The organism is Abyssisolibacter fermentans (genome assembly GCF_001559865.1).
GTDB classification, from domain to species: Bacteria; Bacillota; Clostridia; order Tissierellales; family MCWD3; genus Abyssisolibacter; species Abyssisolibacter fermentans.
This window is the reverse complement of sequence record NZ_LOHE01000045.1, coordinates 57,672-115,342: the sequence shown is the minus strand read 5'-3', so window position 1 is coordinate 115,342 and position 57,671 is coordinate 57,672. Positions and strand designations below refer to the sequence as shown.

Annotated in this window: 49 protein-coding genes and 1 pseudogene (1 of these 50 only partly in view); 5 read left to right on the top strand and 45 right to left on the bottom strand. The window is 27.8% G+C overall.

Annotated features, from left to right (window positions below; translation table 11 throughout):
- The 10 genes from AYC61_RS07430 to AYC61_RS07390 all read right to left on the bottom strand — a co-directional run.
- On the bottom strand, positions 1 to 1,204 hold the 5' portion of the coding sequence (locus AYC61_RS07430) for a B12-binding domain-containing radical SAM protein (RefSeq protein ID WP_066498931.1). 581 nt of this gene lie to the left of the window's left edge; only the first 1,204 of its 1,785 coding nucleotides appear in the window; the start codon lies at positions 1,202 to 1,204; the stop codon falls past the left edge of the window.
- 1,110 nt (positions 1,205 to 2,314) lie between these two features.
- The gene (locus AYC61_RS07425; protein WP_066498928.1) at positions 2,315 to 4,102 is read right to left on the bottom strand and encodes a B12-binding domain-containing radical SAM protein; all 1,788 of its coding nucleotides are present in this window, start codon (positions 4,100 to 4,102) and stop codon (positions 2,315 to 2,317) included.
- A gap of 76 nt (positions 4,103 to 4,178) precedes the next feature.
- A complete protein-coding gene (locus AYC61_RS21135) occupies positions 4,179 to 4,331 on the bottom strand; it encodes a hypothetical protein (RefSeq protein WP_156456380.1) in 153 nt (50 codons plus the stop codon).
- A gap of 485 nt (positions 4,332 to 4,816) precedes the next feature.
- Complete coding sequence (gene speD / locus AYC61_RS07420; protein WP_202906811.1) at positions 4,817 to 5,227, bottom strand: adenosylmethionine decarboxylase; 411 nt, start codon at positions 5,225 to 5,227, stop codon at positions 4,817 to 4,819.
- Positions 5,228 to 5,504: 277 nt separating this feature from the next.
- Entirely contained in the window at positions 5,505 to 6,962 is a 1,458-nt protein-coding gene (locus AYC61_RS07415) for an aminotransferase class I/II-fold pyridoxal phosphate-dependent enzyme (protein ID WP_156456379.1), read from the bottom strand.
- A gap of 184 nt (positions 6,963 to 7,146) precedes the next feature.
- A complete protein-coding gene (locus AYC61_RS07410; RefSeq protein WP_066498922.1) occupies positions 7,147 to 7,335 on the bottom strand; it encodes a ferredoxin in 189 nt (62 codons plus the stop codon).
- 88 nt (positions 7,336 to 7,423) lie between these two features.
- The gene (gene recQ / locus AYC61_RS07405; RefSeq protein ID WP_066498920.1) at positions 7,424 to 9,232 is read right to left on the bottom strand and encodes a DNA helicase RecQ; all 1,809 of its coding nucleotides are present in this window, start codon (positions 9,230 to 9,232) and stop codon (positions 7,424 to 7,426) included.
- Between the two features lie 530 nt (positions 9,233 to 9,762).
- The gene (locus AYC61_RS07400) at positions 9,763 to 10,683 is read right to left on the bottom strand and encodes a DMT family transporter (protein WP_066498916.1); all 921 of its coding nucleotides are present in this window, start codon (positions 10,681 to 10,683) and stop codon (positions 9,763 to 9,765) included.
- 268 nt (positions 10,684 to 10,951) lie between these two features.
- Complete coding sequence (locus tag AYC61_RS07395) at positions 10,952 to 12,196, bottom strand: MFS transporter (protein WP_066498914.1); 1,245 nt, start codon at positions 12,194 to 12,196, stop codon at positions 10,952 to 10,954.
- A gap of 21 nt (positions 12,197 to 12,217) precedes the next feature.
- On the bottom strand, positions 12,218 to 13,507 hold the full coding sequence (locus tag AYC61_RS07390; protein WP_066498911.1) for an alkaline phosphatase family protein: 1,290 nt from the start codon (positions 13,505 to 13,507) through the stop codon (positions 12,218 to 12,220).
- A 289-nt stretch (positions 13,508 to 13,796) separates the two neighbouring features.
- On the opposite strand from AYC61_RS07390, the gene AYC61_RS07385 reads away from it, so the two are divergent.
- The gene (locus AYC61_RS07385) at positions 13,797 to 14,411 is read left to right on the top strand and encodes a histidine phosphatase family protein (RefSeq protein WP_066498909.1); all 615 of its coding nucleotides are present in this window, start codon (positions 13,797 to 13,799) and stop codon (positions 14,409 to 14,411) included.
- A gap of 50 nt (positions 14,412 to 14,461) precedes the next feature.
- Here the strand turns inward: AYC61_RS07385 and AYC61_RS07380 are convergent, their stop codons facing one another.
- The 10 genes from AYC61_RS07380 to AYC61_RS07335 all read right to left on the bottom strand — a co-directional run bounded on the left by AYC61_RS07380 (position 14,462) and on the right by AYC61_RS07335 (position 26,603).
- Positions 14,462 to 14,911, bottom strand: coding sequence for a hypothetical protein (locus tag AYC61_RS07380; RefSeq protein WP_066498907.1), 450 nt, complete (start codon positions 14,909 to 14,911; stop codon positions 14,462 to 14,464).
- Between the two features lie 393 nt (positions 14,912 to 15,304).
- Positions 15,305 to 15,940: a CYTH domain-containing protein gene (locus tag AYC61_RS07375; RefSeq protein WP_066498904.1), complete on the bottom strand. Its 636-nt coding sequence runs from the start codon at positions 15,938 to 15,940 to the stop codon at positions 15,305 to 15,307.
- 57 nt (positions 15,941 to 15,997) lie between these two features.
- Entirely contained in the window at positions 15,998 to 16,792 is a 795-nt protein-coding gene (locus AYC61_RS07370; protein ID WP_066498903.1) for an ABC transporter permease, read from the bottom strand.
- A 2-nt stretch (positions 16,793 to 16,794) separates the two neighbouring features.
- A complete protein-coding gene (locus tag AYC61_RS07365) occupies positions 16,795 to 17,583 on the bottom strand; it encodes an ABC transporter permease (RefSeq protein WP_066498900.1) in 789 nt (262 codons plus the stop codon).
- Positions 17,580 to 18,599, bottom strand: a complete 1,020-nt coding sequence (locus AYC61_RS07360; RefSeq protein ID WP_242866762.1) for an ABC transporter ATP-binding protein — start codon at positions 18,597 to 18,599, stop codon at positions 17,580 to 17,582. The genes AYC61_RS07365 and AYC61_RS07360 overlap by 4 nt, the downstream gene beginning before the upstream one ends.
- Positions 18,600 to 18,660: 61 nt before the next feature.
- Entirely contained in the window at positions 18,661 to 19,413 is a 753-nt protein-coding gene (locus AYC61_RS07355; protein ID WP_066498898.1) for a CPBP family intramembrane glutamic endopeptidase, read from the bottom strand.
- Between the two features lie 2 nt (positions 19,414 to 19,415).
- Positions 19,416 to 19,682 carry a PqqD family protein gene (locus tag AYC61_RS07350; protein WP_066498887.1) on the bottom strand — a complete coding sequence of 89 codons (267 nt, stop codon included), beginning with the start codon at positions 19,680 to 19,682 and terminating at the stop codon, positions 19,416 to 19,418.
- A 982-nt stretch (positions 19,683 to 20,664) separates the two neighbouring features.
- Entirely contained in the window at positions 20,665 to 22,839 is a 2,175-nt protein-coding gene (locus AYC61_RS07345; protein ID WP_066498885.1) for a DNA topoisomerase III, read from the bottom strand.
- A gap of 173 nt (positions 22,840 to 23,012) precedes the next feature.
- Entirely contained in the window at positions 23,013 to 24,512 is a 1,500-nt protein-coding gene (gene glpK / locus AYC61_RS07340) for a glycerol kinase GlpK (protein WP_066498883.1), read from the bottom strand.
- 84 nt (positions 24,513 to 24,596) lie between these two features.
- Positions 24,597 to 26,603: an ATP-dependent helicase gene (locus AYC61_RS07335; RefSeq protein WP_066498880.1), complete on the bottom strand. Its 2,007-nt coding sequence runs from the start codon at positions 26,601 to 26,603 to the stop codon at positions 24,597 to 24,599.
- Between the two features lie 377 nt (positions 26,604 to 26,980).
- On the opposite strand from AYC61_RS07335, the gene AYC61_RS07330 reads away from it, so the two are divergent.
- Together AYC61_RS07330 and AYC61_RS07325 are read left to right on the top strand one after the other, a co-directional pair.
- Positions 26,981 to 28,075: a C40 family peptidase gene (locus tag AYC61_RS07330; protein ID WP_066498878.1), complete on the top strand. Its 1,095-nt coding sequence runs from the start codon at positions 26,981 to 26,983 to the stop codon at positions 28,073 to 28,075.
- Positions 28,076 to 28,285: 210 nt separating this feature from the next.
- Positions 28,286 to 29,896: a putative manganese-dependent inorganic diphosphatase gene (locus AYC61_RS07325; RefSeq protein WP_066498872.1), complete on the top strand. Its 1,611-nt coding sequence runs from the start codon at positions 28,286 to 28,288 to the stop codon at positions 29,894 to 29,896.
- Between the two features lie 305 nt (positions 29,897 to 30,201).
- On the opposite strand, the gene AYC61_RS07320 is transcribed toward AYC61_RS07325, so the two are convergent.
- The 13 genes and pseudogenes from AYC61_RS07320 to AYC61_RS07265 form a co-directional block, all read right to left on the bottom strand.
- Positions 30,202 to 31,572 carry a Na+/H+ antiporter NhaC family protein gene (locus AYC61_RS07320; protein WP_066498866.1) on the bottom strand — a complete coding sequence of 457 codons (1,371 nt, stop codon included), beginning with the start codon at positions 31,570 to 31,572 and terminating at the stop codon, positions 30,202 to 30,204.
- 227 nt (positions 31,573 to 31,799) lie between these two features.
- Complete coding sequence (locus AYC61_RS07315; RefSeq protein ID WP_066498863.1) at positions 31,800 to 32,978, bottom strand: trans-sulfuration enzyme family protein; 1,179 nt, start codon at positions 32,976 to 32,978, stop codon at positions 31,800 to 31,802.
- A 1-nt stretch (position 32,979) separates the two neighbouring features.
- Positions 32,980 to 34,542 (bottom strand): sigma 54-interacting transcriptional regulator, encoded by a 1,563-nt coding sequence (locus tag AYC61_RS07310; protein WP_066498861.1) that lies wholly within the window; start codon positions 34,540 to 34,542, stop codon positions 32,980 to 32,982.
- Positions 34,529 to 35,368: a formate/nitrite transporter family protein gene (locus AYC61_RS07305; RefSeq protein ID WP_066498856.1), complete on the bottom strand. Its 840-nt coding sequence runs from the start codon at positions 35,366 to 35,368 to the stop codon at positions 34,529 to 34,531. Before AYC61_RS07305 ends, AYC61_RS07310 begins: the two co-directional genes overlap by 14 nt.
- Before the next feature lie 424 nt (positions 35,369 to 35,792).
- Complete coding sequence (locus AYC61_RS07300; protein ID WP_082759843.1) at positions 35,793 to 37,292, bottom strand: HAMP domain-containing sensor histidine kinase; 1,500 nt, start codon at positions 37,290 to 37,292, stop codon at positions 35,793 to 35,795.
- Complete coding sequence (locus AYC61_RS07295) at positions 37,282 to 37,983, bottom strand: response regulator transcription factor (protein ID WP_066498846.1); 702 nt, start codon at positions 37,981 to 37,983, stop codon at positions 37,282 to 37,284. Before AYC61_RS07295 ends, AYC61_RS07300 begins: the two co-directional genes overlap by 11 nt.
- 356 nt (positions 37,984 to 38,339) lie before the next feature.
- Positions 38,340 to 38,651: pseudogene (locus AYC61_RS07290) on the bottom strand (TlpA family protein disulfide reductase); the annotation flags it as partial.
- A gap of 15 nt (positions 38,652 to 38,666) precedes the next feature.
- The gene (locus tag AYC61_RS07285; protein ID WP_066498834.1) at positions 38,667 to 38,918 is read right to left on the bottom strand and encodes an EexN family lipoprotein; all 252 of its coding nucleotides are present in this window, start codon (positions 38,916 to 38,918) and stop codon (positions 38,667 to 38,669) included.
- A 17-nt stretch (positions 38,919 to 38,935) separates the two neighbouring features.
- Complete coding sequence (locus tag AYC61_RS07280; protein WP_066498828.1) at positions 38,936 to 39,781, bottom strand: 4Fe-4S binding protein; 846 nt, start codon at positions 39,779 to 39,781, stop codon at positions 38,936 to 38,938.
- The gene (locus tag AYC61_RS21670; protein WP_202906809.1) at positions 39,774 to 39,917 is read right to left on the bottom strand and encodes a CD1871A family CXXC motif-containing protein; all 144 of its coding nucleotides are present in this window, start codon (positions 39,915 to 39,917) and stop codon (positions 39,774 to 39,776) included. Before AYC61_RS21670 ends, AYC61_RS07280 begins: the two co-directional genes overlap by 8 nt.
- A gap of 41 nt (positions 39,918 to 39,958) precedes the next feature.
- Positions 39,959 to 40,597 carry a TlpA family protein disulfide reductase gene (locus AYC61_RS07275; protein WP_066498825.1) on the bottom strand — a complete coding sequence of 213 codons (639 nt, stop codon included), beginning with the start codon at positions 40,595 to 40,597 and terminating at the stop codon, positions 39,959 to 39,961.
- Positions 40,598 to 41,087: 490 nt separating this feature from the next.
- The gene (locus AYC61_RS07270) at positions 41,088 to 41,984 is read right to left on the bottom strand and encodes a GNAT family N-acetyltransferase (protein WP_066498821.1); all 897 of its coding nucleotides are present in this window, start codon (positions 41,982 to 41,984) and stop codon (positions 41,088 to 41,090) included.
- 169 nt (positions 41,985 to 42,153) lie between these two features.
- Positions 42,154 to 42,435 (bottom strand): CD3324 family protein, encoded by a 282-nt coding sequence (locus tag AYC61_RS07265; RefSeq protein ID WP_066498811.1) that lies wholly within the window; start codon positions 42,433 to 42,435, stop codon positions 42,154 to 42,156.
- 468 nt (positions 42,436 to 42,903) lie between these two features.
- Between AYC61_RS07265 and AYC61_RS07260 the strand changes: the two genes are divergently transcribed.
- Positions 42,904 to 43,452, top strand: a complete 549-nt coding sequence (locus AYC61_RS07260; RefSeq protein WP_066498808.1) for a DJ-1/PfpI family protein — start codon at positions 42,904 to 42,906, stop codon at positions 43,450 to 43,452.
- Positions 43,453 to 43,583: 131 nt separating this feature from the next.
- Here AYC61_RS07260 and AYC61_RS07255 read toward each other — a convergent pair whose 3' ends face one another.
- From AYC61_RS07255 to AYC61_RS07220, 8 genes are all read right to left on the bottom strand, one after another.
- Positions 43,584 to 43,871 carry a hypothetical protein gene (locus AYC61_RS07255; RefSeq protein WP_066498805.1) on the bottom strand — a complete coding sequence of 96 codons (288 nt, stop codon included), beginning with the start codon at positions 43,869 to 43,871 and terminating at the stop codon, positions 43,584 to 43,586.
- A gap of 149 nt (positions 43,872 to 44,020) precedes the next feature.
- Positions 44,021 to 44,464: a hypothetical protein gene (locus AYC61_RS07250; protein WP_156456378.1), complete on the bottom strand. Its 444-nt coding sequence runs from the start codon at positions 44,462 to 44,464 to the stop codon at positions 44,021 to 44,023.
- 477 nt (positions 44,465 to 44,941) lie between these two features.
- A complete protein-coding gene (locus AYC61_RS07245) occupies positions 44,942 to 46,015 on the bottom strand; it encodes a stalk domain-containing protein (RefSeq protein WP_066498796.1) in 1,074 nt (357 codons plus the stop codon).
- A gap of 607 nt (positions 46,016 to 46,622) precedes the next feature.
- The gene (locus AYC61_RS07240; RefSeq protein ID WP_066498789.1) at positions 46,623 to 47,726 is read right to left on the bottom strand and encodes a GerAB/ArcD/ProY family transporter; all 1,104 of its coding nucleotides are present in this window, start codon (positions 47,724 to 47,726) and stop codon (positions 46,623 to 46,625) included.
- 14 nt (positions 47,727 to 47,740) lie between these two features.
- A complete protein-coding gene (locus tag AYC61_RS07235) occupies positions 47,741 to 48,922 on the bottom strand; it encodes a Ger(x)C family spore germination protein (protein ID WP_066498788.1) in 1,182 nt (393 codons plus the stop codon).
- 22 nt (positions 48,923 to 48,944) lie between these two features.
- On the bottom strand, positions 48,945 to 50,468 hold the full coding sequence (locus AYC61_RS07230; protein WP_066498786.1) for a spore germination protein: 1,524 nt from the start codon (positions 50,466 to 50,468) through the stop codon (positions 48,945 to 48,947).
- Positions 50,469 to 50,628: 160 nt separating this feature from the next.
- Positions 50,629 to 51,690, bottom strand: a complete 1,062-nt coding sequence (locus AYC61_RS07225; RefSeq protein WP_066498783.1) for a hypothetical protein — start codon at positions 51,688 to 51,690, stop codon at positions 50,629 to 50,631.
- Positions 51,683 to 52,171, bottom strand: coding sequence for an RNA polymerase sigma factor (locus tag AYC61_RS07220; RefSeq protein ID WP_066498781.1), 489 nt, complete (start codon positions 52,169 to 52,171; stop codon positions 51,683 to 51,685). The genes AYC61_RS07225 and AYC61_RS07220 overlap by 8 nt, the downstream gene beginning before the upstream one ends.
- 560 nt (positions 52,172 to 52,731) lie before the next feature.
- Between AYC61_RS07220 and AYC61_RS07215 the strand changes: the two genes are divergently transcribed.
- On the top strand, positions 52,732 to 53,493 hold the full coding sequence (locus tag AYC61_RS07215) for an SHOCT domain-containing protein (protein ID WP_066498779.1): 762 nt from the start codon (positions 52,732 to 52,734) through the stop codon (positions 53,491 to 53,493).
- 248 nt (positions 53,494 to 53,741) lie between these two features.
- On the opposite strand, the gene AYC61_RS07210 is transcribed toward AYC61_RS07215, so the two are convergent.
- The 4 genes from AYC61_RS07210 to AYC61_RS07195 all read right to left on the bottom strand — a co-directional run bounded on the left by AYC61_RS07210 (position 53,742) and on the right by AYC61_RS07195 (position 57,396).
- Positions 53,742 to 54,344 (bottom strand): hypothetical protein, encoded by a 603-nt coding sequence (locus tag AYC61_RS07210; protein WP_066498770.1) that lies wholly within the window; start codon positions 54,342 to 54,344, stop codon positions 53,742 to 53,744.
- A gap of 2 nt (positions 54,345 to 54,346) precedes the next feature.
- Positions 54,347 to 55,684, bottom strand: coding sequence for an AAA family ATPase (locus AYC61_RS07205; protein ID WP_066498768.1), 1,338 nt, complete (start codon positions 55,682 to 55,684; stop codon positions 54,347 to 54,349).
- 714 nt (positions 55,685 to 56,398) lie between these two features.
- Positions 56,399 to 56,947 carry an NADH peroxidase gene (locus tag AYC61_RS07200; RefSeq protein WP_066498760.1) on the bottom strand — a complete coding sequence of 183 codons (549 nt, stop codon included), beginning with the start codon at positions 56,945 to 56,947 and terminating at the stop codon, positions 56,399 to 56,401.
- Between the two features lie 32 nt (positions 56,948 to 56,979).
- A complete protein-coding gene (locus AYC61_RS07195) occupies positions 56,980 to 57,396 on the bottom strand; it encodes a Fur family transcriptional regulator (RefSeq protein ID WP_066498758.1) in 417 nt (138 codons plus the stop codon).
- Between the last annotated feature and the right edge of the window lie 275 nt (positions 57,397 to 57,671).

The following is a 57,671-nucleotide window of genomic DNA, read 5'->3' as shown; positions in this document are numbered from 1 at the left end:
AATCTGGTATTATATTATCATCAAAGCTTATATCATCAGAATATTCAGTATAAAATTCAGTTCCTCTTACCATTGAAAAAATATGCAATTGTACCTTATCAACATTCAAATCTCTTAATTTTTTTATAACTCTAAAAGTTTCTTTTAAATCTTCTAATTCTTCGTTAGGTAATCCATATATAAATGAACATGTTACTTTAATATTACTTTTGGTAAGTAATCTGATTTTACCATAAAAATCATCATCTATTTTTAGATTTTTATTAATAAATTTTTGCATTCTAGCAGAGCCACTTTCTACTCCAATGAATATTCCTGTACATCCTGATTTAACTAACATTTCTATCATTTCTTTATCTAAAGTATCAATTCTAGCTGAACATGTCCATCTAATATCTAATTCTTCTTCAATTATTTTGTTACAAAACTCTATAATTCTTTTCTTATTGACAGTAAACAAATCGTGTACAAAACTAAACTTAGTAATATTATAGTTTTCAATCAAATTTTTTACTTCACTAATTATTCTGCCATTACTTTTTAGTCTAAATTTTCGTTTCCAGAAACTTTTACTCGAACAATACTTACATCCAAAAGGACATCCTCTACCAACTTCAATAGGAAATGATTTCATCTTATCTATATATGGAATAAATGAATAATCTATTTCCGGTAATGTATCTAAATCTTGTATTAAATCATTTTCTTCATTTATAATAATATCTGATCCTTTTCTATAAGCTATGCCTTTTATCTTTGAAAAATCCATTTTACCTTCAAAGCCTCTCATAATATTAACTATATTACTTTCTCCTTCTCCTATACCAATGAGGTCTATGAATGAAAAAGTACTCATTAAGTCAAACCCTGCAACTGATGCTTGAGGCCCTCCCAAAACTAATTTAGTATTAGGAGTTTTATATCTTATATACTCAGCTATTTCAAGGCTTAAGTGATATGAGTTTGCCATAGTATAAAAACTTATAACGTCAGCTTCTTTGTTTATTAAATAGTCACCCAATTCAGCAGTATTTCCATCTTCAAATACATTACTTTTTAATTCTCCTATATTATGCAAATATGAAAAATTTACTATTTCTGCTTCATATCCATTATCTTTTAATATCTTAGCTAATAAAAGAGGTCCTATATATAATTCTTCATATTTAAATTTACTTATTGCATTAACGAATATAACTTTCATAAATACCTCCTTAATATTGAAACTTAGCCATAAAGCTAAGTTTCTAATACTTATAATAGTTAATTACGTATATCAATAGTAAAAATTGCTGTGTATAAATCCTCTTGACTTTTATCAATTGTCATCTCATCAACAACTTCATAGTTATTCATGCAAAAAACCCCCTTTTTTATTTACACTTTTAGTACAAGTTAATTATATCACAAATTTTGTATTATTTTTATTTTTTCCCATGTTTTATTATTTTTTTACTTATTTCTTTTATTTTTTATAATATTATTCATATTTGGTATATTGTATTGTTGTTTGCTATAAATGAAGTTGCTGCACAATCAAAAGAAAAAGCTGTCTTTTCAAAATTTTTAGACAGCACTTATGATACTTATACTATTTACAGTAGTTATAATGTAACTTATTTAAATAAAATAAGTAGTAATTGTAGTTGAAGATAAATCCTCTTGACCTTTATCAATTGTCAGCTCATCAACAACTTCATAGTTACTCATGTAACCAATCCCCCTTTTATGTATTATTTCAGTTAGCTACAAAAACGTTCCCTACTCATAAATTCTATGTTTGAATGTTTAAAATAAATTAGTTTACAAATTGTTAGTTGTAAAAACTACCAATATAGTTATTAGTGAATCATCTAATGTTTCTTTGAAATTGTGACTTCAAAAGTTAGTTTCTTCATCGTTTCTACTTATATGAATAAGTCGCTGGCTACTCACTATGTTTCTAGGAGTAAGTAATTCACACAAAATTATAGATTTTGGTTCTCCTATTTAAGTTCCTAGGAGCAAACACCATACCAAATCAAAATTTGAGTTTTCTGCTAAAAAAGGCTTCTTATCTCATTGACAAGAAACCTTGTATTAACGTATAAAATTACAGCGATTATAGTAATATTAATTATCCTAACATAACTGATTTAAAGTTACTAATATTCATTTTCAATATTATTGCATAAATCTAATCCATTTTCTATCTAGCATCAAAATAACTAGATATAGTACATAAAATATTCCTACAGTTATTTATAATTTTACTGTTTATATTTTCATATTTTTTAAAATATTTATTAAGCAAAAGTATCATTTTAATTTTATACTATGAAATTTTTTTCCTAAGTCTTTGTAATTTATATACGCCATCAGGTTTATAAATTCTTATAATTGTTTCTTTTGGCATATATTCATCTAATTTAAAAGTCTTCTTATTTGCATCATAAACATCAAAATCATAAGTTTTAATTGCATCCTCATTTTCTTCATTATTAAAAATAAAATCATTAAGATCGCATTCAAATCTATAAATTTCTTTAATAATATTATCGTATTTTTCAAATTTATAACTATTAATATATTCTTTCCAAATGTCTATTACCTTATAAACAAAATGCTTGTGTTCTACATCTATGTTATCACTATAATTTATTAACTCTTTTGAATTAGCAGCTAAATATTTGTAAAATGAATTGTAAAAAGCTAAAAAATCACACTTAAAATAATCTATCAAATTATTATAAGTAATCCTAAACATTGTATACAAAATTTGAATATAATGATTCATAAACATATCACAATATGGATATTTTTTAACTAAGGATTTATTAAGAATATAGAAATGAGAAAACAGATTAGGATACTTAGTTATTAATTCAGTATTTCTCTTCATATTTGCCCCATAAGTAATATCTGATACCAAATTATCATCAAAACTCATATCATGAGAATATTCATTGTAAAATTCAGTACCTCTTAAAATTGAAAACATATGGAGTTGCACAGTGTGCACATTCATGTCTCTTAAATTTTTTATAACTTTGAAAGTTTCTTTTAAATCTTCTAATTCTTCGTTAGGAAGTCCATATATAAAAGATGCCGTTACCTGAATTTTGTTTTTTGTAAGTAATTTTATTTTATTATAAAAATCATCATTTATTTTAAGATTTTTATTAATAAATTTCTGCATTCTGCTAGATCCAGTTTCTACGCCAATATAAATTCCTGTACAACCCGCTCTAACTAACATTTCAATTATTTCATTATCTAAAGTGTCTATTCTTGCAGAACAGGCCCACTTAATTTTTAGTTCTTCCTCTATTATTTTATTACAAAATTCTATAATTCTTTTCTTATTGGCAGTAAACAAATCATGTATAAAACTAAAATGAGTAATATTATATTCTTTCATTAAACTCTTTATTTCACTTATTATTCTGTCATTACTTTTTAATCTAAATTTTTGTTTCCAAAAACTTTTACTTGAACAATACTTACATCCAAATGGACATCCTCTTCCAACTTCTATAGGTAATGATTTCATTTTATCCATATATGGTATGAGTTCATAATCTATTTCAGGTAATGTATCTAAATCTTGTATTAATCCGTTCTCTTCATTTGTTATAATCTCTGTACCTTTTCTGTAACATATACCTTTTATTTTTGAAAAATCCTTCTCTCCTTCAAAAGCTTTCATAATATCAACTATGCTGTTTTCTCCTTCTCCTATCCCAATAAGGTCTATGAAAGGAAATGTGTTCATTAAATCATATGCAGCAACTGATGCTTGAGGTCCACCAAAAAGTAATTTAATATCAGGAGCATTACTCCTTATATATTCAGCCATATCAATACTCAAGTGATATGAATTAGCCATAGTATAAAAACTTATAATATCAGCTTTTTTGTTTATTAAATACTCACTTAATTCAGCTGTATTGCCATTTTCAAATACATCACTATCTAGTTCCCCTATATTATGTAAATATGCAAAATCTACTATTTCAACCTCGTATCCATTTTTTTTTAATATCTTAGCTAATATAAGAGAACCGATATATAAATCTCCATATTTAAACTTACTAACAGCATTAACAAAAACCACTTTCATAAAAATACCCCCTTCTTATATAGAGACTTAGCTTTAAATGCTAAGTCTCTAATACTTGTACTACCCCTTCAGAAACCTAAAAAGTCCATGAAATTCCACTATTAACGCCTACAGTTGGTGCAGTTATATCAGGTACTGTTACTTTAGTTGTAAATTCTGTAGCTTGTGATATTGCATCACAATAACCTCTATCGACTGTCATTTCTTCAACAACTTCGTAGTTATTCATATGAATCCTCCTTTTTATTAGTTTAATGTACAAACTCATTGTATCATTCTTTTTTTGAAAATTCTGTCATATTTTATATTTTATGTTATTTTTTATTTTTATAGTAGTACAAAAACATTTCAAAGAAATAACTCCTTAATTAAAAAAATAAAGACTTAGCTTTCAAACTAAGTCTTTGTAAAATTATTAACCAATGGTAGCTGTAATTCAAGCATTAACCCCCACAGCAGACGTGGTAATATCTGGCATGTTTACTGCACTAGTAAAGTTTGTTGAATTTGACATCTCGCCAGTATAGATTCTATCAACTGTCATTTCTTCAACAACTTCATAGTTTTTTATATAATCAATTCTCCTTTAAATTTATTATTAAATAAAAGAACAATTTATTTATTCTTATTTTTACATTTATTTTAACTATACTCAAATTTTGAATGATACTGATAATTTCATCAGATAAATCATTTTCTTAGTGCTATATTCCCTTACTTTGCATCAGGTTTAAACTTTATTTCACCTAAATTTTGAGTTGCATAATACTGTATTCTATCAGAAAGTCCTCTTGCAACTTCTGTAGCTTCCTCTTTTTCAGCTTTAAGCTTTGTTTTAAGATAATCAAAAGCTTTCCATGGATTTACTGAATCTCCACAGGTAAATAAATCTACTGACGCATATCCATACTCTGGCCATGTATGAATTGTCAAATGAGATTCTTGAATAATAACTGCTCCACTTACTCCCCATGGATTGAAGATGTGAAAACAACTAGTCACAATAGTAGCATTTGCTACTTCAGCGGCTTCATTCATATATTTTTCAATTAAATTATTATCATTCAAAATCTCTTTATCGCAATTATACAATTCTACTAAAATATGTCTTCCCAATTGTTCAATCTTCATCGCTCTATTCTCCCTTCTGCTCTACCATATATTATTTCTTTTATCTATAATTATTCGAACATATTTTTAATAATACTTCCATATGTTTAATATTCATAAACTTATTATTTATATATAGTAAGTTTTACTAGTAATAAAATACTACAATTCACCGTAATATTCAACATGTATTATTTGGAATTATCATAAATTTATACGCACAAAAAAAGAGATAGACTTTTTCTAAAAATTAGCCTTTCTCTTATTATTCTAAAACTTTAACCAAGCATTCTTATATTCCTAAGACTTTAATATTATCTACATAAGGATCTTCTGTATCTCTAAGCATACTATGTTGATTTTTTAGAAATTTGATGTATTCTATTATTTGTTTATTTATCCTTTCCCCCGGTGCAACTATTGGTATACCTGGAGGATATGCCATTATAGATTCTCCACTTATTTCTCCCTGTGCATCTTCTAGCTTTATTACTCTTTTTTTGGCATAAAAAGCATCTCTAGGAGAAATTATAACTTCTGGATTTTTTAACGCTACTTTATCAAGTTTCATCTCACTACTTCTATATTTAAAACTCATATCTCTCAAAGCATCTACAAGTAATTTGATAGACTCCTCAGTATCTCCAACACTTATAATAGCAAGTATATTAAATACATCACCAAGTTCTACTTGAATGTTATATTTATCTCTTAAAATGTCATAAGCTTTAAATCCTGTAATTCCCAGATTTCTTACACAGACTCCTAGCTTAGTTTCGTCAAAATTATAAACTCCTGGATAGCCTACTAATTCTTTACCAAAAGCATATAGTCCATTTATATTGTTGATTTCTTGTCGTGCTGCTCTTGTGTACTTTAATACTCTAGATAATATTTCTTGACCCTTTGTAACCAACATTTTCCTTGCAACATCCAAACTTGACATTAAAAGATATGAAGCACTGGTCGTTTGTAACAAATTTAAAGCAGTTTTAACTGTATTTTTATCTATTAACCCTTCGTTTAGTAACAATACTGAACTTTGGGTCAATGATCCGCCTGTTTTATGCAAGCTGACTGCTGCCATGTCTGCGCCTAACTCTATACCTGTTTTTGGAAGTTCGTCGTGATATCTAAAATGTGCTCCATGAGCTTCGTCTACTAAAACTGCTAAACCATTTTTATGTGCTACCTCAATAATTTCTTTCATCTTTGACACAGCACCATAATATGTTGGATTAATTAAAAATACTGCCTTTGCATCTGGATTTTCCATTATAGACTTCTTAATATTTTCCACTGTTACTCCCATGGCAATACCTAGTTCATCATTAATCTCTGGTTGAACGTATATTGGAATAGCCCCACTTATTATTAAACTATTTATAGCTGATTTATGCGCATTTCTAGGCATTATAATTTTATCTCCAGGTTTGCAGACAGTCATTACCATAGCTTGAACACCAAATGATGTCCCATTTACTAAGAAAAATGCATAATCTGAACAATATGCATCTGCCATCAATTCTTCTGCATCTTTTATTACACTTATTGGGTTACTTATATTATCCAAACATTTCATGGAGTTTACATCTATTTCTAAGGCTTTCTTCCCTATATATTCTGCAAATTCTGGAATGCCATTCCCATGCTTATGTCCTGGAACATCAAAGGGAATAACATTTCTTTTATTATAGTTTTTTAATGCATCAAATAATGGAGTATTGTTATGATTTCTTATCGTTTTCACCCACTTTTATCAAATTAGTCACAATAATCATATGACATATTATAATACGCTATATTAATTGTCAATACGCCATTTTTTTACAACTAATTTATTATAGAAAGGTCTTATGTTTTGCTATATGCAAATAATACTCAGCACATTTTAAACATGCTGAGTATATATTAAATATAATATAAACTATAAACTACCTTACTGATATTGCATCAACTGGACATTGGTCTTCTGCATCTTTGGCATTATCTAGTATATCATCTGGTACTTCGCTATCAGAGGCTACAGCTTTTCCATCAGCGTCCATTTCAAACACCTCTGGACACACATCTGGACATATTCCACAGCCTATACATGTGTTTTTATCTACAAAAGCTTTCATAATTATCTCTCCTTTATTGGCTTATAAATTTATTCTATTGTCTATTTTAACCAATAAAAAACACATCTATAATTGTAATTTATTCCATTTATTCTTTTTGTTTATATCCTTTTATTACTTCAATAAAAATATCACCATAAGCTTCATATTTTTTTATTCCTACTCCATTTATATCCAGAAACTCATCTCTATTTTGAGGATAAACTGTTGCCATTTCTTTTAATGAAACATCATGAAATATAATAAATGCAGGTACATTTTTCTCTTTTGATATATCAGCTCTTATTTCTCGAAGCTTATTAAATAACTCTTCATCATATTCTTCATACTGCAGTTTATTTATAGCTTTCTTTTCTTGGGTTTGCTCTTTTAGCAAATATTTTTTGTGTTCAACGGTAGTTATCCCTTTTAATACATCTAATGATGTAGCTGTAAGCTTAAGAATGGGAAACTTATCTGTAGTTATATTAATAAAGCCTTTAGATATTAGTGTCATTATCATTTCTCTTAAAGCATAAGTACTGTAATCATCCATTATACCATACGTTGAAAGCCTGTCTAATCCCATTTCTAAAATCTTTTTATTCTTTGATCCTCTTAATATATTGATAATAACATTTACACCAAATCTCTCTCTAGCTCTGTATATACAAGAAAGAATTTTTTGTGCTTCTAAGGTAATATCAACCATTTCACTATTATCTAAACAATTACCACAATTATTACATTTTTCAAATTTTGGTTCTTCATTAAAATATCTTAATATACTAGCACGTAGACAATTATTAGTATGACAATAATCTATTAAATATTGTAGATTTTTTAGTAGTATTTCTTGCCTTTTGAGTGTTAAATTATCATTGTTTATTAAAAGCTTTTGTTTGACAACGTCTGATGGTGAATACATTAATATACATTCACTCATTTCTCCGTCTCTACCAGCTCTCCCAGCTTCTTGATAATAAGCTTCCATGTTTTGTGGCATATTATAATGTATAACAAATCTCACATCTGGCTTATCTATTCCCATACCAAATGCATTGGTTGCTACAATTATTCTTGCTCTATTAAAAGTAAATTCCTCTTGATTTATTCTTCTTGATTCAGCTTCCATTCCACCATGATATAAAGTTACTGCCATTCCTCTTTCTCTCAGTTTTTTTGCAACAGATTCTACAGATTTTCTTGTAGAGCAATAGATAATTCCTGAATTATCAACGAAATTATTATTCAAATAGTTTTTTAGATATTGAAATTTGTTACTAGCTTTTATAACCTTATACATTAAATTTGGTCTATCAAAACTTGTAATTAATTCAACTGGGTTTTGTAATCCTATCAGTTCTTTAATTTCTTTTATTATAGCTTTAGTTGCAGTAGCTGTATAAGCACCTACTACAGGTCTTTTGTTGAAACTTTGTATGAATTTAGGTATTTCTAAATAACTTGGTCTAAAATCATGTCCCCATTGACTTATACAATGCGCTTCATCAACAGCTATTAATTCAACACTAACATTTTGAACTATACTTTTAAAATACTTTGTGTTCAATCTCTCAGGTGCAACGTATATTATTTTATATCTTCCTCGTCTTACATCCATTAGTCTATCTAATATTTCATCTGAAGCCAAGGTACTATTAATATAAGTAGCTTCTATACCAATTTCTTTTAATGAGTCCACTTGATCTTTCATAAGAGCTATAAGTGGAGAAATAACAATAGTTACGCCATTGTTTATAATTGCTGGTAATTGATAGCACAAGGATTTACCTCCACCAGTTGGCATAATACCTAAAACATCTCTACCGTTTATTATCGCCTCTATAACTTCCTTCTGACCATCTCTAAATTCTTCATATCCAAAATATATCTTTAAAACTTCATAAATATCCATAATTGTACCTTCCTTTGTTTTATAACAGGTAATATTATTTTCTTTCTTTAACACGTATTTGTATTTCCGTCAAAAACTCATCTTCTACAGAATTAGAAAAACTATCTATTAATTAAATTTTGTAAAGCATCTGATATTTTATATATTTGTTTATATGGCTACTACTTTACTTTATTAACAATTAGATATTATTCTTTTAAATCCTTTATTTGTATAAATATTAGCAATTTCCAAGTTTTGGTATTGTGCTGAAATGGTATAAAAATAGATAATGATGTTGTTCTTATAGTCATTTATTATATGTGGTTTTAATATATTATTTTCTGATTTTTTGCAATTAATAATGAGAAAATCATTGCCTTTATTTCTTTTAATTTTATTATATTAGGTATATTATTACTACCATAATTTTTGTTCCTAAAAAGTTTCTGACTTGCAATTCCTTTTGCTGAACTTATTACATTATTTATATATCCTAAAAATCATATGAATGATAGCTTTAGTCTCTCTACTAAAAACAGCAGAATTTATTATTCTGCTGTGATTTTTTTAGTAAATTTAGTATTAATTAAAGTGACACCTAAAATAATACAAACCCCTCCTACAACAGTAAATACATTGATACCTTCATCAAATAAAATGAAAGAAGTTAATGATGCTACCAGTGGGTTGATGTAATTAAAAACAGAAGTTCTTGTTGCACCTATTTCTTTTATAGCTTTATACCACACAGCATATCCAAAAACACTACAAGTAATTCCCAAATATAATGCAGACAAAATATTTTTACTATTTATATAAGAAAAATCTTTAAGCATAGAATGTACTACTAGTTTATTAGGAATAATTGCAAATAATAAAACTATAATAAATCCTAAAATATGTATATATGCAATAGCTACAAAGGAATCATATTTATTTAAAATTCTCTTTGCTCCTAAAGAGAATCCTGCCAACATAATTGCATTTAATAACATGATTATATCACCTTTTATAGTTTTGCTAAATGAAATAACATTCATTTGACCTTTGCTTATTATAAATATAACGCCGACAAAACATAATGAAATACCTAAAATTTTATTAACGCTTAATCTTTCTTTATAAGCAAATACTGAATATATCACTATAAATATTGGTGCTGTAGCAAGTATTAGTGAAGCATTTACACTTGTAGTTAATTTTAACGCACTATATTGAACAATAAAATAACCTCCTACCCCAATAAATGCTAAATAAATCAAATATGGTACATCTTTTATATCTATTTTTGTTTTTTGTTTGGGTAAAAATATTAAAATCAAACAAAAAATACAAGAACTAAAGAAAAGTCTCATACATAAAAACTCTATAGCTCCTGCACTCTTTATCCCAATCTTAGTAACTGCAAAAGAAGTACCCCATAGTATAACAACGCAAGTCAATAATACATATAATGTTTTTCTAGACATTTTGATGATCCTTTCAACCTATATTTGATACTTTCATGATTATAGCATATTCAATAGGTAAACACTATATATATTATACTTTTGTAATTAATCTCTGTAGGCATACCAAGTTGGTATGCCTAAAATTTAATGAACTTCTTATAATCAGAAGCACCTTATAAAGATTCTCCTATTCATTATATTCATAGGAGTAAGCGACTCACATAAAATCAAGATTTTAGTTCCCTACTCAAAATCGTAGATTTGGGTTCTCTATAATAATGTGGGATTATACTTCTTTCGGTACTCTTCTTAGTAATATTCCTCCAATTATAAATAATAAGATGATGCTAAACACGCCATAGTTCGTTTTACCAGTCATTTGAGTTATAAAACCTAACAATGCTGGACCCATGATAGCTGCAAATTTTCCAAATATGTTGTAAAATCCAAAGAATTCATTTGCATTATTTTTAGGAACTATCTTGGCAAAATATGAACGACTCAAAGCTTGAACTCCACCTTGAGAACTACCAACTAGCATTGCAAGAATCCAAAAATCTAATGTACTATTTAAGAAATAAGCATAAATACATATAATTGTATATATTATTATTCCAACATATAACATAGTCAAAGCTTTAAATTTTTCTGCAAGCTTCCCGTATAAAATTGCTGAAGGAAAGGCTACAAATTGAGTTACTAATAAAATAATAAGTAAATTTGATGAACTTACGCCTAAATCTGCTCCATATGAAGTTGCCATTTTAATAATTGTAGAAACTCCATCAATATAGAAAAAATAAGCTAATAAAAACATAAACAATTTTTTATGCTTTTTTATATTTTTAAAAGTCTTGTATAATCTTACAAAGCTATTTCTTATTATATGTGTCTCTTTATCTATTCCATGTACCTGTTTAACTCTTTTAAACATTGGAATAGTAAAAATTCCCCACCAAATTGCTGTTAATATGAATGAAATTTTACATGCTACTGCAACTGAAACAGGAATTTTATTAATCTGAGCTAATATAACAATCGCCATACATATAATGAAAGGAATAGTGCTTCCTATATATCCAATGGCATATCCATAGGTTGATACCTTATCCATCCTATCTTTTGTTGTTACATCTACTAAAAATGCATCATAAAATATATTTGCTCCAGAAAAACCTAATGCAGTTAATATATAACACCCGAGCAATATTGACCAGTAGCTTTCAGGAATAAATGCTAATGTACTTGTCATTATAAATCCTAATACAAAAAAGACAGTAAAGAATTTTTTCTTGAAACCCCTATAATCTGCTATTGTTCCCAATATAGGAGCTAATAGTGCAATTATGAGAGTAGCTATTGAATTAGCATAACCCCAATAAGCAGTTGATAGTGCTGCACTTCCTCCACTATTTATGAAGGTCGATTTAAAATATAGTGGCATTATAGTAGATGTAACTGTCATTGTATAAGCTGAATTTGCCCAATCATAAAAAGCCCAACTTTTTTCCACTTCATTTAATTTAAACATAAATTCCTCCCTTTAATTTAATTAAATTAATAATTCTGTAATGACTTTCCCATCAACATTTTTTAATTCATATCCTAATAATCTTGCAATAGTAGGTCCTTCGTCAATTAATCTCATTTCATCTATAACTTCACCTTTTTTGATGCCTTTACCATGTGCTATAAACACAGTGGTATAATCATCTTTAAAAGGAGAATAACCATGAGTAGCTTTTGTTAAATGTGGTACTTGTCCAACATCTTCTAAATTGATTTCTTCTATTATTTCTCCAGTTAAATTGTCTAAAAAATAATAATCCTTCTTTGCTTCTAACATAAAAGCACATTGAGAATCAGCCCCAAATTCTGATGCTTCGTTTTTTGTATATATAGCATCTAAGCATTCATATTTTTCATTAAAATTCTTTAATGCTATTTTTAGCTTATTTATTAATTCTTCATCATTATTATTCTTTACATAAATATATGTTGAACCATCACAGTTTTTTGATATAGCCTCATAGCTTATAATTCTTCCTGTTTCATCAACATCTATAAATCCTTTTTCTTCTAAGTAAACGTTCATATTAATAATCTTACTTTCATCTAAACTACTATGATCTCCTAATAAAATTAACGTGCTTTCTTCATATATACCACATTCTTTTAAGGTACTAATTATTTCACCTAATCGTTTGTCGTGTCTATTTAGTGCATCTTTTGCCTGAACTGAATCAAAACCATTATAATGTCTCATAGAATCTAAATCAGTATAATGCACAAGTGTTATATCTGGTCGTATATTCTTAATTGTATATAAAAGAGATTGATGAGTAAAATTATCTAAATATGGTTGTTTAATTCCTTTCCTTAAATGTCCAAACAATCTATTTAACTTATACTGATAGTTAACGCTGCCATTTAATATAGAAACCATTATTTGATTTTGCCAACGTCTATTTGCAAAAATTTCGGGTACATTATATTGAATTTTGGATTTAGCAGTAACCGGCCAAAGCAGAGCAGCTACTTTTTTACCATCTTTTATAGCTAAATCATAAAAAGTTTCGCATTTAATGTGCTTTCTATGCCAGTACCAATCTGGTGATTGTCTATTAGGTTGAAACTGTGTATTATTTACAATGCCATGATTTTTAGGGTATTTCCCAGTAACAATAGTAGTATGCGCTGGATATGTTAAAGTAGGATAGACACTATAAACTTTTTTACAATAAGATGAATTACTAATAATACTATTAAAATTTTTCAGAGATGATATGTAATCAAAATCTAATGTTGATAGTCCATCAAAGGATATAACAAATAAATACATAAAAACCCTCCATATCTTATGCAAAGTATTGTAATACTTTACTTAACTTTAGATTAAGGCATTAAAATACAAATAAGTCATTTAACTAATAATACCTTCATTCTAATTATATATTATCTTTAAAATATTCAACAGATTTTTTTCTTTTTTGTAAAATTTTATTAATAGCAAAGTCGTTATTATGATGTATATACAATATTATGTATTTACTTGACAATATGCATTAAGACATATAAAATTTACACATTAATGTATCTTTAAATATTCGAATGGAGTGAAGGGTAAAATCATGGCAAAAATATTTTTAACAAGACATGGTCAAACAATGTGGAACATAGAAGGTAGATTACAAGGTCATAAAGATTCAAACCTTACAGCACTAGGAGAACAACAAGCTAAGTGGCTTGGTAATAAATTAAAAGATGAAAAAATAGATATTATTATATCCAGCTCAAGCAATCGAACACTTAGAACAGCAGAGTTTATTAGAGGAAATAGAAATATTGAATTGATTCCTAATGATAATTTTAGAGAAATAAACATGGGTAAATGGCAAGGCATGTTGAATGAAGACATAGAAAAACAATACCCTGAGGAAAAACACAATTTTTGGCATTCTCCACATTTGTACAAGCCTCATGGTGGTGAAACGTTTGGTGAAGTTTTAACTAGAGCGAGCATGGAAATAGAAAATATTATTAAAGAATATGAAGGAAAAAATATATTAGTTGTTACTCATACAGTAACTTTAAAAGCTATAATCACTTATTATGAAAAAAAAGAATTAAAAGATTTGTGGACAGGTGCATACATGCACCCTACTTGTTTAAATATATTAGAAGTAAATGGTAATGACAGAAGATTTATATTGCAGGGTGATATATCACATTATGAAGAAAATTAATTATGACCACTAAGATTTGTTATAATCTTAGTGGTCATAATTTTAATGAATTACTTCTCTAAATATTTTTCAATCCTACTACATATTTTAAAAGCACTTTCAAATTTAAAATATTTTTCTTTTTCATTTAAATAAATCCACTTTAAATCTGCAAATTTCTTTTCTCTTTCAACAGTATACTCTGGCATATTTCCATCCCACTCAGTAATTAAATAAATATAAAATATAACATTTATCTCATCAACTTTCATTTCATCAAGATAAACATATTTTTTTACATTTACATTATTCTCAAACTCTTCACCTACTTCTCTAAGCATTGCTGTAATCTTGTAATCTGATTTACTTTTATAATCTTTATCTTCTATAGAACCGCTTGTGAAAAAAACTTCATGTTTATTGTCTTCTACATGTCTATTTTCAATTAACACCATATTGTTACTTTTTAAAAATACAAAAACAACCCCTTCTCTATAGCCATTTTTATATGCATATGGCACATATAACACCTCAGTTCATTTAGTAATTTTTATTATTGGTAAATGTCATGTAAATAGCTGAATGTTAAACCCTATATATAACAAAAGCAGCTAATGCAGGTACTAATATTAGTTATTCATATATGTTTTCTAATAATATCTACCCTAATCAACCCATAAACAACTTCTATAATGATTATTTCAACCAATAAGTTCTTTAGAAGCTACATGATTTTTTTGACCACGATATTGATACCTATATTTTTTCATCTATCTATAATCAGAAAAATATATGCATCTTAGAGTAAAAAAATGTCTTGTATAGCTTCAACACAAAAACTTTCTTATTATATAAAATATTTTTCTTTTTCATTTAAATTATTCTCTTCTAATCATCGAATTTCTTTTTCAACACTATAAGCTAGTATATTTATCAAAAAATCGTGTATTTTTAGATATACAATTGCTGTTTGGTACTATCGAAATTTTCTTAAAAATATCTGTAATAATTCTCTCAGCTCCATCAATTTTTTCTGTTTCCCATTCTATTTCATAATCTTCTTCATCTAAATATGAACTTATATCAATATTAATAGCCTCGTAGTTCTTATCTATTATATATAATTCTCTTTTTGTATTTAATTGCCCAATAACTTTTAATTTATTTAAATCAATTTTAAATTCAATTTCTTTCAATATATCTGTGAAAAGTCTTTCATAATCTTTAAAATTATCTCTATTTATTAAATTTATAGCTATTTCTTCATCTAGAATTATATTATATTCGTTTTTTATTTTATAGTTTTCACCATAATTTTTATTTATAGGAATTTTTATAGTGAATTCATATTTATTTATATCTGCTAATATTTTTCTAATACGTATGGTAATATCTCTTTCTTTGAAGATAAGTTCTTCTGTATCTATATAATAATTTATTTGTGTAAATGAATTTAATTTCAAATATTCATTCTCAATTAAAAACTTTTTAAAAATAATAAAATCTTCTTTTGATAATTGATATTTTAATTCCTTTTCTACATTCTTCATTGAATCACCTTTTAAAATTAATTTGTAATAAGCACAACATCTATAATTAGTATTAGTTTAATAATAATCCAAGGTAGCTCTTTTTTTTGCAATTTTTTCAGTTATTTTCATAAACAAATACCCTATTATAATGTATATTATGCCTATCAATATTTCTTCAACAACCAATCTATCTATAGCTGATAAATTACCTCCTGCCATTATTAAATCTGCTGCTTTTAAGCTTCTCGTTATAGGTAAACAATATGAGAATTTCTGCACTATATTAGGTAATGCCTCTACCGGAAAATTAACACCACTAAACGCCATCAACAGCATAGCACATATGTTCATAATTAGATTCATTTGACTAGTCACTAGTCCAAAGCTTCCTATAAATAAGCCAAAGCTAACAGCTGAAAACATCGCTATAATTGTAATCATAATGAACAAATACATATTAATATTTTCAAAACTCACATTAAACAACAAAGATCCTATGATTAATCCAATTGATACTGTAACCAAAGAATCGATTATATGGACAAATCCTCTTTGAAAAAATGCTATAAATTTGTTTTCTGGAGATGCAATAATCATCTTTAACGTTCCCATAAATCTTTCAAACATAAAAACTGCACCTACACCAAAAACTGAATTATATATACAAAGTAAAAATGAATTACCTATTACCCAATGTGTTAGATCATCTGTATTATAACAATATTTAGCTAACAAACAAAAGAATATTAGCTGAAATATTGGATTTAATATTTTTACAAAAAAATATGTTTTCGGTTCTATCCACCCAAAAGTTGATTTAAAAGATAACCATGCTTGATCAAAAAACCTATATATACTTTCTTTAATCATACCTAGCTTACCCCCAATGTGCCATTTATTCTTGTTTTTTTGTCTATTAAATTATATAGAAAATACGATGCTATCAAGTATGCTATGGTTATTAATATCAATATAATTAAATATTCGCAAAATAAAGTTCTATTATGTATTCCTTCTAAGCTCATTCTTAATATTCTTACTGCCCACGTTGGAGATAACATATAACTAAAAAGCATAGTCCATTTAGGTAAAATGTCAATAGGAAATAGAACTCCGCACAAAATAAATATTGGATATTCTAAACAATTCATTAATATTCTCGAACTTCTTGATAATGTGAAAATGGCAGAAAAAAGTAATGAAATACTTACAAATGATAATATTGTTAGTATAGCTGATATTATAAAAGCACTTGGTACTTCTATATAAATATCACCATTGAAAATTAGTTTGACCACAACAAAAGATATACCAAACGGTACTAAACTCAATATTGTATTACCTAATATTTTACCAAACATTATTATTTTAAAATTCGTTGGTGTAGCATAAATAACTTGAAGTGTTCCCATGAATCTTTCCCTCTGTATGTCACCAGCTGATGAAAAACAAATACAGCTCCATAAAGTTAAAATCCCTGTTCCTAGTACTACAAATGAAACAAAATTATCTTGTCCTGATCTCTTAAACATCATATAAGTAATTATTGAATAAACTATCGGCTGAAAAATCAGACAAAATCTATAGGTAGGTCTTGATAATGATTGTTTCATTTGTAACTTACATGTATCTTTAATAGTTGTTGTTATAATATTTATCACACATTCCCACCTACCAATCTTACATAAACATCTTCTAAAGTAGGCTTTCTTTCATTAATGGAAATTACTTTATTATTAACTAATATTTCAAGTACTTCTTGAGTAATATTAGCTAAATTATCAAAATGAATTTGAAGCATTTGAAATTGATCCTGCTTTTTTATTGCTACAGTTTTTACTTCTTGTATCTTTTTAATTTCTTTGATTTCTTTATCATAAATTCCTAATACAGATATTTCAAGTATAGCTGTATCACAATTACTTTTTTTAAGGTTTTCGGGTGTTTCTAGAGCAATAATTTCACCATCATTTATTATAGCAATTCTATTGCAAAGCTCGTCAGCTTCGTGCATATAATGAGTTGTTAATAAAATAGTCTTACCCAATTGTGAAAGTTTTTTTATTATTTCTCTTAGTTCTCTAGCTCCTATTGGATCTAATCCAATTGTTGGTTCATCCAAAAAAATTATCTCAGGATCATTGACTAGACCTCTAGCTATTTGTAGCCTCTGAATCATTCCTTTTGAATATGTTTCAACTTTTAAATCTGCTTTATTATAAAGTCCAACTAACTTTAACAGTTCATCTATCCTATTTTCTCTAGTCCTTCTATCAATTTTATACAAATTTGAAAAATACACTAAATTATCTCTTGCAGACAATCTTTTGTACACGCCAAGCTCTCCGCCAAATATAAAATTAATATGCTTTCTAATTTTACTTTCTTGACCAAAAGTATCATATCCTAAAACCTTACTCTCTCCAGATGTTGGAGCTAACAATGTAGTAAGTATCTTAATTGTTGTAGTTTTACCAGCTCCATTAGGACCTAATAAACCAAATATTTCACCCTTTGAAACTTCAAAAGAAATACCTTTAAGAGCATTTACCGTGACCTTTTTTTTCTTTAACCACCCTTGGGTGGATTTGTATTCTCTGGTAAGATCTTTTACACTTATTACTTTATCCATAGCTGATTCTTTAATCGCGCTATCAATAGCTAATTCACTAGCCAAAGTCTTTCACCTACTTTCCAATAAATCTTATTACTCTTTAAGACTCCTATTTCTATAAAACTTATTTAGCATTTTGATTTTCAAATAATTTGTTTTTGTTATAGTGATAAAAACAACTCTTTAATGCTAGTAGCATCAAAGGTGCATTAAAAACGCTATGTGCAATTATGCTAGGTAGTACTGATTTTGATAATATAAAAAGAACAGCACTTGCACTACCAAATACTATTTGAATTATATAATCTTGTTTTTTAAAATGATTATTCCATTTAACTCCAAAATGATTTAAAAAAAACATACTACAGCTTAATATCACTAAAAATACATATGAAGAGTTATCAATATATCCAATTATAAAGTTCCTGAAGAATATTTCTTCTCCAATCGCAGCTCCCAATAGCATATATATTTGTGTAATATAATCTACTCTATTTTTTTTTGAAGTAAATTCTATCATATCCTTTGAAAGAACTAATCTCCATTCATTTAACTTAGGTAAAATAAACATTATACCAACTACCATACCCGCTATACACCAATAAACTAAGTTTTTCGTTTTAATACTGACTTCAAAATCTATTATGATAGGTAATAAAAATGGTATTACATATAAACTTCTTCTTATAACTGTTGATGTTATAATATATTTTTTTGAATAAACCCTTTTTGCATTCCCAACTGATATGATTATAACTACCCAAAATATAAGAATTACTACATACTTTGTATTTTTAAGGTAAGATAAAATGCCTAAAACTAGTATGCTTAACCATAACAAATTTTCATTTAATCTCATTACATAATTATTCTTCATAATTATTCACACTCTAAAATTACATTGTTTTCCACCATTTCATTTATAAACTCTTCAATATCTTTCTTAATATCACTTTTATCAGCGTCATATTCCTCTGCTATCATATTTATTAAGTCATCAATGCTATTTTCTCCATCTAAGTTATCCCAAATTAATAAAGCCAGCTCATTTAATTCAAAACATTGATTATCTCCAAATAAAACATTTTTTTTATTTATCGTCCTAACTCTATATACTATATTTCGCTTAAATATACCCGTTTTCATTTTTATATCCCCCCAGCTTGTCCATTATTGATGGATTCAAAAAATCTATGTTTCTCAGCATTAGTTATTAACTTTTTTCACTAAGCTTTTCTTCAAAATATTATTTCTTGAATTTGATTTGAATTATAACTGTATTTGCCATTCCTTTAGAATTACTTATTAAGGCTACCTACTATTAAAGACCATGCTAAAAAAATTAGTCATCCTTTTCAAAATCTAATATTTATAGAATTTCTCTTTTATCAATTGAGTTATCTTTGCTTAATATCTATAATATCAATTCATTAACCCACTCTTAATTAAATTGTTTTTAAATAATAGATAAGCAATTGCTTATCTATTAAAATATTAATATGGACACGCTTCTGCTGCTAATGCTGCTGGTAAGCTTATTCTTTTAGCTTTAGGTGCATTATACTTTTTCATTCATTCGCCTCCTTTACATATAATAATTCGTTATTAATATATGTCAATTTTATAATCTATTGGGTTTTATGTCAATACTCGTATGCAGCTTTATGTTGATACACAATCTTTTTTAAGAGTCTATTTTAATAATTCCTCATATATCCTAATTACTATTAAATTCATATCTAAACCAGCTTTATAAAATATTATTTTATTAATGGTTTTCCTGTTGTAAGCTTGTTTTAGATTGAAAAAAATAATTTTACCTGGTTGACAAAGATCTTCATTAATATAATCAAAAAATATTTATTATATTTATTTTTGTGTCGTAAATTAATATTTTTACTATATGTCTATTTTCTTATTATTATATAAAATTTTTGTATTTTAGTAAATATTTTATTTGAAATCTCTTTACTGATACTCTTATAGTAGACTTACATATAAGAAACTGAAAACTAAAAAAACAGCACATCAAATATTGTTTGCTTTGATAGTACTGTTTTCTTAAAATTAACAACCGTTTTAAACAGGATTATTTATTGTTACGTAAACAATTATGCCCTATATATGTTTAAAATTTATCTTTCAATGCACCTAATGCATCAGCAAGTGCTGAATTAAAATTATCGTCACTTTTTTTCTGTTTTTTCATATATGCCGTAACATCTTTTTTAGAAGCTTGATTTTTCTTCTGTTTTTTCCTCTCTTTAAATGTAGACAATTTTTCTCTATGTCCGCATGAACATACAAATATTTGAGCTTCTCCTTCACCCCAGAGTTCCATCTTTTTATGACATTCTGGACACCTAGCATTACTAAGTCTTGCTAAAACCTTCTTGTAACCACATGCTCTATCCTGACAAACTAGCATCTTGCCTTTTTTATTGTTTATTTCTAATAATGGCTTGCCACAATTTGGACATTTGCTTCTTGTAACATTACTATGTTTAAATTTTTCTTTACTATCCTTAATCTCCCCTACTATATCTTCAGTGTATTTTCTCATTTCATTGATAAATTCTATCCTATTTAATTTACCTTTAGATATATTATTTAATTTTCTTTCCCATTTAGCTGTCATAGCTGGAGATTTTAAATCCTCTGGTACTAGTTTAAGCAGCTGTCTACCTTTTGCAGTTGTAAATATATCTTTACCCTTTTTTTCTAGTAATTTAGTCGTAAATAATTTTTCTATGATATCAGCTCTAGTAGCAACTGTGCCTATACCGCCAGCTTCTCCTATAGTTTTAATTAAATCTTTCTTTTCATCCGACATATATTTAGCTGGATTTTCCATAGCTGAAAGCAGTGAAGCCTCATTAAGTGGCGCAGGTGGTTTTGTATTATCTTTTTTATATGAAACATTAGATAGGTTTAAATTGTCACCCGTCTTAATCCTTATAAATTGTGTATTTAGCAATTCTTTATTATCTAAATCTCCGTAAATTTCTCTCCAACCTTTATTTATTGTTTTTTCATATTTAGTTGTAAAATTTTCATCATTTATTTTGGCTTTAATACTATACTCTTCCGCTTCATAAGGTGTATATAATACTGACATAAACCTTTTGACTACTAAGTCATAAATTTTTCTTTCTTTGAAATCTAATGAGCTCAGTAAAACAGGTTCTTCAGTTGGTATAATAGCATGATGGTCAGATACTTTAGAATCATCTACAAAGTTTTTACTAGCTATAATATTCTTTTTCAAAAGCTTTGCTCCTGTTGATGCATGGTTACCAACGCTACAAGCCTTCAATCTCTCTTTTAGTGTTCCTACTATATCTTTGGTTAAATATCTCGAATCCGTTCTAGGATATGTCAAAATTTTATGTCTTTCATAAAGTCTCTGCATAATAGATAGTGTTTCTTTAGCTGAAAATCCAAACATCTTGTTTGCATCTCTTTGAAGCTCAGTTAAGTCATATAGCTTTGGTGAATATATTTTTTTTGACTTCTTTTTCACATCAACTATTTTGATTACTTCATCCTTAGTATTTTTAATAATGTTTTCTACTTTTGTATAATTAAAAATTCTACTTTCATTAGTCTTCTTATCTTTCCATGTAAATTTTATGTTATTAGACAAAGCGGTTATTGTATAGTATTCTTTAGGTTTAAAATTCTTTATTTCTTCTTCTCTTTGAGCAATCATAGCTAAGGTAGGTGTTTGAACTCTACCACAAGAAAGCTGTGCATTGTGCTTACATGTCAAAGCTCTAGTTGCATTTATTCCTACTATCCAATCAGCCTCTGCCCTTGCAGCTGCTGCATTATATAGTCCAATATAATCATTTCCGCTTTTTAAGTTCTTAAAGCCGTCTCTTATTGCTTTGTCTGTTACAGATGAAACCCATAAGCGTTTTATAGGCTTTTTTACATGAGCTTTTTGTATAATCCATCTAGCAACAAGCTCTCCTTCTCGCCCTGCATCCGTTGCAATAATTATTTCACTAACATCATTTCTTAACATCTGCTTTTTAACTTCATTAAATTGCTTTGCACTCTTTTTGATAACAACTAATTTTAGTGTCTGTGGAAGCATAGGTAAATCCTCTAAATTCCATGACATATATTTTTTATTATAAATCTCAGGCTGAGCTAAAGTAACTAGATGCCCTAAAGCCCAAGTAACAATATACTTGCTTCCTTCTATATAACTTGCATGTTTTTTATTACATCCTAAAACCCTAGCAATTTCTCTACCAACTGAGGGTTTTTCAGCTAATACTAGTGTGCGTCCCATATAACATATTCTCCCTTCAAGTTCTGAATATATTTATTCTAAATCAATATCGTACTTTTTAAAATGTATTTTTATGTTTGCTTATATATTCTTTTCTATTTTAACATTTATTATTTCTGCTTACTATAACAAATGTTTATTAACTAAAACAAAAAGGCTTACGCCTATTTGTTTTAGTTTTCTATCCAACCTTTTGCTCTGCTTACAGCCCTTTTCCAACCAGAGTACAGTTTTTCTCTTTCCTTATCTTCCATATTATAATCAAAAACTTTATCTGTTTTCCATTTGTTTGATATCTCATCTCTGCTATTAAAAAATCCAACTGCTAAACCTGCTAAATATGCCGCTCCTAATGCTGTTGTCTCTGTAATTTCAGGTCTATCTACTTTCACTCCCAGTATGTCCGCTTGGAACTGCATTAAGAAGTTGTTAGCAACTGCTCCACCATCAACCTTTAAAGATTTTAGGTTTATACCTGAATCCTCCTGCATTGCCTCCAAAACATCTCTGGTTTGATATGCAATTGACTCAAGCGTAGCTCTGATTATATGGTTTTTGTTTGAACCTCTAGTTAATCCAACTATTGTTCCTCTAGCGTACATATCCCAATACGGAGCTCCTAGCCCTACAAAAGCTGGTACTAAATAAACACCGTTTGAATCAATTACTTTTGACGCATAATACTCACTATCTGAAGCACTATCTATTAGTTTCATTTCATCTCTAAGCCACTGAACAGATGCTCCACCCATGAAAACACTGCCTTCGAGTGCATATTCTACTTTGCCATCAATACCCCAAGCTATAGTAGTTAATAAACCATTGTTGGACAGTATCATATTTTCTCCAGTATTCATTAACAAAAAACAACCCGTCCCATAAGTATTTTTTGCCATACCTTCTTTAAAGCAAGTCTGGCCAAATAATGCTGCTTGTTGATCTCCAGCTACTCCTGCTATTGGTATTACTGTACCATCAAAAATTGATTTATCTGTATAACCATAAACTTCACTCGAAGGCCTAACCTCTGGCAGCATAGACTCTGGTATATCTAATTCTTCAAGTATTTTCTTGTCCCATTCTAATTCTTTGATATTATATAACATAGTTCTTGATGCATTTGAATAGTCAGTTACATGTACTTTTCCTTTTGTTAAATTCCATATAAGCCATGTATCTATTGTTCCGAATAGTAGTTCTCCTTTTTCGGCTCGCTGCCTAACTCCTATAATATTATCTAATATCCATTTAACTTTCGTTCCTGAAAAATATGCATCAATAACTAGTCCTGTATTTTGAGGAATATATTCTTTTAGATTACCTTTCTTTAAACCGTCACATATAGCTGCTGTTCTTCTACACTGCCAAACTATTGCATTATATACAGGTTTACCAGTGACTTTATCCCATATTACAGTGGTCTCTCTTTGATTAGTTATTCCTATAGCGGCTACTTCATTTGCAGTAACATTTGCTTTTTTAAGAACTTCTTTTGCAACTTCAAGCTGTGTATTCCAGATTTCTATAGGATTATGCTCTACCCAACCTCCCTTAGGATAAATTTGGGTGAATTCTTTTTGAGCAATATCAACTATTTCACCATCATTATTAAACAAAATAGCCCTTGAACTTGTAGTACCTTGGTCTAATGCCATAATATATTTCTTTTTCATATATATCATACTCCTTACTTATAAAATAAGAATGTCTTAAAATTACTTATAGGAATAATCAGTATAGTTATATTATTACATCTATTATTTGTCTATTAATTTAATCAAATTATTCTCTACACAAAACTTAGTATCCAGTTTTACTTCTCCTTTGCTATCAAATTTAGCATATATAAAAGATTCATCAATACTCACTATCTTACCCATTCCAAATTTAATATGTTCAATGTTTTTACCTTCATTTAAATTTTTCACATAATGCTTATAAAGCTCTCTTAAAAATCTTGAAGGTTCTGTTTTTTTACCAAATCTATTTTTAATATTAGATATATACAAAATTTCCTTAGCTCTTGTCATACTGACATAAAAAAGCCTTCTTTCCTCTTCTATATCTGCTTTTTTATGAGGAATCAAATCTTCTACTACACTAATAATCCAAACAAACTTGAATTCTAATCCCTTTGAACTGTGCATTGTTGTCAATGTTACTGAATTATTATTCACTTTGTTATATTTATCGTTTTCTTTCATCATCTGTCTATATTCATCTATATGATTAAACCATTCATCTATTGTATTATAATTCTTTGTGCTTTCACCAATCTCATCTAAAATCTCCATTAAACCCGATGCGTTCATTTTTCTATATTCAGCATAACTAATCAGATATTCTTCATATCCAATTGTATTTCTTATATATTCTATAATCTCATAAGGTCGTTTATTTCTAATAATTTGTAATTGATATTGTAAATTTTCTAACCTGTCAAGCATCCATTCTTTATCAATGTATTGTTTGTAAAGACTTGTCCACATGTTATCTGAATTCTTAGCTGATTCAATATCAACTTTTTTAATATATCTCTTTGGTTTGTTGATTATCCTGATAAGACATTCCTTGTTCATCACATTTTGAGATAATTTCATATACGCAATCATATCTCTTGCAATCCAATGATCATATAAAATCGCTGCTTTATCTCTAACTACAAAAGGAATATTCATGTCTAAAAACATATTTATAATAGCTCTTGACTGTATATTTGTTCTATATATTATAGCTATATCTGATAAAGGTATGTCCTCCTTCTTAGTTAAGCTAGTTATCTTCTGAGCTATTAACTTAGCTTCTTCTCCTACATCAGCAACTTCCATTATAGTAGGTTCTCTTCCTTCTATATTATCTGTAATCATGTTTTTAATATATCTATTTTTATTGTTCTTTATAACACACTTGCTGACATCAACTATGTTCTTTGTAGAACGATAGTTTTTATTTAATACTATCCTCTGAGCATTTTTATATTCTTTAGGAAAATTCAAAAGAAATTCTGGTCTAGCACCTCTGAATTGGTATATTGATTGATCATCATCTCCTACTATAAATAGATTATTATTAGGTTTAGCTAACATCTTTATAATCTCGTATTGAGCTCTATTTATGTCTTGAAATTCATCAATCAATATATATTTATATTTGTTTTGCCAATAACTCAGTACCTGTTTATTCTTATTTAACAATTCATAGCATTTTACTAACATATCATCAAAATCTATAAGCTTGTTAGTTTGCTTGTACTCTTCATACATGTCTAAAATTTTATGAAATTCCTCATTGGGACAAATACTAACATCATACGTATTTTGATGAGCTAATTCAGATTTCATAAAAGACATCTCATGAACTATTTCTCCTATAAATTCATTTTCATCTTCACATTCTATTTGCAATTTTTTGATTATTATCTTTATAATATCTCTTTTCTTATCTTCCATAAGAATCTGATTAATACTTAAGTTATAATAACTTTTTAATATACGGAAAAAAATTGAGTGGAAAGTTCCAAATGTAATTTTGTTATTTTTATCCTTCGTTATTTTATCATACCTATCTTTCATTTCTATAGCTGCTGATTTAGTAAATGTAATAACCAGTATATTTTCAGGTCTAATATTATATTTACTTATCAAATTAACAACTCTATATGTAATAACCATCGTTTTACCTGAACCTGGTCCTGCAAAAACAATCATTGGACCTTCATTATGTGAAACAGCTAACTTTTGGTTGTCATTTAAATTAATCTTCATTTACATAACTCCTTAATGCCTTACCATTAAACTTAATTGTTTAATTCTTTATTCTATATTTTATCATATTTTAAGTTTTTATTTTGAATTAGTCTGTTAATATTCATTTATCTATCCTAATATTAAAAATATATTACTAGTGTTACATATCTATTTCATTCTCCTAAATAGCCAGTGACTCTTTAATGTTTTAAACCGTTGAAAAATACACGATTTTATACTTTCTTGGTCTTATCCTTATAACAAATTTGATTATAATTAATCATATTTATTGGTATTAATTACCATGCACAAGGTTTATAGTTAATGTTATAATGTTTTTAATAGCTTATATCATTTCTTGCAGTATCTGACATATCCAATATTGGAGGCAGAGCATGAAAAAAACAATCAAATCATTTCTAATTATAAGCTTTTCTATATTTGTACTATTGTTAATACCATATACAGCTAATGCTGAAAAACAAATAGAGGGAAAAATAATAGGTACAAATATAAATATCAAAAAGGAGCTTAATCAAAACTCTCAAACTTTGGGAACTCTAAATCTGGGACAACGAGTAGAAATCATTGGACAAAAAAATAATTGGACACAAATAAAAATACCTACTGGTTTAACAGGTTGGATTGAAACTAGTTACATAGTACCTGTAAGAAATATTGAATATTTTAAAAAGGGTTTAGTAACTGCTGAGCTTCTTAATGCTAGGCAACAGCCGAGTATAAACTCAAACATATTAACTCAGGAATCTAAAGATAGCTTAGTTCTAATAGTTGATAAGAAAAATGAATGGTACGAGATTCTTTTAGAAAATTCCAAATCTGCTTGGATTCATTCAGACTATATTCAATTGATATCACTTTATCCAAAATGGACTGCAAGTGAAAATGTAGTCAATATGAGAAAATCTTATTCATTAGAATCAACTGTTGTAACAAAACTAATTAAAGGTACTAACTTATTTATTTTAGACAAAAAAGATGATTGGTTTAAGGTGTCAACTGGCGATAATATTGTTGGTTGGGTTTATGATGAACTTGCAAAACCGTCATCACAAATACCTGAAGCTTCGCTATCTTCAAGATCTGATACAAGGTTGTCAACAAAAATTGTTAATGTTGCTAAACAATATTTAGGTGTGCCATATGTATATGGTGCTGCTGGTCCTAGTAGATTTGACTGTTCTGGTTTCACTCAATACGTATATAAAAAGAATGGCATATCAATACCAAGAACGTCAAAGACTCAAGGGAAATATGGTCAGTATATAAGCCGTAATAATCTTCAACCAGGAGACTTGGTTTTTCTTGATACATCAGGAAAATATGACAAGGTGATTACTCATTGTGGTATTTATATCGGTGATGGTAAATTTATACATGCATCATCAACTAAAAAAGCAATCACTATTTCAAACCTAAATTCTGGTTACTATAATTCAAAATATGTCACTGCAAGACGACCATATTAATATATTGTTTATCAATAATATAAAGCTGTTTGGACAAAGTTTAAACAGCTTTTTCTTTTTTTATATATACACTAATGTATTTTTCTTAAGTCTATGTTATCTATATAAATAGATATTTGATATATATTAAATCAATGATATAATATGAGGACATAATATTTTAATATGTAAAACCGCATATTATGAAATCACATATAAGGAGTTTTAACTATGTTTATTTTTGGTCATAAAAATCCTGATACAGATTCTATAACATCAGCTCTAGCTCTTAGCAATCTAAAAAACAAACTAGGATATAATGCTATTGCTTGTAGTCTTGGAAATATTAATAAAGAGACTAAATATGTGTTGGATTATTTTAATGTAAATAAACCTATATTGCTAGACAATGTGAAAACACAGGTAAAAGATTTAGATTATGACAAAGTAGAATCTATTACTAAATATAGATCTATTCTTTTCTCATATAGAAAAATGGAAGCAAATAATATACGAACACTTCCTGTGGTAGATGATAATAAAAGAATAATCGGAATTGTTACTATGAAGGATATTGCAATGTCATTAATAAAAGGGAATTATTATAAACTAGATACATGCTTAGACAATATATTAAAAGATTTAGATGGCAAATTGTTAATTGGACAAAATAAAGAAATTAATGGAAATATTGTTGTCATATCTCTTTATCATAAAACTTTAAGAAAAGAATCTGTATTAGATGGTAATAGCGTAGTTATTGTTGGAGACATGTATGAAGCTATATCTACTGCTATAGAATCTAAGGTTCAGCTTATAATTCTAACAGGTGGAAAAAAGATTCCCGCCAAATATTTAGCTGCTGCTAAGCAAAATAATGTCTCTATAATATCTGTTAACACCGATACTTATACTGCATCAAAATTAATAAATCAATGTAATTATATATCAACTATTATGAAGACAGACAATCTATCATCATTTTATGAAAATGAATATTTAGAAGATGTTAAAGAAGAATTGGTTACAAATAGACATTCTTATTACCCTGTACTTGATAAAAAGGGTAGGTATTTAGGAGTTTTAAATAGATTGCATGTATTAAAACCTAATAGAAAAAAAGTAATTTTAGTTGACCATAATGAAATAACTCAAAGTATATCAGGTTTAAATGAAGCTCAAATACTTGAAATTGTTGATCATCACAAAATTGGAGATATAAAAACTGATGAACCAATCAATTTTAGAAATATGCCTTTAGGTAGTACTTGTACCATAGTTTACTATATGTATAAAGAAGAAAATATAGAAATTGATAAAGCAACCGCCGGATTACTTATATCAGGAATTTTATCAGATACTTTATACTTTAAATCACCTACTACAACTGAAAAGGATAAAAGTGCAGTTGCAGATTTAAACAACATATTAAATCTTGACTTAGACAAATATTCATATGACATGTTTAAAGCAGGTACTTCACTTGAAAATGAGAGTATAGAAGAAATATTTAATAAAGATTTTAAGGAATTTGATGAGGGTGAATACAGGGTAGGTGTAAGTCAAGTATTTACACTAGATATTGATGATGTATTTAGAAGAAAAGATGATTTTATTTCATATATAAATGAAATCAACAAGAATAGAAATCACTATATAACACTCTTGTTAATCACAGACATATTAAAAAATGGTTCATATATATTATATAAGATTCAAAATGATTCAATACTAAAAAGAGCTTTTGATATAGTACCTTCTCAAGGGGTATTTATAGATGGTGTTGTATCAAGGAAAAAACAGGTTGTACCTAAAATATTAGCTGAAATAAAAGATAATTAGTGATTCTAGTAGTATAGAGTTTCTTGATAAATCAGCATTATTTATGTCTTTTTGATAGAATAGTAAATAAAAACTTATACGCTTTAATAATCTTATTCATTAGAATTCACAAATTGTTACTTAAATATAGGAATAGATTTATTTACAAAATAATTGGTTAAATAGTATTAATCACTTACTACTTTAAACAAAAATAAATTTTGTTTTAAAACAAGGAGCTAACCCTTATGAAATGTAATTAGCTCCTATTCCTTATCTAATATATTAACTTCTTACTTATATCATTATATAGTAAATTTATATTTCTAAGAACTGATTTTCTCTACTGCTTTTCCTTTTTTCCAATCCCAAGGATTCTTTTTTATAATTCTATCAGCAAATGGTATAAACATCGATAATATAGCAGAAACAACAAGTAATTGTTGATACCATAACAATGGTATTACATTCAAAGGTGATACTGCTCCTTTTGTAAAACTTCCTACCATTAACATCTGTGCACCATAAGGTATGATTCCTTGCATGACACAAGCAAAGATATCTAATAACGAAGCACTTCTACGAGGATCTACTTTATATTCTTCTGATATCTCTTTTGCTATAGGACCATTTATAATAATTGATACCGTATTGTTCGCTATTGCTGCGTCAGTCAAGGCAACAAGTGATGCTATCCCTATTTCTGCTGATTTCTTACCTTTAATCATTTTTTGTATTTTATCTAACAAATATTGTAACCCACCTTCTTTTGTTACCATATGTGCCAATCCACCTGTTATCATTGATACTAAGAAAATGTCAGTCATGCTTGTAAAGCCATTGAATGTTTGTTGTGCAAAAGAAAGTAATGATAAATTTCCATAAGCTAGTCCTATTATGCCTGATACAAAGATACCACCTGTTAAAACTGCAAAAACATTTAATCCTGCTATAGACAATATTAATACGAACAAATAAGGAAGAACTTTTATTATATTATAATCATAAACTTCCATTTGTGGTACACTTGTAGGATGTCCAAAAATAATAAGTAGAATAATGGTTATTATAGCTGGTGGTAAAGCTATATATAAATTTAATTTAAATTTATCTCTCATCTCACAACCTTGTGTTCTTGTGGCTGCTATTGTTGTATCTGATATAACTGATAAATTGTCTCCAAACATTGATCCACCTACTACAGCTGCCATTGTTAAAGAAACATCCAACCCTGCCTTGCTAGCAAGTCCGACTGCAATAGGAGCCACAGCTGCTAAAGCTCCACAAGATGTACCTGTAGCTATCGATATAAATGCAGAGATAACAAATAATCCTGCTGCAATGTATTGTGCTGGTATGAAAGTTAATCCTAAGTTAACGGTAGAGTCAACTCCACCCATTGCTTTTGATACACCTGCAAATGCACCAGCTAATAAATATATTGTACACATAATGATTATATCTTCATTACCACACCCATGAATAAATCTCATGAATTTGTCATTTATCGTTCCTTTAAACATTATAAATGCGACAATTACACCACAAAATACAGCTATTGGTGCAGGAAATTGATAAAAAGCCATTTCAACTCCCTTTGATTGTAATATTATACCACTGCCTAAATAAATAATTATAAATACTAAAAAAGGTATTAATGCTTTACCATTCGCTTTTACTCTGTTTTTGTTTTCCATTCTTTAGCCTCCATTATTTTGTATTTGAAATCGTTTGCAATTAACAATGTGTTTATCTTTTGTTAATGATTATTAGGAAGCTCTGATTTTCAGAGCATTCCTTAACCATTTTTATTGTTTTTATTTTACTATTTTTATAATTTTTGGAATGTAGTAGGTGCAAAATATCTTTATATTATAATAATATAATAAATATGAATCTTACTTTAACTTCTTTGTTATAGAATTTATATTCTTTTAAGTGCTTCTTCGAATTCACTAATTATGTCGTCTATATTTTCCAGTCCAGTTGATATTCTCAATAAACCTTTTGATATACCTGCTTTTTTTAATTCTTCATCATTCATTGCTCTATGAGATGTTTTAACTGGATATGATAGTGATGTCGCAACACCAGCTAGGCTTGGAACAAATTTTATATTCTCTAACACTCTAATTAAATCCCAAACAGCCTTTTCACCTCCTACTAGATCCACACTTAACATTCCTCCAAAAAGATTATCATTAAACATTTCTTTTGCTAAACTATTATATTCTGATGAAGCTAATCCTGGATAGTATACTTTTTTAACTTTCTCATGTTTTTCTAAGTATTGAGCAAGTTTCAACGCATTGTCACAGTGTTGTTTAACCCTAAGTTTTAAAGTTCTCAAACTTCTTGTTAAAATCCAGCTATCAAATGGACTTAGAGTAGGACCATATAAACACCCAGTATGACTAATCTTATCAATAGTATCTTTATCTGATATTACAACACCTGCCATAACATCACTATGACCACACAAATATTTTGTTGCACTATACACTACAACATCTGCACCTAATTTTAATGGCTGACAAACTACTGGGGTAGCAAAAGTATTATCAATTATTAACTTAGCATTATGTTCATGACAAATAGTACTAATTCTTTTTATTTCAATTACTTCCATCAATGGATTTGAAATAGTCTCCATATATACTAACTTTGTATTACTTTTAAAGTACTTTTCGATATTTTCATTTTTTAAATCTATAAATGTCACTTCAATATTAAATTTATTTAATTCGTCTTTCAAAAACTGATAGCTACCTCCATATAGAACATTGCCAGCAATAATGTGGTCGCCGGATTTTACATGCGCTAAAATACTCATTGATATAGCAGCCATTCCTGAACTATAAACCTGAGCAGCTTGTCCCTCTTCTACGCCAACTATGACTTCTTTTAATACATCTTGTCCCGGATTACTGATTCTGGAATATACATATCCTTTGCTTTCTCCATTGTATATATCTTCTAATGTTTCTACGTCATCAAACGAAAAAGATGAACTCATGTATATAGGTACCGTCTTAGGTATAGATGTAGATTGAGGAATTTTTTCTCCCAAACGTACTAATCTTGTCATAATGTCTTTATTCATTTTAATGCCTCCACTCACTATAATTGATTTGGTATTTTTTCATTCTATTTATTAATAATGTATGACTTACACCTAGCGTCTTTGCACATTTTCTTATGCTATTGTGGTTCTTTAAAGCTTTAATGATTATTTCCTTCTCTATTCTACCTAAAGTATCTTTTAGCGACGTTGGTGTATTTGTATACTCTATGTTTATAGATTTATTTAACATGATATCTTGTTGTTTTATTTCACCTGTATAATTTAAAGCTACTGTCCTTTCTATTACATTTTGCAATTCTCTTACATTACCATACCACTCATAATTCATTAACTTATCCATAGCATTAGTTGTTATACCTTTTATATCTTTATAATATTTTTTCGAAAACTGTTTAACATAGTATTCTACTAAAACCTTTATGTCTTCCCTCCTTTCTCTAAGCGGTGGAATTGTTAATGTAAAAATATTAATTCTATAAAACAAATCAAGCCTAAACTGATTCGATTTAACCATCTTATTTAAATTTTTATTAGTTGCAGATATAATCCTAACGTTAATACTAGTCTCCTTATCACTACCAATTTTTCTCATCTTCTTTTCTTGTAATACTCTTAGTAATTTAACTTGTAAATGCGGTGGCATTTCACCAATTTCATCTAAAAATATAGTTCCTCCATTAGCAATTTCAAAAATTCCTAATTTTCCATTGCTCTTAGCTCCTGTAAAGCTTCCACCTTCATATCCAAACAATTCACTTTCTAACAATTGATCTGGAATTGCTCCACAATTAACAGCTACGAAAGGATATGTTGATCTGCTACTTAAATTGTGTATAGCTCTTGCAAATATTTCTTTTCCCGTACCACTTTCCCCCATTATTAAAACTGACGAATCGGATTGAGAAAAAACTTTTGCATTTTTAATTGAATCAACAATTTGATTACTTTCTCCGATAATATCTTTAAAAGTTATTCGATTTTCATATCTTTTTAGACTTAACAATTTATCCATTCTCTTAGTATCTTGTAATGTAATAATGTACCCAAGTAAAATATCATCTTCACTTATCATTGAATTAATGCTCAATAAATAATTTTTATTATGAAAAGGTACTTCTAAATCCACTACTTCTCTGGATTTCTCTACATTTTTTAGAATTTTTTTTATTTTATAATAATGATTTGATAGTAATTCAGATATATTTTTATTTATTACATCAATTTCTGATGTAAAAAAAATGTTTTCCAAAGCATATTTATTAATATATTTTATATTTTCATCTTTATTTAATAGTATAATCCCCTGCCATACTGTATCCATAATAGTCTTAATTTCTATCTCTCTTTCTTCTACACTAATCAAATTAATTTCTTTAACGCTTTTTACTCCATTTATAGAAAGTATTTCATTTTTTATCATTGATTGCATATGCAAATCTAGTTTTTTAAATTTCACATATACAACAAACGTGTATACTTCCATCCATATTATGTTTACATTGTATTTAACAAAAACACCTGATATATCATAAGTCATATTCGGTCTATCTATTGTTTTTATTTCGAGCCTAGAAATTTCCACTATCACCACTCCTACTATTTTTCAACATTGTACAGTTATCTCCATTAGTAAAATATCTACAATGCATAATATAATACACTGTTCCAACAAATAATGCTCCACCAACTATATTTCCTAAAGTAACTGGCAATAAGTTATTAAAAATAAATGTATACCATGAATAATTTAATCCTTGTTTTGCTCCTAAAATTATACCAATTGGTATAAAAAACATATTGGCAATACTATGTTCAAAACTATTTATAACAAACGCACCTATTACGTATATATATCCTATTATCTTTCCCGATACTCTATCTGAAGCTTCACCAACTCTTACTGCTAAACACACTAAAAAATTGCACAATATTCCTCTCACAAATGCCTGTACTATGGTCAATTTAAGTTTTGAATCTGTAATTTTAACTAAATACGAGCTTATTATTTCATCGTTCAGAATTCCTGTATTTAAGATTAGAAAAATAACTATAATAGCTCCTATTAGATTGGCTACGTAAATCAAACACCATTTAATAACTAGTTTTTTTACTAGCTTTTTATTATTATAAACTGGAACAATATAAAGGTTGCTGCCAGTAAAAAGCTCACTACCTGATAAAACAATAAGTATTAATCCTAAACTAAACACTATTCCAAATACTAGTTTTGTAAAACCAATACCAAAGTATGAACTCATATCACTACATACTGTTACTGATGTAATAGCAGCAAGACTAACAAAAACCCCTGCTAAAATACCTCCTATTAATATTTCTCTGCATGGTCTTTCTAGAAAAGATACTGCTTTACTATATAAATTCTTCGTTATTTCTTGTGGTGTTTTCATTTATTATCAACATCCTTTTAAATTATTATTCTCATATATTCTAATACACGATAATCATATTGCAAATTTTATGCCAACTTACAAAACGCCATTTAATCACTTTTATTGAGTTAAGACATTTTAATTTTTGGAACAATTTTAGTACATTATTTGAAAACGTGATAAAACAACAGGTTGCATGGTTTAATTTTATTACAACGGTTTATTATTGTTCCAATTTTCATTGATGCTATATTATGATATGAATTGTGCTGAATAATTAAATACCTATCAAAAGACCAGCTCATTATGAACTGGTCTTTTATAATTTAATATTTCATTATCTCTAAAACATTTATTTATAATCCTTAAAGAATACTATACCTAGGTCCAACATAAACTCTACATCCAAATAAAATGTATAATAATAACTTAGTAGAAATTTTTAACACTTAAAGCTTACAAAAAATCTTATATCTTCATCCTCACATTCTACCCAAATATTTCCTCCTTGTAGCTCTACAACACTTTTTGCTATGGCTAGTCCAAGACCAGTTCCTTTATTATCAGATGTTCTAGATTTGTCTGTTTTGTAAAACCTTTCAAACAAATAGGGTAATTCTTCTTTAGGTATATTGCGACCTTTATTTTGAATGCAAACTACTGCATTATTATCCTCTTTATAAATATATATTTTGATTTTCCCTGGTTTAAGACTATATTTTACTGCATTCATAAGTAGATTTTCAAATACCCTTACTGTTTTATCTGGGTCTATTAAAAGCTTTATTTTTTCCTCAGTTATTTCTTTTTCTATTTTTAAGTTATTCTCTTCAAAAACAGGTACAAATTCTTCTATTAACTGATCTAATAAATCATTAAGTATTATCTCTCTTTTACATAATTCTAGCCCTTTGTTGCTTGCTTTTGTATATTCAAACAAATCATCTATAAGTAATTTTAATTTTTTCGCTTTATTATAAGCAATATGAGTGTATTCATCTAGCTCTCTTTCATGCTGATATCTTTTCTCTTTTATTAATCCTAAATAGCCAATAATAGATGTAAGAGGTGTCCTTAAATCGTGAGATATATTAGTAATTAACTCATTTTTTGTAGCCTCTGCTCTCCTTTCTTCTTCAATCTTATTCTTTAAGGCTTCACTCATATTATTAATATTTTTTGCAAGCAAGCTTAACTCATCACTACCCTTTTTAGCTATCTTAAAATCTAAATCTCCCTTTGCTATCTCTATAAGTCCATCTGACAGATCTTTTATATATAATACTTTTCTTTTTGTTAATATGAAAAATAAGAATAATAACAGTATTACTGCTAAAACAATGATAATTGGATAAATTATATCTTTATCATCATAAAAGTATTCAATTTCTCCATAAGGGATGCCCTTTAATAAAACATATGCTCTTTCATCCTTAAAATTTACCGAATAAATAAACACTTGTTCTTGTATTGACTGGCCCCATCTCCAATATTCTTGATATCTGTATCTATTTTCATTAATATTTTTTATAACATTATATATATCTACTTGTATTTCATCAGCATTATTTGTTTTGTAAATAACCTTTCCATCTAAATCTGTAATAAGTATCTTACCCTTATCAGCATGACCATCTACAAGTTTTTGTACATTTTCTTTATCATAAATGCTATATTGCTGTTTGGGTATTTCCATTACCAACGATTCAACCTCATTCTGCATCCGTTCTAGTCCATCACTATAATTTACATATTTTTTAATTTGAAAAATACCAACAAATTGCATACAAACAAAAAAGAATACTGCACTAACAACTGTACATAATATGATAGTTCCAATAAGCTCTAGTCGAATATTGCCTGTAAGTTTTTCCTTAATATACTTATATAAGCGTATCAATGCCTTTATGTTTATGTTTATCTTTTTCAGTTTATCCTTCAACTTTATACCCCACTCCCCATACAGTTTTGATGATTTGTGGTTTTCTTGGATTTTTTTCAATCTTTTCTCTAATTTTTCGAATATGAACCATCACTGTATTATTTGCATTATAACAAGTTTCTTTCCATACTCTTTCGTATATCTTCTCTATACTAAATACCATTCCCTTATTCCGTGCCAATAACTTTAATATCTCAAATTCTGTAGGAGTAAGCTTTACATTTTCACCTTTTACTTTTACTTCATGGGTATTCATATTAATAACTAATTCATCTATTTCAATGATATGATTATTATCTGTCTCTTCCTTTCCTTTATTTAGTTTCATATATCTTCTAAGCTGAGATTTTACTCTGGCAACTAATTCTAAAGGATTAAAAGGTTTTGTCATATAATCATCTGCCCCTGTTGTTAGTCCCATGATCTTATCCATGTCTTCACTTTTTGCTGAAAGCATGATAATAGGCATATTCTTTTCCTCACGAATTTTCATACAGGCTTTTATGCCATCTAATTTAGGCATCATGATATCTAATATTATTAAATGTACTTCTTGGTCTTCTAAAATTTTTAATGCTTCTTCTCCATTTTTAGCTAAGATTATATTATAACCTTCATTCTTTAAGTAAATCTTTATTAACTCTCTAATCTCTTTTTCGTCATCTACAACCAAAATTATTTCATTTGACATACAATCAATTCCTTTCTCTTCTTTAACCCAGATTATTCATAGAAAATTAAATACCTTTTATAATTGAACCTCATTCTCCGAATGAATAAGCGATTCACATAAAATCACAGATTTTAGTTCTCTGCTCATGTTTAGAAGATATCCATTGAATGGCAGGCGTACCAATTTGGTATGCCTTCGAATTCACTGAAATCTACTAATTCAGAAACTTACAGCATATTATTCAAAGTTATATGAATAATCAGGGTTTAACTATTAAACCAAATTCAATAAAGATTTACTTTAAAATTACATAATATAAACAATATTTTAAAACTTTCAGGAAAGTTTTGAAAATAAATTTTTATTTACATCCCTTATTCATTTATTTCTTCTAAAGCTTTTTTTATCGCCTTCTCATATTTCTCTTTTTCTATAGCTCCAACTATTGTTTGTCCTACAATATTTCCTTCTTTATCAATAAATAAAGTTGTTGGATTACCAATAGTAGCGCTAACAAATTTCTTATTAAATTTTTTATCAGGTACTATATTTGTATATGTTATCCCTGATTGTTCTATTATTTTAGCAACCTCGTCCTTAGTTTCTTCGTAATCCTGTAAGATACCTACAACATTGATATTTTCAGTTTTCAATTCTTCGTACAATTCTTGAAGAACTTCCAGTTCTTCTACACAAGGTGCTCAGTAAGCTGACCATATATTGATCATTGTTAACTTATAATCGCTGAATATTTCTTGGTTAATTTCATTCCCTTTAACATCTATACAATTAAAATCAGGAACTTTTTCATAACCATCAAAGCTCTTTTTTGCTTGTTCTTCATATTCCTTCATTTCCTTTTTTAAATCTTCTTCTGTATATTTCTTCTTACCACATCCAGTGAAATTAAATATGAGCATAACCGCCATACATATAATTATAAATTTTTTCATCTATAGTTTCTCCTTATCTATTGTTTTTCTTTCATTCCTATTACTACACGTATTGCATCATTAGGACAATTAGATATACACTCACCGCATCTTATACATTCTAAGCTATTCGGATTTTTATATACCTCTACATCTAGCTTGCATTTTTTACCACATATTCCACAGCCTGTACATTTATTATTATCAACCTTATATCTGTATAACGAAATAGGATTGAAGAAAGAATATATAGCTCCTAGTGGGCATATAAATCTACAAAAAGGTCTGAATATAACAATTGATAATATAATAGTAACAATGAGTAAGAAAACTTTCCATGCATATAACCATCCTATAGCACTTTGAAGCGATTTATTCATTAGAACTAAAGGAATTCCTCCCTCTAAAGTTCCTGCAGGACAAATGTATTTACAAAAAGTAGGATCTCCCATGCCAAAATCATTTACCATAAACATAGGAAGCAATATAACAAATAGCACCAATATTATATATTTCAAATATTTTAGTCCATGAAGCTTTTTATTAACCTTAAACTTTGGTGATGGTATTTTGTTTAGCAATTCTTGAATTAAACCAAACGGACAAAGCCACCCACAAATAAATCTCCCAAAAAAAGCACCAAAAAACATCAATAAACCTATAACATAATAAGAAAATTTATATTTAACACTTGATATAACTGCTTGCAGAGACCCTATAGGGCATGAACCTAATGCACCTGGGCATGAATAACAATTAAGTCCAGGTACACATATATGCTTGCTATTTCCCTTGTAAATAGTGCCATCTATAAATCCTTTAAAATATCCATTTGTTCCTATAGCAACTATAATTTGAACAATCTTTCTCTTTAACCTATCCAATACCTATACACTCCAAACATATATTTATTGATTTTATAAAAACTTTTGCCACTTCTCCTCTTGAAATACCCACTAGAACAAAAATTATACTTAACATAATTAATCCTATTTGTACGTATTTTTTATTGTTTTTCATTTAGCAGCTCCTTTCACTTTTAATACTACTATCTATATTTATTAATTACCTACATCTTTTAAAACTTCATTGATTATTTCAAGATACTCTTCATAAGAATTCGCACCTGCAATATGTGTTTTTAATATATTTCCTTCTTGGTCAATAAAAATAGAAACTGGAACATAGTCAAATTTAGATACTATTTCATCTATCAATGACTTGTCTGGAATAATATTAGTATAAGTCAAACCAATTTTCTTAACAATATTTTTAGCTTCTTTTTTATTTTCATCTTCTTTAACACCAGTTACAATTCCTACTAGATTCACATCTTTTTTGGAAATTTCTTTGTACAGTTTTTCTAAATCTGGCATTTCCTTAATACATTTACTACAATGAGTTCCCCATAAATGTAGCATTGTCAATTTATTTCGTTTAAATAATTTTTCTGTTATTTTATTACCGTTTAAATCTTCTGCTTCAAAGGATACTAGTTTTTTACCAGCTACTGAATTTGTTTCTAGCTTTAAAGCCTCTTCTTCTAAATTAACAAATTCATCTTCATCCATAAAATGACGCTTATAATATCCATCAATATCAAACGAAATACTTCCATCTGGTTTAATTTCTATAAACATAAAGCTTATTATACCTAATAATATCACTATGGTTAATCCTATTACTATCTTCTTTTTCATTGTTGACACTCCTTTTTTATATTAGATATTTTCATTTATAATCATATTAAAATTATAGAATAAATATCTTAATAAAAACTGTAGCTAAATCTTAAGATTTTCTTAATATGTCTTAGGAAAACTTGTAAGGTATAGTAATTAATTAGAGATATTAATGGGAATTTAGGAGAAATGAGTAAATATAGCTGAGAATTCACTACATTATAAAAATCTCTCAACTCAAGATTTTCATAGGTTATATAATTCTTTTATAGATAAGCTTTGAATGAAATAATACACTTATAAACCATGCAGGAATCTTTCTCTTACACTAATGTTCCTTAGAAAGAAACCCTGCATGGCTCCTAGTAATTATGCTAGTTATTTATTAAACAGTTTCTTGATTCTTATATTATAATACTGAAAATATTGGCATTGAACTCAATTTAATAATTAATTGTGTTGTATGAAATTAGATAATTATACATGGAATAAGCTAACGTGTCCCTCATTAAGCGTGAGATAATATTGGAAACATTGATTTTCCTATGATATTGTTCCCTTTTACAAATAATGTTGTATCTTCTTCATTTAATATTTCAATAGAATATGATTCATCCTCTAAAGGAGTAAATCCTAAAGTTACTGTCATATTTTCTTGATTTACTAACTCATTAATTACAATTTCTAAATTAAAATCTTTTTCACTAAAGACATCTTGTAAATATAATTTATTGCCATCATATCCTGCAACAACAGCAATATCTAAATCTTTAATATAATAAATATTATCTTTCATAAATGAACTACAATAGAACATAATAAGTCCAAAATTATCTACCATAGATATCTTTGAAATAGGAATTGCATTTGAAGCTAATCTAGTAAAGGTATTTTTATCATTTTCGTCATTCATATCAAGTTTCCTAATTACATAAGCTGTTTCTTTCTTTTTTAACTGTTTTATATATTGATATTCATCTGCTTTTTTAAATCCATATTTGGGATAAAAGTCAAGCACACTATCATTTGCAAATAAATATATTAAGTCACTACGTTTTTCATACTCCTTAAATACAGTCTCCATCAAATACGTAATTAATCCTTGATTTCGATATAATTCATCAGTCATTACTGTTCCGATTTGTATTGTATGCTTTAACTCTCCATTGACCAAGAAATCTATTGTATTAACTGAAACATTTGCTACTATTACATCATCACATAGCAAAGAATACGGAATGTATCGTTCTTGCCAATATCCCTGCTGATACCATTGTTCAAAATCAAATCCAAAAGTTTTTCTTGTTAATTCATTAAAACTTTTTCTAAGCTTATCATCATCTTTATAATTCTTTACTAAATAGTACCTTTTATCATTAATGACTAATTCCTTTCTCTCGTTCATATTTCGTATCCTCCATATAATCTAGTATTATCTCTTTCACTTAAAGCATAATCAATTTCCATTGCATACTTCTAAAATAAATCTATCATAACAATTTTAATATAACAACCTCAAAAACATTTCAGAAATAATAATGAGAAAAGCATCTGCTTTTCTCATTATTATAGTTTTAATCTGATAGCTTTCTCTTTTCTTGAAGAATAATACGCTGTATGCTTTTCTTAGATAAATAGTATTCAGAAGCGAGGACTTCAACAGTGATACCATTTATGTACTTTTTATATATGGTAGTATTTCTTATTTTAATCTCATTTTTAGTATTAGTATTTTCACCCCATGCTTTTCTATTGGAGTTTTTTCTTGGTATGTAAATATACTCACCATCAACATATTTTTGAATTAACTCAATAATTTCTTGTGGTAATATATTTTCAGCTTTAACATAGCTCATAATGCTCCTCCTAATAAAATACAATATAAGGATTGAGCAAAGGCTATTATTAATCAATTTTTATTATGCAATAGCCTTTGCTATGCATTAATAACATATCTTCTCATACAATAACTTCCTTTCTGCTTTATTCATTGCTTAATCTTGGATTCGGTAATAAAATTACAAAATCTCAATATTACTCATTTCAATTTTTATATTTACATAATAACATAATCTCATTTATTTTAATACTTTTTAGAATGCACATTGAGTCTTTATAATAAATGAATATTGTTATATTGTATACCCTAATCATTATAATAACAGAAATAATTACGTAATAATTGCAACACACCGTTTCAACAAGGTGGGGGAACTTCTTGCGCCTTGTTTTATTTACAACCATATATATTGTCAAAAACATTTTAAACCCTGACAAGTATATGTCAGAGTTCTTATTATATTATGTAATTGGAGGTGTTGTTAATGAACGTTGCATTATATTTATATGATGGTTATTTTGAAACAGAAATATGTATCCCTACATTGTTATTTAAAAATGAGAATTTATTTACTATTTCAAGTGACCAAGAAGTTATTACATGTGTAGATGGAAAAAGGGTACTTATTGATAAGAAAATAAATGAAGTAAAGCCAGAGGAAATTGATGTATTGATCATCCCTGGAGGTAAAGCCATCATCAAAGAAGACATTCTTGCATTGATTAAATCTTGTGAAGAAAATGGTACTATTATTGGTGGAATTTGTGGTGGTGTTGATTATATGGCACATGCTGGTGTTTTATCTAGCAGAAGCTTTACAGGATATTATCAGCAAAACGAGACTTATGACCATTTACCAACAAACGGTACTTTAACTTATTCAATGTATGAAAGTGATAGAAAAATAGTTTCAGCAAAACCAGAAGCCTATTTAGAATTTGCTCTAGAACTCTATCATTTAGCTGGATTTGAAGTTAAATCAGTAGATGGGTACATCGAATGGTTCAAAAGTCCTTTTTGTTGGAAAAAGTAAATCTGTAATATAAGTTCAATTCCAATTCAAGAAATATAACTTAATAAATCAATTAAAATCTATTGAGTAAGTTAAAAAAGCAGGCAATTAGTTTATAAAATAGCCTGTTCTTTTATATAGTTGAAAATTACTTAGCTATTTTCTTCTTCATATTTTTCCAAAGAAACAATATAGATAAATGCACATAAAAGCAATATAAATAATAAAACACTTATTATAATCTTTTCTGCTATATGCATATCGTTAGTTGTTATAAGACTATATATTATAGTTTGAAAAAATATTAATACTATAAACCAATTAGATGGTACTAGTTCACTTTTACAGTTGCTACACTTTATCCTTTTCTTTTTACCTTTAGTTAGTTTATCGTTTATACTTATAGTTTTTTCTCCACATACTGGACATTTTAAAGTCATTTTATCAACCCCTATAACAAACAAATTTAAGCATAGGCACATTACCTGCTCTTAAATACTAGAGGTCAATGTCCCCTGATGAAAAATCATTTTCCATGTACCATTAATAAATTTCCATATAGAGCTACGAAGCGAATATTTAACCCTGATTATTCATATGACTTTGAATAGTGTGCTGTATAATTTTGAATTAGAAGATTCCAGTGAATTCGAAGGCATACCGAGTTGGTATGTCGAGAATTTAATGGAAATCTTATAATCAGAAGGATGCAGTAAAATATTTGATTTTCTATGAATAATCTGGGTTTAATATTTTCATCTATCTCATCATGTTTAATTATTTTATATGTCGCTAATATACATTCACTAGACAGTTGTTTTATAGCAAAATCTCTTATTTCCCACTTAATTTCATATAAATTACTCTCTGCAATAAAGATATCACCTTTGTAATAATGATATATGCTTCCAGAACTACAAAATTCAAAAAAATCCTCAGCCACTAATTCGCTTATTTTTTCTTGAGACATCCTAATTTCAGGCTTCAATAACTCTTTTTCAAGTTCATATATTTGTTTTTCTAGTGATTCCATCTTTAGTATTCACCTCTTTTATATACTTAGAATTAAAAACTTTCATCATTACGCAATTCTGTCTTCAAATGATTTTACATAAAACTACTTATTCTTTAATTTTAAACATTAACTATTTCATCTAGATTTACATCATAGATTTTTTCTCCCGTTCCTTTTCAATAAATATTATATATTTTCGTATGCTATTTTTTTAAGTAAATCTCTAATCTTAAATACCCTATTTAAAAACTTAATTCATAATATCCAAATAAAGTGTCTTGAATCAATATATTTATTGAAAAGTGTTTTAATATTTCTATAAAATCAAAAACTAAACTATAGTAGTGAAATATCATAAAAATCAAAATTATTTACAAAATAAAAAGCTTTTACATATCCCTACTAATCTAAAGCATTTTCAAGTTTTTTTGCTTTGCATTAATATTTAACGTACTTATAAAAAAGGACCTATTTAAAAATAAGTCCTTTTGCTCACTATTCTTCCACATATCCTGTAGTTGTATCTATTCCTACTGTACTTGTAGCACCATCCCAAGTTACACCAATATCAAATGCTTTTGCTATATCTCTTAATTTAAAATAGTTATTCTCATTAATTGTATAAGCTGTTAAAGTAATTTCTTGACCATCTTTGTATATCTTAGAAGTACTTAAAATAGTTGTTTTTTCTTGACCATCTCCAGCAACCATTTCTCCACCTACTGTAGTATACTCTTTGTTAGAAATTAAATTAATAGCCTTTTTAGTACCATCCCAAGTTACTTCAAATTGTTTTTCTGTTCCACTTACAACCTTTGCAAGGTCACGAAGTTTAAAATAGTTATTGCCATTTATCATATACGCGTCAAAAGAAGTTTCAGTACCATTTACTAAAACTTTTGATGCAGTTGGCTGAGCTGTTAATGTATCTGTAGTTAAGTCTGAATCAACTGTACCTTCATCTGAATCTGTTGTACCTTTAACTGTAATAATTGCTTGTGCAGCTCCTTCAATTGCTGCATACCTAAATATCACATAATAATCTCCAGGCTCAGTTAAAGTAACGCTACATCCAGGTAAATATTCTGGCATATCAACTTCATATTTATCAAGTTCTGTCATATCTATGGTTTTTTCTACATATTTCTTCATACCATTCTCATCTAAAGCCCCTGACTCATCAGGTACATACACTTTAACTTGACCTGATATTGGTAATGCCTTATCATAATCATACTCGTAGTTCTCACCGTTCTTAGTTAATTTATAAACATCAAATATAACTCCACCATCAGCTAATAACTTAACTGTTGCTGGCGATTCAGTAATAAGACCTGCATCCATTCCTTGATCAATTTTCTTTACATCAAATGTATCTACTACATTAGATACAGAAAAATGTGGATTAATCGCAGTTATTTCTTCTTCAGTCATGCCTTCATAAGTGTAACCTCTTACTTCGACAGTTTTGCTATCTTCTGCAAATACATTTGTCGCAAATACCATTGATAATATCAATAATAGTGTTAAAATGTTACTTACTTGTCTCTTAGTTGTTAATTTTTTCATGCACTTTTTCTCTCCTTTAAGTCAACTTATTAAGTTTTAACATATTACAGTAATATTATAACACTTTTTGTTGATAAAGCCATAAAAATTTCATATATTTTCTTATGTTATTAAATTATTGTAATTTTGCACATAAGTCATTATACATGTATACAACAATTTCGCTAAATATTGCCTTGTCATGGTACAATATGAAGCTTTTAAAAATACAAGTATAAACGTTTTAATTAATCCAAAGGATTACAAAAAAGTATATCTTCAAACGGCTTATGGTTTATTGTAGCTACAGGTGTTACTAACCAAGTAGATATTGATAATATTACAAAATCTTTATCCAAAGTAAGCTGAACAGAGCTTCATTGCCTTGAGGAAATAATTAAGAATTATCTGATTGCTTTGGGATATGATGATGTGGAATTTTAAAGGGGTCGTCTCAAAATGGCAATTTGCGACAGTCCCTTTTTGGTGGTTGATATTAATATTAATGTTTTTAAAACTACACTTATTCATGGCATGGTCTTAAAATTCCAGGAATAAGTGCAAAATTACGCTTATTGTAACTACTACACCTAATGTATCGTTCTAGAATATGGATGATTCTAGAAATTTATTTCCTAGTTTTTGATTTACCCCTTTTTAAGAAATGAATTATCAATGCAAGAATGGGAAAAATAATGAACAAGTTAAAAAATATCCACGGCGTTACATTCATTCCAATATGTAAATGTTGTGGATAATCTTCTGCAATAATTATAGAGGCAATAAATATTAATATGCCAAATGGAATAGATAGCCATTTAACGTTAGTATTCTTTACTTTTAATAATTGTGCAGTACCAAGCATTGCAGCATACAAATGTAATGTTATTTTAAAAAACAACCCTAACATAAATGCTAAAATAGTTAAAATATCTATACGGTCAATAAAACCTACTTTAACAAATCTCATTGCTTCAAGTAAAGGGAACAATGAAGACAAAGCAAAGTCTACACCAAGAGTTGAAATAATCATTATAGTATTAAAAGCCAATATTATACCAATAAAAATGATAGCATATATTGTTGTAGTTCTTACTTTCTCTGGTTTATTTACAAAAGGAAATATCATAGTAAAAATAATACTTACTCCAAATGGGAATTCAACGCCTAATGGAAATATTTCCATTAAAATAGGTTTAATACCACTTTCAAAAAAAGGTAAAATATTATTTAAATCAACTGCACCTTCTGTCATAAAAAGCAAAATATATTCTATTAAAAATATACAAAGATATATAGGTAAAGTTATTTGAGCCAATCTACATATATTCTCAATACCTGAATATACACTATATGTTACTACAACAGTAATTATTAATGTAATTACATATAGTGACGCTCTTGGACTTACTGTTACAAGAGTAAGTTCTCCAAATTCCCTTAAAATCCTTGCTCCATTATAGAAGAAACGAAGAATATACAAAACACAAATGATACTTCCTAAACCTTTACCAAATATTTTAATCATATATCCAACAAGAGTGTCATCAGGATATTCATAGAATAATGAGGTATATATTATTACTTCAACAATTCCAACTGGTATCCCAAAAATTAAGACTAGCCATGCATCTTGTCTTAACGTACCGCCTAACAAGAATAGAACAGCACTTCCCATTAATGAAAATGTCATTACAGCAAATAATTGTAATGCAGATATTTTATATTTCAAAAGCATTTCCCTCCTTAATAAGCAGGTTTTGAAATTACTCCTGGCCTTTTTATACTTGTTTTCACCTCAACTTCAAATAAAATATGGGAAAATATCTCATCCCATTCTCCTTTAATGACCTTCCATTTTTTGGGGTATTTTCTGTGGATAATCTCTCCAAAATTAAAAATATCCACATTGTAGTCTTTTTGCACTTTTTTTATTACATTTTTTATTTCTTTTGCTATAACTTTATTTTGTTCTTCTTCTAATTCTTCGAATATCTTATAATTATCCATAGGATCATATTTACCAGACATACATACAATATTACTACTCTGCTCTATATGAATCTTCATTAAATAATTACTTTCATCAATTATAGGGTTTATTCTGCATTTAGAATTTAATATTTCAAGAGTAATTTTGTCCTCTTCGTTTTTAGGTGAATTAACAACAATATCCCCTGACTTAAGTCTACATTTAATCCACATCATTGCTCTCGATTCTTCTTTAGTCAAAAAACCAATCAATTTATCTCCCTTAAAAATTGCTGTATCCTCTACTCTAAATATTTTTCCATTATGAGCTATCTCAACATCTTTTTCCAAATAAATAACTCCTGTTGTAATCCCAACAGTTTTATTTGCTAGACCATTGTATATGTCCTTAAGATTAGTTATTGTTGTTAAACCTTTTTCAAATTGATTTTTAATTATATTTTCAACCGTATTTGCAGGAATAGTGTCCATAGGGGTTAATTGCTTAATAATTCCACTTGCTTCCCCTTTAGCGACAAGTACAGGTGTATTTGGTCTAATCTCATGCCCTCGTAAATTACTATCAATTATTAAATCTATGCCTTTTTGGGCAAGTTTTTCTCCAATAACAATAAACTTATTATGTGAAAAATAAGGTTCTTGGCCTAATGTTGATGTTAAATTATCGTAAGCTTTGTTTATAGTTTCTCCTACGCTAGTATATATAACTACTTCAGAAGGCAATGATTGTTTTTTGCCTCCACCATTTGTTGATCCACCTGTTTGTTCTCTTGAAATTTTTAACACCTGTATCGTTAACATATATTTATCATCTTCTGTATAATCATATCCTGTGCTTAAAACCATTGCATATTTTTCAATATCTTTTTTTGTTCTGCAACTAGAACATAATAACATTGTTACAAATACGATTATTAAACATAGATATTTTTTCATCTTTACCCCTCTTCTACTGTTACTATTTTCCTTTTAATTTCTTCCTTATACTTTCTATAAATAAAGATATTTTATACTTTCTCTTACTTCTGTTTATTGGCTCCCTATAAATGTTATCTTTTAATATGTCTGAATCTAAAGGTCCAAAAGGATATAGATAAGGAACACCAAAGGAACGTAAAGATAATAAATATATCAATAAAAATAATTGACCAGATAATAAACCTATTAATCCAAAACTCCCCCCAAGAAAAAGAAATATATATTTGGGAAATATCAAACTTCTTGTCAATTCTACAGAAGGTATAACATAACCAGTAATGCCTGTAACAGCAATAACTATTACCATAGGAGTACTTACTAATCCAGCTGACACAGCAGACTGTCCAAGTACTAATGCCCCAACAACACTTATTGCTTGCCCTACAGGTTCGGGCATCCTTATTCCAGCCTCCTTAATAATTTCATACGCACCTAGCATAAAAAAAGCTTCTACTAAAGTTGGAAAGGGTAATCCACTCCTTGCCTTTACTACAGTTACAACTAATGATGTAGGAATAAGCTCCTGGTGAAATGTACTTATTGAAACCCAAAATGCTGGTAATAACATAGCTAATAAAAAAGAAAAAAATCTAATTACTCTATCTATAGTTGCTAATATATAATTGTTATAATAATCTTCCTCTGCTTGGAGATGTTCAATAAAAGTACATGGAACGGTTAAAATAGTTGGACTCCCATCTATTAACAATGCAACCTTCCCTTGTAATATTTTTCTTGCTACAGTATCTGGTTTTTCAGTGTGAAATATTGTTGGAAAAACATTTAATATACCACCATCTGCTATGTATTCTTCAATGTATGATGAATCTACAATGGAATTTGCATCTATTTTTTCTAACCTTGCTCTAACTTTTTCTATAACTCTTTTATCTGCAATATTATCTAAATAAACAATCTCTATATCCGTTTTAGTTTGTTTTCCAATAATAAAATATTCTACTTTTAAATGAATACTCTTAATTCTTTTCCTTAATAAACAAACATTTGTAGTTAAGGATTCTGTAAAGCCTTCTCTAGGACCTCTAATATTCGTCTCTATAGGTGGCTCACTAATATCTCTCTTTGGTGGGTTTTTATAATTCAATAATAAAGCATAATTAACTCTATCTATTAATAACACTGCTCCACCTTGTAGTATTGTTTTAATAGCAATATCCATTTTAGTAGTTATATCATTTTCATTGATACCAAGTAAATATTTAAAGTGCTTTTTATTTTTAATCTCACAATTATTATTAGTTAGCTTATTTATTACTGAAAATTCAATTACTTCCGTATTTACCATTCCCTCGATATATATGAGAACTGCTTTAAATTTATGGTCATCTCCAATATTTAATTGTCTTATAACAATGTCATTGCAATTATCAAAAGCCTTTTTTATAATATCAACATTAGATACAATATTTTTAAAAATTTTCATATTAGTAATTTCAAATCTATTATTTGATTTATCCTTAATACTATTTCCAAGATTATTCATATTTCCACCATACCCCAAAAACAAATTATAGTAATATTATTATCTATAAAAATAATAATATTACTATTACTAAAAAGCGTTTTGAAAATTTTTGAAAACAATCAAGTACACTAGTAATTCTGTTATTAAAATAACTTAAGGATTAAATTCTCTACTCAAATCAATTATTATTTATTTCTTCAAGAGGAAATGTTACTTGCCAATTCCCCTCTGTATATAATCCACTCGTAACAAAAGTTCCATAAAGCGAATATTGACCAATTTCTGATTGGGGGATGTCGAATACATATTCCTCATAATCAACTCTACTATCACTATAAATATTCTCAACAAAACCAGCCTTATAAACACATTGAATTTTTTGTCCGTTCTTATCTCTTAAGAAAAAGTATCCATGATTATCCTTAGTTAAATTATCAATAACAGATGTTTGAATATGAAGCATGCCATCTACATATCCAATACCTGTGAAATCAATGCCCTCAACTGGGAAATTCATTGGAGCAAATGGAACAAGAACTTTAGCCTTGCTTTCGTGGTTTGCAAAATATTCTTTGTATTTGGGACCACTACCACCCCTTAGTGAAACTTGCTTTGTTGATTGTGTACTTATAATAGTTGTTAAATCTACTGCAATCGGTATTTCATTATACGTATGTTTATCACTGATAAATTCTCTAACAGAAAAAGTTATTTTATCACCAGCAATTTTTTTGTTACCCCACTCTGTTATAGATATGAGAAATGTTGCTGTTTTTGTTATCTCGTCATATTCAATAAGCTGACAAGTTGCAAAACTGTCGAATGGTCGATTAATAGAATAACTGTCATAAAGGTCTGTAGTTTCATCAACACGCTCTCCGATAAGGTCTTGCATTGTAATGTAAATTTCAGCTATATTATTATGAATATATGCTGATACAACCTCTATTTTGATACCATTATCCTCGCAGGATTTTTGCACAGGCATAAAAAACTGTGCAACAGTTGGAGAAACAAAATACATGAGTTCATAAACAGCAGGCACATTAACAGCAACTACAGGTGTCACAGTTAAAACAAGTGCTATAAGCATTGCCATAATTACAATAGGTTTACGAAAAAAGATTTTCATTTTATTTGTTTCTCTTTTAGGCTCATCTATTGATTGAATAATTTTATTTACAAGCTCTTGGTCGGGAGAAATTTGTTCGTTCATGTTACTATAGTTTTCTCTAAACATTATAACCCTCCTTCAAAATTTCTTTCAGCTTATATCTTGCACGTGTAAGCTGTGTTCTGATAGTAGATGGTTTTTGATTTAATGTTTCACTAATTTCTTCTATGCTTAAATCCTCATAATAAAACAGGTGTATTACTGCTCTATACTTCACTGGCAGTTTTTGAAGTTCATAGTGAAGATTAGTTTCTTCCTTTGTTTCAAAAACAATGGTTTCATCTAATGGCACTATTTTTTTCCTCCAAGAAGATGTCCACATTTTTTTACAACAGTTGATAGTAACTCGAATAAGCCAAGCTTTTCTATGTTTCTCTGTTTCAAACCGTGGGGTTTTTTTGATGTATCGAAAAAAAACTTCTTGATAAATATCATCAGCACTGCTTTTATTTCTTGTCTGTGAAAAAGCTAATCTATAAACCATATTGGAATATGCTTTTATAACACTTTCCAAACAATCATCCGTACGCAATGATTGTTGTTCCATAAGCTGAACCCTCCTTTCACTATGAATACCCTTTAACACCTCAAAAAGCTACAAAATTTGAAAATATATTTAAATAACTGCCAATTGGCAGTTAAAAAAATTTTCCTTAAGATGAATTTTCATATGTTATTTTACAACAAATAGTTGTTTATTTAGAGATTTTTATGTTTATACCACTAATTATTTTTAAAATACATTGTGAGATTTACATCTCATCACCAGAAATTGAATTTCTGCCAGCTAATCATCCTCGAAATCTTTGTTCCATATACAATCAATATATGATTCAATTATATTTCTCATAGCTTTTACCTTCTTTCTTTAAAAATATTACCTATGTTTAAAGAATACTTTCTCTTTAAGGGTAGAGTCAAGACTTCAAATTAAAATTGTTATTAAAATATCTTTCAAATTACATTATTTTTGATAAGTTGGAAACAAACATTTAATGTAGAATTTTTGATTAATGATGGATTTAAATGATAATTATTGAAGTGTGTTTGTGTTTTGTGTGATATAATCATTATTGCTTAAAACAACGTGGAAAGGTGAGTGATAAAATGTGGGTAGTTATAGTATTTTTCATTATTCTATTTATTATAATACTCATTATTGCATCAAAAAAAGATGTAAATACTGAATTACAAGAAGCATATGCTAGTTTAGAAGAGTTAAAAAAACAGCATAGACTTAAAAATGGAGTTCCAGATTTCTATCTTGAAGTTTTATATTATGGAGGACATCCTTTATTTGATGCTAAATCTTACAGCTGGTCAAATGGCTTCAATAAAGAACAATTTAATCAACTACTTGAAACTATTGAATCTGATAATATATTTATTAACGAAGGAAGAAGTATGCAATTTTATTTGTGGATACAGCAAAACATCTTATATTTATTACATACACATACAAATGGAGTTGAAAAACTTTCTTTAAATATTAACAATATTTCATGCTTCTATATGTATGGAAATGTTTATAATGAACTTAAAATTGAAGGAGGAGGCTCAATATATTATCCCTTTGATTATATTGAACCAATAAGTAGCCATAAATCGAAAGCTGATGATAGAAAGGTAGTCGTAGAATACAAGTACAGTAATAAAAAATGCAGTATGATGTTTAATGGTACTTTTTATGATCTATTAATGAAAAAAATACCTGAAAAAGAATTGCAGAGAAATAAGTCAGATTCTAATAATAATATAGCGAATAATGTATATGATGAACTTAGAGAATTAAAAAATTTGATGGAAGAAGGTATTATTTCAGAAATTGAATTTAATCAAAAAAAAGAAAAGTTATTAAATAAAATATAGTATTAATAGCAAAAACTCAGACTTTCTGTACTTGAAAACGGGCAATAAGTTGCCCGTACATACTATCGTAATTTCTTGCTCCACTTTGTTTGCACTAAATTATGAACACCCTCTTAATCACAATCATTATTTTTAATCCTTTTCACAGTAAAAAAAAATTTCTTTCTCTTCAAAATGAAGAATAGAATATATAATTTGTTCTATACCTATATATGCTTTGAATACCTATCAGTAGCTTTATTACCACATTAATCTTTTATTTTATCACAATTTACTTCAAGTATTTTGCATAATTCTTTTATAGAAGAACAATTATTACAAGTTATTTTTTCAATATCCAAAGATTTTACTAACCCAGAAACTTTTGACCCTTTTGAATACACTTTATTAGCTTTTTTAAAAAGATTACACAACTTTTCATATCCATTTAAACCAGTAACTTTAGTTTTTTCAGGTAACCTTAGATGCCTTTTTAACCCTTTAATATCACATAAAATCCAATCCTCTATAGATTTCTTAGCTTTAATATGATAGACATTGTTAACTTTAAGCTCTCTTAAACTTTTCTCTATTTTCTTCCTATCAATAGGAGGCTTTTTGTGAGCCCCAAAAACATCCGTATCATAACAAAGAAAGACTGTAAAATCAATATTGGGATTTTCTTGTAATAATTTTTTGCAATATCCTGACGCTTTATTTTTAAAGTTTCCAATACCTTTTAAATTTTTTACTACTATCTTCTTGAAATCAAATTCCCTATTTCCATTTTTTCGTCTTAAAAAAATTTTTATTTCTTGGTAAATTTCTGCGTCTGTTTCCCCTTCTACAAAAATAATTATCCCCCTATCCATAATTACTCCTCCAAAAAACTATTTAATTCTTCTATATCATCAATCGAGCCATTCATCTGTTCAAATATATAATCACCAGTTGACATCCCATACATATCAGCCATTTTAGTAATCTTTTTCTTTGATGACTTCTTTATTTTAGAAAAATTAGCTAAACCCTTACTATTTGGTATGCCTACAAAAATATCATCTAATTCCATATATTGAACAATGTATGGAGAATGGCTGGATAATATAATTTTTAAATTATCCGAAGCCAGTTGAGATAATATATTAATAAATCTATTAAATAAACTAGGATGAATTGAATTCTCTAATTCTTCAATTGCAATAATTTGAACACTGTTAATTTCAGCTAAAACTATATATGTTAAAAATAAAAATATTCTTTTTGCTCCCGTTGATAAATTTGTGAATTCTAAAACCGTCTCGATATTTTTATCTTTAACAAATATTAAATAAATTTCATTTGAAATTTTATATGGAGCATTTTCTGGAATATCTCCAATTATTTCATTTCCTTTTAGAATTTCTTCAACAACTATATCCTCAATATTTGGAAATAAATCTATAAAAGTATTTTTAATTAATTCATATTTATCAGGATACTTTTTCTTTATTGTGTATATCACTCTAGGAATATTTTCTGCATTTGAAATATCTAAAACATTTTTCCCCTTTTTTTGTAAAGGATTAAATTCAAATGAATTTGTCGCATCAAATGAACGATTAATATAAAAATTTATATTATTAATTGCTTTTACAATATCTAAATAGAATAAATCATCATATGCTAATAATTTATTAATAATTAAACTATCATCATCAATCAAAATTTTCTTATTGTTTCTTCCAGTTTTTGATGTTTGATAAGTTGCTTTTTTATCTGACCTACTAAAGTATGTATTATATTTTTGACCTTTTGAATTTTTCTTAAATCTTAACTTTTCACCATGTATTTTTTTAGTAGAATCTTCTTCATCACTCTCCCACTTAAAACAATAACTGTATTCAACCAAATAGGCGTCTCCCTTAACTTTGATTTCAAACTCAATTAAAAAAGAATAGGTCTCATTACTCATATTTTTATTAACTGGAATTACAGATAAATATTCCATCATATCCGACTTTACAGAACTATTATTTTTAATAAAATCTATACCAAAGTCAATTGCATCTAATATATTTGATTTACCATAGTTATTTATAGATACTAATGCATTTATAACATTGAAATCAAAGTTTATTTTTTTTATGTTTTTGAAGCCTTGCACCTCTATTCTCTTGACTTCCATAATCTCACTCCTTTTTGGTAAAATAATTCTTCTATCAATTATCATTGTAGCACTCCTTTCAATAATACGCAATATTTTGTTGCATTTATTTTCACGATTTATTTGTTTTGTTATGTATTATATCCATAAACGTTACTAATTATTACTTTTTATTAATTGTAATGTTCATTATTTAAAATCCATTTGAATTATTTCAACGTTATCCCTTACAAAATTGTTAAGAATATTGGATAGCCTTTCTTTAATTGTCATTAAAGAGTTTTTAAAATGACACCTATATATATAAAAAACAAGTTCTACTTATAACACAGAACTTGTTTTTTTATTTCTAATTTTTAAAGACTTTTTTAGCAAATTCGCCCAATTTTTTTAATACCCACTCTTAATACTGTTATGAAATCTTCCTCCACTCGTTTACTAAGTATGTACATCCTCTTAATCACAATCCTCATTTTTAATTCTTTTTATTAATAAAACAATTTTCTGTCTCTTCAAAATACAGAAAATGTGCTAATACTAAAATTATTAATAAGTATTTAATACTTTGCTTACAAAGCTGTTAAATGTGTTAAGATACACACTTATAACAAAATGATTAGCATTTATTTTTATAGATTTTAAAATCTATAATAAATGCTAACCATTTGTTAAAAATCATAAAGACTTAATAAATTTTGTGATAATATAAAAAGTTATATTATAATACAGTAGTATAATGTTCTACACTTGATATTATTAAGTTTTTAATCTATATAACCCTTATCCAAAATATCTATTAAGAAGCCCTCTAAAAGCAGAACCATGCCTTGCTTCATCCTTGCACATTTCATGCACTGTGTCATGTATTGCATCATAATTTAATTCTTTTGCTCTTGTAGCTAAATCTTTCTTTCCTTTACAAGCACCATGTTCTGCATCTACTCTCATTTGTAGGTTTGTTTTTGTATCAGCTACTACTACTTCTCCTAATAATTCTGCAAATTTAGCAGCATGTTCTGCTTCTTCGAAAGCTATTCTTTTATACGCTTCTGCTATCTCTGGGTATCCTTCTCTATCTGCTTGTCTGCTCATGGCAAGGTACATTCCTACTTCTGTACATTCTCCCATAAAGTTAGCTCTTAAATCTTCAACTACTTTTTCATCTAAACCTTTTGCTATACCTATTTTATGCTCGTCAGCCCATACTAAATCTTCTACTGATTCTTGCTCAACAAATTTATCTGCTGGAACGCCACATTGAGGGCATTTTTCTGGAGCATTTTCTCCTTCGTGAACATAACCACAAACAGTACATACAAATTTTTTCATTTTACATTCCTCCATTTTATATTTATATTTATTTAGTTTTGCTGTATTTTACAGCTTTTGCATACACCTTTTAAATAGAAATGGTACTCATCAATATCAAACCCTTCTAGGTCTTTGATGTGTGGCATTTCTAACCTGAAATCATATACTCGTTTACATTTCCTACATTTAAAATGTCCATGAAACGAAGTATCTGCATCATATCTTGTTTCATTGTCTTCAATATTTATTACTATGACTATGTTTTTTTCAACAAATAGTTTCAAAGTATTGTACACTGTTGTCTTCGATAATGTTGGAATTTCGCCAACTAGTTCTTTGTATATCATATCAACAGTCGGATGATTCTTATATTTAATCAAATACTCAAAAATTTTTATTCTCTGATATGATGGCTTTATGTCATTGCTTTTTAGATAATCTTCAATATTATTAATTTTAAAATTCACCTTAATCAAACCCTTCAATTTATATTATCTAAATCCTAAGATGTAACAGAGTTTTTATTGTAATCATTTTAAATTTGTAATGATTACAATATAATGATAATATAAAACAACTACTTTATCAATATGTTTTTTGTTTTTTGTAGTCGTTTTAGTGGCTTGTTAATTTATATATACCCACAGTTATAATGATTAAACAAAAAAAATAAAAATTTTTTTATTTTTTTAATATAAGTACATGAAACTATCTCCAAATGCATATGAGATAGTTTCATAAC

What these genes read in the sequence shown, in the direction of transcription:
- AYC61_RS07265 (WP_066498811.1), bottom strand. Translation starts at nt 42,435, where the DNA reads ATGAGCTATGTTAAAGCTGAAAATATATTACCACAAGAAATTATTGAG.
- AYC61_RS07305 (WP_066498856.1), bottom strand. Translation starts at nt 35,368, where the DNA reads ATGAAAACACCACAAGAAATAACGAAGAATTTATATAGTAAAGCAGTA.
- AYC61_RS07335 (WP_066498880.1), bottom strand. Translation starts at nt 26,603, where the DNA reads ATGAAGATTAATTTAAATGACAACCAAAAGTTAGCTGTTTCACATAAT.
- AYC61_RS07315 (WP_066498863.1), bottom strand. Translation starts at nt 32,978, where the DNA reads ATGAATAAAGACATTATGACAAGATTAGTACGTTTGGGAGAAAAAATT.
- AYC61_RS07330 (WP_066498878.1), top strand. Translation starts at nt 26,981, where the DNA reads ATGAAAAAAACAATCAAATCATTTCTAATTATAAGCTTTTCTATATTT.
- AYC61_RS21135 (WP_156456380.1), bottom strand. Translation starts at nt 4,331, where the DNA reads ATGAATAACTACGAAGTTGTTGAAGAAATGACAGTCGATAGAGGTTAT.
- AYC61_RS07225 (WP_066498783.1), bottom strand. Translation starts at nt 51,690, where the DNA reads ATGTTTAGAGAAAACTATAGTAACATGAACGAACAAATTTCTCCCGAC.
- AYC61_RS07245 (WP_066498796.1), bottom strand. Translation starts at nt 46,015, where the DNA reads ATGAAAAAATTAACAACTAAGAGACAAGTAAGTAACATTTTAACACTA.
- AYC61_RS07210 (WP_066498770.1), bottom strand. Translation starts at nt 54,344, where the DNA reads ATGGATAGGGGGATAATTATTTTTGTAGAAGGGGAAACAGACGCAGAA.
- recQ (WP_066498920.1), bottom strand. Translation starts at nt 9,232, where the DNA reads ATGGATATTTATGAAGTTTTAAAGATATATTTTGGATATGAAGAATTT.
- AYC61_RS07275 (WP_066498825.1), bottom strand. Translation starts at nt 40,597, where the DNA reads ATGAAAAAGAAGATAGTAATAGGATTAACCATAGTGATATTATTAGGT.
- AYC61_RS07255 (WP_066498805.1), bottom strand. Translation starts at nt 43,871, where the DNA reads ATGACTTTAAAATGTCCAGTATGTGGAGAAAAAACTATAAGTATAAAC.
- AYC61_RS07230 (WP_066498786.1), bottom strand. Translation starts at nt 50,468, where the DNA reads ATGAATAATCTTGGAAATAGTATTAAGGATAAATCAAATAATAGATTT.
- AYC61_RS07320 (WP_066498866.1), bottom strand. Translation starts at nt 31,572, where the DNA reads ATGGAAAACAAAAACAGAGTAAAAGCGAATGGTAAAGCATTAATACCT.
- AYC61_RS07370 (WP_066498903.1), bottom strand. Translation starts at nt 16,792, where the DNA reads ATGATTAAAGAAAGTATATATAGGTTTTTTGATCAAGCATGGTTATCT.
- AYC61_RS07345 (WP_066498885.1), bottom strand. Translation starts at nt 22,839, where the DNA reads ATGGGACGCACACTAGTATTAGCTGAAAAACCCTCAGTTGGTAGAGAA.
- AYC61_RS07200 (WP_066498760.1), bottom strand. Translation starts at nt 56,947, where the DNA reads ATGAAAAAATTTGTATGTACTGTTTGTGGTTATGTTCACGAAGGAGAA.
- AYC61_RS21670 (WP_202906809.1), bottom strand. Translation starts at nt 39,917, where the DNA reads ATGAAAAACAATAAAAAATACGTACAAATAGGATTAATTATGTTAAGT.
- AYC61_RS07395 (WP_066498914.1), bottom strand. Translation starts at nt 12,196, where the DNA reads ATGTTTAAATTAAATGAAGTGGAAAAAAGTTGGGCTTTTTATGATTGG.
- AYC61_RS07260 (WP_066498808.1), top strand. Translation starts at nt 42,904, where the DNA reads ATGAACGTTGCATTATATTTATATGATGGTTATTTTGAAACAGAAATA.
- AYC61_RS07205 (WP_066498768.1), bottom strand. Translation starts at nt 55,684, where the DNA reads ATGATAATTGATAGAAGAATTATTTTACCAAAAAGGAGTGAGATTATG.
- AYC61_RS07350 (WP_066498887.1), bottom strand. Translation starts at nt 19,682, where the DNA reads ATGAAAACGGGTATATTTAAGCGAAATATAGTATATAGAGTTAGGACG.
- AYC61_RS07250 (WP_156456378.1), bottom strand. Translation starts at nt 44,464, where the DNA reads ATGGAATCACTAGAAAAACAAATATATGAACTTGAAAAAGAGTTATTG.
- AYC61_RS07235 (WP_066498788.1), bottom strand. Translation starts at nt 48,922, where the DNA reads ATGAAAAAATATCTATGTTTAATAATCGTATTTGTAACAATGTTATTA.
- glpK (WP_066498883.1), bottom strand. Translation starts at nt 24,512, where the DNA reads ATGAAAAAGAAATATATTATGGCATTAGACCAAGGTACTACAAGTTCA.
- AYC61_RS07215 (WP_066498779.1), top strand. Translation starts at nt 52,732, where the DNA reads ATGTGGGTAGTTATAGTATTTTTCATTATTCTATTTATTATAATACTC.
- AYC61_RS07220 (WP_066498781.1), bottom strand. Translation starts at nt 52,171, where the DNA reads ATGGAACAACAATCATTGCGTACGGATGATTGTTTGGAAAGTGTTATA.
- AYC61_RS07390 (WP_066498911.1), bottom strand. Translation starts at nt 13,507, where the DNA reads ATGTATTTATTTGTTATATCCTTTGATGGACTATCAACATTAGATTTT.
- AYC61_RS07355 (WP_066498898.1), bottom strand. Translation starts at nt 19,413, where the DNA reads ATGAAGAATAATTATGTAATGAGATTAAATGAAAATTTGTTATGGTTA.
- AYC61_RS07410 (WP_066498922.1), bottom strand. Translation starts at nt 7,335, where the DNA reads ATGAAAGCTTTTGTAGATAAAAACACATGTATAGGCTGTGGAATATGT.
- AYC61_RS07295 (WP_066498846.1), bottom strand. Translation starts at nt 37,983, where the DNA reads ATGTCAAATGAAATAATTTTGGTTGTAGATGACGAAAAAGAGATTAGA.
- AYC61_RS07385 (WP_066498909.1), top strand. Translation starts at nt 13,797, where the DNA reads ATGGCAAAAATATTTTTAACAAGACATGGTCAAACAATGTGGAACATA.
- AYC61_RS07425 (WP_066498928.1), bottom strand. Translation starts at nt 4,102, where the DNA reads ATGAAAGTGGTTTTTGTTAATGCTGTTAGTAAGTTTAAATATGGAGAT.
- AYC61_RS07375 (WP_066498904.1), bottom strand. Translation starts at nt 15,940, where the DNA reads ATGAAGAATGTAGAAAAGGAATTAAAATATCAATTATCAAAAGAAGAT.
- AYC61_RS07285 (WP_066498834.1), bottom strand. Translation starts at nt 38,918, where the DNA reads ATGAAAAAATTTATAATTATATGTATGGCGGTTATGCTCATATTTAAT.
- AYC61_RS07325 (WP_066498872.1), top strand. Translation starts at nt 28,286, where the DNA reads ATGTTTATTTTTGGTCATAAAAATCCTGATACAGATTCTATAACATCA.
- AYC61_RS07270 (WP_066498821.1), bottom strand. Translation starts at nt 41,984, where the DNA reads ATGAACGAGAGAAAGGAATTAGTCATTAATGATAAAAGGTACTATTTA.
- AYC61_RS07400 (WP_066498916.1), bottom strand. Translation starts at nt 10,683, where the DNA reads ATGTCTAGAAAAACATTATATGTATTATTGACTTGCGTTGTTATACTA.